The following is a 55197-nucleotide window of genomic DNA, read 5'->3' as shown; positions in this document are numbered from 1 at the left end:
ATGACGTGATCCGCATAGGCATCGGGACCAAGATCATGGCGTTGATCCAACGCATCCACTGTCGGCGCGTCCATTAGAAACTCATCCGAAATATGTGTAAAGCCGTTGGCATAGGCACCATAAGGCTTGTTCATGCCGGACAGGATGTCCAGAGCAGCTGGGATCGCTTCGGGGCGCGAACAATTGATCAGCAGCGCGTCAGGCGAAAACTCTTCAACCAATGGCGCGACATCCCTGAGCTGTTCGCCAGACCTGAGGCGACTGCCATCGTCGTCATTGACCGTGAATGACAGCCAGATTGGTTTGCCACATCCGGTCGTTCCACGCAGCGCGCCCTCGGCCTCCTGCACCGAGGACACTGTCTCGATCAGAAACAGATCGACGCGCGCAGCCATCAAAGCCACAAGTTCAGCAAACTTTCCCGCCGCATCTGCCGGGTCGGGATTCAGGTCGGGTCGGTAAGATGCAAGAAGCGGCCCCAGAGACCCCGCAATCCGCCCCCCGGTCGAAGTACGAGCACGTTCGGCCTGTGTCAGGGCAGTGTCGATAAGGGCGGGCATCTGGTCCTCCATCCCCACTCGCACTAGGCGTGAACGGTGGACGGCATAGGTATTGGTGGTGGCAACCGTGGCACCACGACGGAAGTAGTCGCCATGCACCGCGCCGACCAGATCAGGGTGGTCGATCATCACACGTGTGGACCATAGTGGCGTCGCCCGGTCTCCGCTGCGTTTGACCAATTCCTGTCCAATTGAACCGTCCAACAGAGTGATCTTTGTCATGTCGTTGCTCCTTAAGGCAGCAGCACGAGTTTACCCGGAAGGGTCTTTGCCTGAAAATCAGCCTGTGCGCGGACGATATCCTTCAACGGGTAGGTTCGGGAAACCAGTGGCTTGATCCGTCCGGTATTCATCAACTCCACTAGGCGGCCAAAGACTTCGGGTGCCTGATGCGTGCAGCCGTGAATGGTGATGTCGCGCAAATAGATGTCCCGCAGATCAGCCTCGACAATCGGGCCAGCGATTGCCCCAGAAACGGCGTAGTGCCCGCCGGGCTTCAGGGCAAGGATCAGCGATGCCCATGCGGGCCCGCCAACAACATCTATAACCGCGTCGAACATATCCTGCGGCGGCAGCTCATCCCGGGCAAATGTGCCCAACGCCCCTTGGGATCTGACGACCTCTTCCTTCGCTGCAGCCGTCACACCCCAAACCGATGCTCCGCGCAGCGCCGCAAGCTGCACCGCCGCCAGACCGACGCCGCCTGACGCGCCAGTGATCAGAACTTTTTGCCCAGACGTCACGCCCGCGCGCGTCAGCAGGTTTTCGGCAGTACCAAAGGCGCAGGGAATGGCCGCAATTTCAACATCAGACAGGGGCGATGCACTTACGTCGTAAAGATCATTTGCTTCAACCAGACAGTATTGGGCAAAGGCCCCATCAATCTCTGACCCGAGCGCAATAAAGCCCTGAGGGTTGCCGGGGCGCGGACGTGGAAGGTTGATCGGGCACGTCACACGCTGGCCCTTTTTGAACCCCGTGTTTGGCCCGACTTCTTCAACGATCCCGCACAGATCGCCGCCCTGAATGCGGGGAAAGTTCAGTGCGCCGCCCCACCCTCCGGCTTCAATATCCTGATCGACGGCATCCGTCCCGCCGGTGACATCCGATGAATACCAGCCGACCCTTGTGTTGATATCCGTGTTATTGACCCCTGCCGCGGCGACCCGAACAAGCACCTGCCCCGGCCCAGGGGCCGGGACCGGGATATCGTCGCGCCATTCCAGCGCCTCTGTTCCGCCATGGCCGGTCAGATAGACGCCGGACATGGTCGCCAGACGCGTCACGCCCGCAACCGCTCGTTCTCGGGGTCCCAGAGCGGTTGATCCAGCTCTACCACGGCGCGGCATTTCTGACCGTAGATTTCGACCTCAAGTTCAGTTCCGGGGTTGGCAAACTCGGCCCGGATCATGCCCAGCGCGATGGATTTGCCAACGCGGTAGCCCCATGCGCCGGATGTGGTTTCGCCGACGATCTCATCGCCTTGCCAGATACAGGACATATACGGCGCGTCGCAATCGCCCGCATCAACGGTCAGGGTGACGAAGGACTTTTTCACGCCTTGCTGCTTTTCGTTCAGGATTGCAGCCTTGCCCGGGAAGTCCTGCGGTTTGTCCAATTTGACGAACCGCTCCAACCCGCCTTCAAGCAGGGAATAGTCGGTCGACAGATCGCCCTTCCAGGCGCGGTACCCCTTTTCGATCCGCAGCGAGTTCAGCGCATACATCCCGAACGGCTTGGCACCGGCATCGATGATCGCGTCGTAGATCGCAGGCATATCCGCATTTTCAGCGTGAACTTCCCAGCCCAGCTCACCAGCGAATGAGACACGCAGCAGAGCGACCCATCCGCCTTTGATTTCGCTTTCCTGAAAGCTGAGCCACGGCAAGGTCAGATCGGCCTCGGTAACTTTGCTGAGAATGTCCCGAGATCGAGGCCCGGTAACGATCAGCGTGCTCATCCGCGTTGTCCAGTCTTCCAGCGTGAACTCGGCATCGGCAGGTATGTGACGCTCAAGCCATTCAAGGTCATGCCATTGCGCGGTCGCTGCAGTGACCAGAACGAACAGGTCTTCGGCCTCGCGCGTGACCGACATTTCGGTCAGGATACGCCCGCGGTCATCTGCGAAGTAAACCAGCCCAACCCGACCAATCTTGGGCAATGCCCCGGCAACCAGACCGCGCAGCCATTCATCAGCACCCGGCCCCTGTATTTTGAACCGCGAGAAGCCCGGCAGGTCCAACACGCCACAATGATCGCGCACGGCCTCACATTCTTCCTTGATCCGCTGTTCCCACGGACCGGACCGTCCCCAGGTGTGGGTCGCGTCGAGCGAGGTGTCATCACCGGGCTGTGCAAACCAGTTGGCGCGTTCCCAGCCGTTATAGGCCCCCATGACACCGCCGTGCGCGATCACCTTGTCATGCACGGGCGACAGCTTCTTGTTTCGTGCGGCAGGCCATTCATGGTGCGGGAAGTGCATGGCATATTCGTTGCCATAAACTTCCATGCCTTTCTGGTTGCAATAATCCTGATCGGTGTAATCGGTATAGCGGCGCGGATCGACGGCCCACATATCCCATTCGGTCGCGCCATCAACAACCCACTCGGCCAGAACCTTGCCTGCGCCACCGCCCTGCGCGATGCCGAAGGTGAAAGTATGCGCCTCGAACGCGTTTTTCACACCCGGCATCGGGCCGATCAGCGGCAGCCCGTCCGGCGCATAAGGGATCGGCCCGTTGATGACGCGTCCAACGCCCGAGGTTGCCATCAGCGGCACCCGCTCCATCGCATCGGTGACGATATCTTCGATGCGGTCCAGATCGTCATTCCACAATTGAAAGCTGAAATCATCCGGCATCGGATCGTCTTCGGTCATCCAGTGGCCCTTGCAGTTGGGCTCGTAAGGACCAAGGTTGAAGCCGTTCTTTTCCTGCCGCAGGTAGTACGAGACATCCACATCACGCAGCAACGGCAGTTTGGCACCGCTTTGCTTGGTCCATGCTTCGATCTCGGGGATTTCATCGGTCAGCAGGTACTGGTGACTCATGACCATTGCCGGAACGGTGCGGCCACCGAAGGGCTTGAACCATTCGCCCACGCGCTGTGCATAATACCCGGCTGCGTTCACAACATAGTCGCAGGCTATATCGCCTTTGTCCGTGTGCACGGTCCAGGTGCCGTCATCATGCTGCGTCACGCCAGTCGCCGGGCAGAAACGGATGATCTTCTGCCCCATATCGCGCGCGCCTTTGGCCAGCGCCTGGGTTAGCTGCGCCGGATCGATGTCGCCATCCGTCGGATCGTAGAGAACACCTTCAAGGTCATGCGTTTCCAGGAAGGGATAACGCTCTTTCGCTTCTTCCGGGGTCCACATTTCCATCGGAATCCCCTGATAGCGGCCCATCGCCATGGCGCGCTCGAACTCCTGCACACGTTCTTTCGAATGCGCCAGTCGGATCGAACCGGTCTGGTGGTAGTTCATCGGGTAATCGACTTCCTCGCCCAGACGCGCATACAGCTCGGTCGAATAGCGCTGCATGTTCATGATCGCCCATGAGGTCGAAAAGGTCGGAACGTTCCCTGCCGCATGCCAGGTCGACCCGGCAGTCAGTTCGTTCTTTTCCAGCAGAACACAATCGGTCCAGCCTTTCTTGGCAAGGTGATACAGCGAGGAAGCCCCCACCACACCGCCACCGATTATGACCACGCGGGCTTTTGTTGGAAAATCACTCATGCGTTTTTGATCCTTGTTACTGTGCCTCTTGAGGCAGATCGTCCGTGATGTCGTAGTAGTCGCCCTTGTCAGCCACAAAGATGTGCTTCGAGAGCGAAAGACCTGTGGGCGCGTCCAGCGCGCCCATGGAAATCGAAATCGTGTCTTCCTGGTTGTGTTGCCAGAAGAGGAAAGAGCCACATTTGCTGCAAAATCCGCGCCGGGCGATGTCAGACGCGCAATACCAGCTGAGTGTGTCACTGGCCGAGAAACTCAGGTTGTCCTTATGGGTCGAAGTCGAAGCCCAGACATGGCCCGACTGTCTGCGGCACTGTCCGCAATGGCAGACCGAAGGTGGCGACAGGTCTCCGTCGATCGTGAACGCGACCGAGCCGCAAAGGCAGGATCCCTTGTGCATCTGACTACCCCCTTATTGCGGGTGTGGTGCTGGTCCCCAACAACACACCGTAGATGACAAAACAGGCCGCCATGATCCGGCGCACCCAGATATTGAACACTGCGCTCAGCGCTGCTCTGCCCATCAAGGCACCCAGCGCCGTAAAGCCGGTGTAGCTGAGTGTGGTGATGACCAGCGCGGTCGGCATGATAACCCCCATCTGCTGCCAGATCGGGACCTCGGGCTGAACGAACTGCGAAAACGCGGCCAGGTATCCGGCGACGCTTTTGGGATTGATCGTGGCCACTGCAAGCGCGTGCAGGTAGACATGTCGCGCAGGACGCTCGGAGGCTGGTGCGGGTTTTGTAGCATTCATCCAGCCGCGAATCCCCAACCAGATCAAAAATCCCGCGCCAATCAACCTGGCGACAAAGAACCCGGTCGGCGATGCAGCGATCAGGGCGGTCACACCCAGCGCAGACAGGATCAGAAAGGCGCTGGCCTGCGTGAGAATAGCCAATACGCCTAGCATTGCCCTTGGAAACGGAAGGCTCATCCCGTTCGAGATGCAATTGACCGCGTTCGGACCCGGGGTGGTCACGAAAACCACCCAGAACAACGCGAATATGGTCCAGGCCTCGAACGACATCAATAAACCGGCGGGGCGATGACCCAGATGGCCGCAGCGGGCTCGTCGTAAGGGTTGGCCCATTGATAAGGTTCGTGTCGGATCCGAAAACTGTCACCTGGCCCAACCGTGAACGCGCGCGCCCCGATTGTCAGGTCCAACTTGCCCGAGATCATGTATCCGACTTCCTGTGTCGGACGATTGGCCGGTGTCTGCATCTGCGAGTTGGGTTTGAAGGTAGAATGTACCATTTCGAAATCATCGGTCAGATCCGGCGAGAGCAGTTCTTCGATCAACCCTTCCTCGCCCGACCCCATGGGCCGGCGCGAGCCGGCACGCACGACATATCCCTGCTCGTCCGCAGGTGCCGCCGAATGCGCAAACAACATCGACATGGGTACGCCAAGGCATTCGGCGATCTGCCTCAGGTCCGAGATTGACGGCTCAGACATGTCACGTTCGACCTGGCTGAGCCAGCCCACAGACCTGTCCAGCCGGGTTGCGATAGCACTCAGCGTCAATCCACGCGCCTTGCGCAGCGCGCGGATATCTGCACCAAGTGTTGCACTTTGCGGGGCCTGGCTGTTCAAGGGGGCTCCAACTCTCGTGAAAATTTGATCTCGTTTTTCACGATGCCTCGATTCCGTGAAATTTCCAAGCATTTTTTCACGCAAGCCCGTATTCCGGATTGGCTATGCCCTGACGGTTCGGTCACTCAGCTGATATGGCAAACATATGTATCGGTGGTGGCAGAGGCGCGCTCGTGCCAAAGCGTGAAGCCTGTTTTTTGCAGAACGCGGGCAGAGGCCGGATTGTCACGCCCGACCCCGGCAATGAGACGCACGGCAGGCCCAGGCGTCAATGCGTCCTGCAAGCCTTGCAACATCTCGGAGGCGTAGCCATTCCCCCAAGCGGATTCTGCAATCAGATAGCCAACGTGAAGGTTTGGAATTGAATCGGCCTCTGTACTCATGGCCAACACGAATAGGCCAATAAGGTGGTTACCGCGGTTATAGCGCGCAAGCAGAATATCGCTTTCAGCACGTCTGTCATCAATCCAGTTCGAAATATCCCGGCCCTGCAACTGCATCGACGGTGGCAGGTGTTTCAGGACCGCAGGGGTCAGAAGCGCGACAAGATCATCTTCAAGCCGAGCTCGCAATCGCGGATCGGTGAGTTCAACCTTCCAGTTGCGAACCGAAAGGCGCGGAGTTCGGAAATGGCCTGGAACCATGGTTAATCCAATACGTATCGGGCTTTCCGGTTTTATCAGGCCCCGAGCGAAATCGAAAAGAGGAAACCGGTAGACGCACCTTGTACGGACCGAGAATCAATCAGGCTTGTGCGAAGGTCTTTGACAGGATCGCGGACAAGTTATCCGCGTCTTCAGTTGAGAACGCATCGGGTTGATTGCTGTCGATGTCGAAAACTGCAATCAACTCGCCCGCTGCGTTCCGCACCGGCAGAACAAGTTCGGACCGGGTTGAACTGGCGCAAGCGATGTGACCCGGAAACGCGTCGACATCCGGCACCAGCTGCACTTCGCCAGTGCGCGCTGCCGCCCCGCAGACGCCGCGCGCGAACGGGATGACCAGACAGCCATGCCCGCCCTGGTAGGGGCCGATCTTCAGCAAGCCCGGTTCTGTCACCCGGTAAAACCCGGTCCAGTCGAAACGGTCGTCAGAATAGTGGACCTCGCAAGCAACGGTGGCCATCAGGGCAACCTGATCGGTTTCGCCTTCGGTCAATGCTGCAATTGTACTGGCCAGCGTACTGTAATCGACGGTCATAGGTCCCGAACCCCTTGGAAAACCCCGGGGGCTCTGCCCCCGAACCCCCGGAGTATTTCGAAAAAGATGAAGGGACAAATGGGTTCGATCGCGATAGCTGTTCCTTCACCGCCGCCGATGCAGATTGCAGCAACCCCCCGCTTGAGATTTCGTTTCTCGAGCGCGTTCAACAAGGTGACCATTATACGGGCGCCAGATGCTCCTATAGGATGGCCCAAGGCACAGGCACCGCCATTTACGTTCACCTTGTCGCGCGGCAATCCCATCTCGTGCATGAAAGCCATCGGCACAACTGCGAAGGCTTCATTGACCTCCCACAGGTCGACATCATCCTTGTTCCAACCGATGCGGGACAGGAGCTTTTGCGCCGCCGGAACCGGCGCAGTCGTGAAAAGTCCGGGTGCCTGTGCATGGCTGGCATGTCCCAGAATACGGGCCCGAACTGTCAGCCCTCGCGCTTCTGCCGTTTCAGCCGATACCAGAACAAGCGCCGCCGCGCCGTCGGATATTGACGAGGAATTGGCGGCGGTCACTGTCCCGTCCTTGCGGAAAGCGGGATTCAGCGTCGGAATTTTCTCGGGACGGGCAGATTTGGGTTGCTCGTCAGCCACCTGTACAACCTCACCCTTTCGCGTGCGCACTGTGACGGGGACGATCTCGCCCGCGAAAGCACCGCTTTCTTGCGCGGAAAGTGCGTTGGACAAGGATTTCAAGGCATATTCATCCTGCGCTTCGCGGGTGAACTGATACGCCTCGGCGCAATCTTCGGCAAAGGTTCCCATCAGGCGGCCCTTGTCATAGGCGTCTTCCAGCCCGTCAAGGAACATGTGGTCGATCACCTGACCATGACCGATGCGCGCACCGCCCCGCATTTTCGGCAGCAGGTAGGGCGCGTTGGTCATGCTCTCCATACCTCCGGCGACCATTGTATCTGCATGACCCAATGCGATCTGGTCGAAGGCCATCATCGCCGCCTTCATCCCGGAACCACACATCTTGTTCAGCGTGGTGGCGGGAACCTCCTCGCCCAAGCCCGCCGCGAAACCCGCCTGGCGCGCCGGAGCCTGCCCCTGACCTGCGGGCAGGACACATCCCATCAACACCTCGTCAACCGTCTGTGCCCCTGCCTGCTTTAACGCGGCACGAATCGCTGCGCCGCCAAGCACGGATGCTGCGACACCGTCGAACATGCCCTGAAAACCACCCATTGGCGTTCTGGCAGCACCTGCAATAACAACATCTCTCATCCGGATAATCCTCCTGTCGTTCGGCCCTTGAATACCGAATGGTAAGAATTCGCGTCTAGCGTATTTCTACGACTCATTTTCAGATTGGAGGGCGGCCGGACCATGGGGCTGACCAGCACATCAGACGGTACGACACAGATTATCACCGTTCACTCTGACCGGATCGACGCTGCGATGGCCATTCAGTTCAAAGAAGACATGCGCGCAGAGACCGAGGCCTGCGCTGATCGGGTTGTCCTTGACCTTTCAGGTGTCGAGTTCATCGATTCAAGCGGGCTGGGCGCAATCGTGGCCTCCATGAAACAACTGGGGCTGAACCGAAGGCTTGATCTGGCAGGCCCGCAGCCCGTGGTGGAAAAGGTCTTTCGCCTGACGCGCATGGATACCGTGTTCAGGTTGTTTGCGACACTGGATGACGCCTTGTCGAAACCGGACAGGTGACAAGAGCAGGAGTGCGACAACATGGAGCCCATTTGTAACGCGACCTGCCTGGAAGTGAGCTTTCCCGCAACGGAAACAGAAGCCAGCGCGGGGATTGCGAAACTCAGTGCCGGACTGGCGAAACGAGGGTTGCCGCCGCACAAGGCGGACGACGTCAAGATCGCACTGGCAGAAGCAATCAACAACGTTGTGGAACATGCCTATATGGACGTGGCCCCGGCCGGGGTTCAGGTCACATGCCGGTTGGACAGAAACCGCCTGGACATTCTGATCTCGGACACGGGCCATCCATTGCCCGGCTACGAACCACCAGACGGAACACCAGCACCACTGGGAACCCGCATTCAGGATCTGCCCGAAGGCGGGTTCGGCTGGTTCCTGATTCATCAACTTACCAGCGATATCTGTTATGAGCGTCGCGACGGGTGCAATCGGCTATCCTTGCGATTTAACTTTGACAAGAACGGGTAATCAGCCGCAATTGGCCACAATAACGCCATTTTCGAAACATTGTCGCGCCGCAAATCGCCGCCATACAGTGACTCGTAGCTCAGATAGCTTCCCTCGGCGCCAATTATCACAGCCCCCACCCAGTGAACGGCGCCGAGGATCTCCTCCCCAACTTGAATTGACTGGACAACCGGCAATCAGAGAATAGCTTTCCCCTGTTTTAAGGAGAAAGAACCACCATGCGTGATCTGCACAAACCTGGCCGGTCGGAAGTTTTTGCAACGCGGGGAATGTGCGCAACGTCGCACCCGCTGGCCGCCAAGGTGGCAATCGATATTCTTGAGCGCGGCGGCAACGCCATGGACGCAGCGATTGCAGGTGCAGTTCTGCTTGGGATTTGCGAACCGCAGATGACCGGGTTGGGCGGCGATTGTTTCGTTTTGTTCAGCCGTGCGGGCGAAAACCGGATACGCGCATTGAACGGATCGGGTCGCGCACCGGCCGCTGCGCGGGCGCAGCCCTTGCGAGACAAGGGTCTGTCATCTGTACTGTTGAACGGCCCGGACGCGGTGACTGTTCCCGGTGCCGTGGACGCCTTCTGTCACCTTGCAGAAACCGAAGGACGTTTGGGGCTGGGCGCGATTCTGGAACCCGCAATCCACTATGCCGATGCTGGCGTTCCGGTGGCCCCTCGGGTTGCATTTGACTGGAAAACAGGGGCGACCACATTACAGGGCGCTGCGCGTGATCATTATCTGGTCAATGGGCAAATACCCGCAATCGGGCAGATCTTTCGCGCCCCCGGTCAGGCTGAGGTCTTGCGCAGGATCGCCAGCCAGGGACGAGACGCTTTTTATTCAGGAGACATTGCCGAGGATATGATCCGGGCTCTGTCCGCACACGGAGGTGTCCACACCGCCGAGGACTTCCACCGCACCAAGTGCACTGAAACGCAGCCCATGCGCGGGGCCTACAAGGGTGTTGATCTGGTCGAACACCCGCCGAACGGCCAAGGTGCAACCGCGATCCTGCTGCTGAACATTCTAAAACAGTTCGATCTGGCCAGTATGGATCCATTTGGAGCAGAACGGGTTCATATCGAGGCTGAAGCCACCAAGCTGGCTTATGACGCGCGCAACCGGTTTATTGCTGATCCCGATCATGTCGCGCGGGCCGAGCGGTTTCTTGATATGGATGTAGCAGTCAGGCTGGCGGCATTGATTGACCCAAAACGCGCAATGCCCGCAGCAGCACCTTTGACGGAAGCCGTACACAAAGACACGGTCTATATCACAGTGGTCGACCGCGACCTTATGGCTGTGTCGCTGATTTACTCGATCTTTCATGGCTTTGGGTCAGGGATCGCGTCCGAGAAATACGGCATTCTGCTTCAGAATAGGGGCGCGGGGTTCACGCTTCAGCCGGGTCACCCCAATGAACTGGCTGGCGGCAAGCGCCCGATGCACACGATCATACCGGGGATGTTGACCGAGAATGACCGTGTCACGATGCCATTCGGCGTCATGGGCGGTGCTTATCAACCGACCGGGCACGCGCGTTTCGTTTCGAACCTTAGGGACTTTGGGCTGGAGCTACAGGAAAGCATCAACGCGCCGCGTGCCTTTTTTGATGGAAATGTCCTGAAACTGGAGCGGGGCTATTCTGAAGAAGTGGCGAAACAATTGTCTGAAATCGGCCACAATATTGAAGTTCCGGAAACTCCGCTTGGTGGAGCGCAAGCGATCCGAATCCGAAAAGACGGTGTTTTGGAAGGTGCCAGCGACCCGCGCAAGGATGGGTGCGCCCTTGGATACTGATCAGCGGCAGTACAATGCCGACCGGTTCGCCACACCTAGTTCAGGTGGAAATGCAGAGGGTAAGCACCGTCTTCGAATGGGCCGAACATGTTGGAGATATCCGGGTGTTCAACCGGCTCGCCGGAATAGTCTGCAACCAGATTTTGTTCTGAAACATAAGCAACATAGAAGGATTGGTCGTTCTCTGCCAACAGGTGGTAGAACGGCTGTTCTTTCCTTGGACGGCTGTCTTCCGGAATGGCCTGATACCATTCTTCTGTGTTCGAAAACTCTGGGTCCACGTCAAAAATCACCCCTCGAAAAGGGTGTTTCTTGTGACGGACCACCTGGCCCAATCCGTATTTCGCGCGTGTCTTTAACATTGTTTCAGCCCCCACCGCATTTACTAACGGTTTTTGGCCCGAAATGCCAATCATTGATGTGAAATTCAGGGAAACAGTCTGTGAACCTAATACTGACAGTGTTCGAAATCGTGGCCCCGGTTTTTCTCTTGGCGGCCATTGGCTTTACCTGGGTCAAACTGGGGTTCGAATACCGGCTGCAATTTGTGACACGCTTTGCAACGACGCTGGCAATGCCCAGTCTGATCTTTGTTGCACTCATGCAAACCGACATCCCGGGCGGAGATTTGTCGCGTTTCACATCCGCGACCCTGGTCGCAAATCTTCTGCTGGCTGGGGTGTTCTGGTTGCTGGTTCGCGTATTGAAACTGGATCAGCGCACGTACCTGTCACCGCTGATTTTCGGCAATACCGGCAATCTTGGGTTGCCGCTATGTATCTTTGCGTTCGGACAGATTGGCTTGGGTTACGCAGTCATCTTTCTGTCTGTAACTGCGCTGTTTTCTTTCACTTATGGAATATACCTAGTCGCCGGAAAAGGCGCATGGGGACAAGTCTTGCGCCAGCCGATGGCGTGGGCGACCATTCTGGGTGCAGTGTTTTTGTGGCAAGGGTGGCAAACTCCGACATTTCTAACCAACACGTTAGAGCTTTTGGGGCAAATGGCTGTTCCGCTGATGTTGGTCACGGTCGGTGTGGCAATCGCCCGCCTGACCTCGCGTAGTCTGGGGCAAGCACTCTGGTTGTCAGTCCTGAAGCTTATCGTCTGCTTTGCGTTGGGCTGGGGGATTGGAGTGTTGTTTGATCTGGACACTGTCGCCTTTGGCGTTCTGGTCTTGCAAATTTGTACGCCGGTCGCTGTGACCTCATATTTGTTGGCAGAACGATTTGAGGCCGATTCCGATGCCGTTGCCGGCATGGTCATGGTGTCCACTGTGCTTTCCGTGGCGGCGTTACCCGTAATTCTTGCCATTGTTTTGTAGCGATTGTGATTTCCTCAGAGCTCAATCTACGCTAGAATAAACAAAAAAAGGCATGAGGCACATGAGCAGAATTCTTATCGTACTCTTCGGGGTGCTGCTTTTGGCATCCTGTGGCGGCGGGTCAAAACAACCGCCCAGCAAACTGAACGACGCGTGCAGTATTGCGCACGAGCGACCGGATTTTATCAAGGCTTTCAAAAGCACCGAGCAGAAATGGGGTGTTCCGGTTCACGTTCAGATGGCCACGATTTATCAGGAAAGCCGATATCGCCACGATGCACGTACCCCGCACCGTTACGTGCTGGGCGTGATCCCGATGGGGCGGCAAAGCAGCGCCTATGGGTTCAGCCAAGCACTGGACGGCACCTGGGATCAATATCAGCGCGAAACCGGCAAGCGTCGGGCCAAGCGGGATCGCATCCGCGACGCGTCGGACTTCATCGGCTGGTATATGAACAAAAGCTATGAGCGCAACGGCATCCACCCCGGCGACACACGCAATCAATACCTGGCCTATCACGAAGGCCACACGGGGTACGCACGCGGCACCCACAACAGCAAATCATGGTTGTTGAGCGTGGCCAATGACGTGGACGCACGCGCGCAACTGTATCAGGCGCAATTAGCGAACTGCCGGTATTGAGTCATACTCAACGGGTCAGCGATTGACTGACCCGCGTCTTTCCTTGTTCGAAAAAAGGCCCTGATCCAGGTCATCGCTTTCGGTCAGCGCACCCAGAAGAACTGTGGTCTGACTGCCCGCGTTGTCATGGATCACCCATTTGCGAAGTTCGACCGGGTTATCGGTGAACATCAATTCAATCCGGCCTGCTTCAGGGTTCTTGGGGTCTTGTGCAGTGACCACTGTGGCCGTGCCGTCAAAGCTGTGGCCGACAACCATATTGGCCTGATCAAGATTCACATTGCGCGCCAGCACAATGGATAGCGGCGTGCGCTTCAGCGGGTATTGCTCGGGCGGCTGGTTCGATTTGGGATCAAAGATCTGAACACTGCCCGAGCGCGCCAGCACCACAGCGCTGTTGGGCGGGTCATATTCGAACCGCATCTTGCCTGGGCGCTGCATCCACAGCTGCCCGGTGCTCAACGAGCCATCATCATTCACCTGCGTGAACGTTGTCTGAACCGTTTTCAATCCGTTCAGGTAACTTGAGATTTGCGAAAGCGGCAGTTTTTCTGCCGCCCAGGCGGCTGGTGCAGCCAGTGTCAAAGCAAGGGCAAAAGCAATCTGTTTCATGCCGTACAGATAGGCTGTCTGCCCTTGTTATTAAATATCCTATTGCTCGGGGACGAGGATTTCGCGTTTCCCGACATGATTTGCTGACGAAACAACACCTTCCTCTTCCATCTGCTCAACAAGCCGCGCCGCCTTGTTGTACCCGATGGCGAGTTTCCGCTGAATGTAAGAGGTCGAGCATTTGCGATCCTTGATCACAATTGCCACCGCCTGATCGTACAGCGCGTCCTCTCCGTTCGTGTTGCCACCTGTATTCAGCCCCAGAACGGCGTCAATGTTGTCGACCTTGTCCTCGGCCGGTCCATCCAGAACGCTGCCCACGTAATCGGGCGGGCCGAATTGTTTGAGGTGGTTGACGATTTCCTCGACCTCTTCATCCGACACAAACGGCCCGTGGCATCGGGTGATCTTGGCGCCACCGGCCATGTAAAGCATGTCGCCCTGCCCCAGCAGCTGCTCGGCGCCCATCTCGCCCAAAATGGTACGGCTGTCGATTTTTGAGGTCACCTGGAACGAAATCCGCGTCGGGAAGTTGGCTTTGATCGTGCCGGTGATCACGTCAACAGACGGGCGCTGTGTTGCCATGATCAGGTGAATACCTGAGGCCCGCGCCATTTGCGCCAGACGCTGGATACACGCTTCGATCTCCTTGCCCGCGACCATCATCAGATCGGCCATCTCATCAACAATGACAACGATATAGGGCATCGCTTCGGGCGCGAATTGTTCCGTCTCGAATGTTGGTTCACCGGTTTCATCGTCAAACCCGGTCTGCACCGTGCGGCTGAACAACTCGCCCTTGGCCAGCGCATCCTTCACGCGGCCATTGTAGCCAGCGATGTTGCGCACGCCCATCTTGGACATCTTGCGATAGCGGTCTTCCATTTCGCCCACGACCCATTTCAGGGCCACGACCGCTTTTTTCGGATCGGTCACAACAGGTGACAGCAGATGCGGGATACCATCGTAAACCGACAGTTCCAGCATCTTGGGGTCGATCATGATCAGGCGGCATTCATCCGGCGTCAGCTTGTAAAGCAGCGACAGGATCATCGTGTTGATCGCCACCGACTTGCCCGAACCCGTGGTCCCGGCGATTAGCAGGTGAGGCATCTTGGCCAGGTTCGCCACCACGGACGCGCCGCCGATATCCTTGCCCAGCGCCAACGGCAGCGCCTGATTGCCATCGCCGAAATCGCGGCTGGCGAGGATTTCGCGTAGAACCACCATTTCCCGGTTTTCATTGGGCAACTCGATCCCGATCACCGAACGGCCGGGCAGTGTCGAAACACGTGCCGAAAGGGCCGACATCGAGCGCGCAATATCGTCTGCCAAACCGATCACACGGCTCGCCTTAAGGCCCGGAGCGGGCTCCAGCTCGTACATGGTCACGACCGGGCCGGGGCGTACGCTGACGATCTCACCCTTGACGCCGTAATCGTCCAGAACGTTTTCCAGCATCCGCGCGTTTTCTTCCAAGGCCTCATCGCTCAGGTGATGGCGCTGGATATTTGCGGGGTTGGACAATAAGCCCAGAGGCGGCAGTTCAAAATCAGAGTGTCGTTCCTCGAAGGACAATGCCGGTTGCGCTTCGGCCTGCGCACGACGGGACGGCAACGGTGTCCGGCGCACGGGCTGCGCCACCACAGGCTTCCGCGGTTCAGCCACTGGGATCTTCATCGCCTGACGCGGTTGCGGCATGGCATCGGCGACATCCTCGAAAACCGATTCATCATCGATATCCAACTCGGACGCGTAGTCGTATTGTTCCGTCCCGGCCTCATAACCCATCAAAGCAGGCTCTGGTGCCTCTGGCGTGTCACCAGTGGACACCTGCGGCTCGGGGCGCAGACCATACGCCGTCACCGGCGGTTCCGGGGGCAGTTCGGACAAGGTATGCTGGTTCAGGATCAGCGGATCGGGACGGCGTCCACGACCTTTGGTCAACGGCAGGCTGGGATCTGGCTCGGGTGTCATTTCGCCCACAGCAACCTTGCGATTTCGCACGGCGGCCGAGATTTTGGAGCGGATGCGATCTTCGCCGGGCATGTCGTCAAAGCCCGCGATCGGTTCCGGGTCCACCAGCTCGGGTTCGGGCATTGGATCGGGGCGACGGATAAGCGACGGCATTCGCGCCAACAGGCCCGATTTGACCGGAGGTTCAGGGCGTCCCAATTCAGGTTCTTCAAAAACAGGGTCGGCATAGACCAGTTCGTCGTCAAACATCGCCTCGACCGCTTCAGCCCGAGCAAGCTTGCGTTCTTCCCACTGCGCCCGGCGATCCCGTGCCGCTTGCGCGGCCGAAGCCGCACCGCGCCCCATCAGCGTCATCAGCATGTCATAAGACATCACAAGGCCCAGGATGAAGGCCCGGAAGCCACGTTTCACGTCGGCCTTGGTGAAGCCCAGCACAAAAACACCCAGCGCGGTCATACCGACGGCCATGGCCAGAGACATCAGTTTGACCAGAAAATGCGAGGAGATCGGCAACAGCGTCAGCAACGCGCCCATGACCGTGTCGCCAAACAAACCGCCCAAACCGTAGCTATGCGTTGCACGCCACTCGGCACCGGGAACAAGGGTTGCGGCATAGACCGAGGCTACAGCGATCCAGATCGGGGCAAAGATCAGGCGGGCAATGGCCCGGTCTTCACCGAAATGGCCCGCAAAACGCAGACCCCATCCAACCAGAACAAGCGCGATGCCCCAGCTTCCCCAGCCCACGATCATGAATAAGGGGGCTGCAATAGACGCTCCGACCCGTCCCATCCAGTTCTGCACGGGTGCATCGGTCGAAACCATCCAGTTGGGATCATCGGGCGTATAGGACCAGATCATCGCAGCCGCGGCCAAGCCCAACAGGATCAGCGCGATACCGATCAGTTCTTTACTGCGTCGCTCAAGGGCTGCCTGTGTTGTGCTGTCCAACAATGGGTCGCGGTTTCGCGCATTATATGATGCCATTTTGCCCTCGTACCTCACGTATAGATGCAGTCGCGGAGTGTGATCAGACCACGCTGCAACTCTGTTTTTGGGGCTACCAATGCAACCCGGATAAAGCCTTCGCCCGGGTTGTTCCCCGGATCGCCTTGTGAAAGATATGCGCCAGGAAGAACCCGAACCCCGGTATCCTTCCAAACCTTCAATGCTGCGTCCTCGCCATTCTCGACCGGCAACCACAGAAAGAACCCGGCCTCTGGCGACATGTAACCTTGCACGCCCGCAAACACCTCATCAGCAATGGAGTATTTCTCCTGATAGAGCGCGCGGTTTTGCTCGACATGTATCTCATCCGCCCAGACGCGCGCGGCGGCGGCTTGCAAGGGCAAAGGCAGTGGGGATCCGGCATAGGTGCGCAGCTTTTTCACCTGGCTGATGGACTTAGGTCCACCTGCAATCAGGCCCGAGCGCAAACCGGCCAGGTTCGAGCGTTTGGACAGGGAATTAAACAGCGTGATCCGTTCGGGATCAGCCCCCAGTTCCTGCGCGACGGTCAGAACCCCCGTCGGGGCTTGGTCACGGTAAATCTCAGAATAGCATTCGTCGGCAAAGATCCGGAAATCATAAGCCTCGGCCAGACGGATCAGGTCAGCCCAATAGTCGCGCGACGCAACTGCACCCTGCGGGTTGGCCGGGGAGCAGATATAAGCCACCGCAGTTCGGTTCAGCACATCTTCGGGCAGGCTGGAATAATCCGGCAGATGACCTGTCGCGGCGGTTGCAGGGACAAAATAAGGTTGCGCACCCACCGAAATCGACGCGACCATGTAGACCTGATAAAATGGGTTCGGGCACAGGATGATCGGTTGTTTGCCATTCTTCTGTTCCGGGCACAGCGCCATGGCCGCATTATACAGCCCCTCACGTGTGCCGTTCAGCGCCATGACGTTGGTGTCAGGGTCCATTTCGACCCCATAGCGCCGCTTGATCCAGCCCGTGATTGCACCGCGCAGGTCTTCCGAGCCTTCGTTCGGCGGATAGCCCTGAAACCCGGCCGCGTTTTCCATGATGACATCCGTCACCCAGGCCGGAAAGTCATGCGTGGGTGCGCCAATCGTCATATGAACGACGTCACCGCCCGGTTGATGGTGATCCAACAGGGCGCGCAAACGCGGGAATGCATATTCCGGTAGGTTCGAAAACCGCTCGGGGAAATCCATACTACTGCCTCAATATCGGGGTCATTTGCGCCCCGTTTTTTTGGCAGATTACAGCCCGCATACCTCTTCGTCCAGACAAAGAGGTTCCGAATCAGTGGATTGTGGCATTCAGGCCAATGCCGATTCTGCCGCTGACCCCAACCGCAAAAGGGCCTCTTCCGAGTTCGGATACCCCATCATCATCAGCCCGCAACAGGGCGTTCCGGTGGGCAGGGTCAGCGCCGCAAGCCCCATCAGGTTGCCGATCCGCGTGTTGCGAAGGGCCAGCAGGTTTTCAGTCACGTAATAGTCGTGATCGGTCATCAACCGGTCCAGATTGGGTGGCAAAATCGGTGCTGTGGGTGCCAGAACCGCATCGAACCCGGCAGTTGCCGCATCCCAGGCACTGCGGCACGCCTTGAGCTTAGCCCAGGCCGCGACATAATCGGGCCCGGAATAACCCATACCAATGCGGAACCGTTCCAGGATTTCGGGATACATTGCCTCTGGGTTGGCCTCGATCACATCGCGCCACAACCCATAGGCCTCGGTCGTGTAGACGACGCTGGACAGGGTCATCGCCTCGTTCAGCTCGGGCACGTCCAATGGAACAATCTCAGCGCCTGCATCCGCAAGTTTCGCAATGGCCTCGTCATAGGCTTTTCGCGGGGCATCACGCAGGTCGTCCTTGGCGATGTTCTGCAAATCAGCAAAGCGACGGCCTTTCAGCGAAGCGCCCCTCAGGTCTGCAGGTGCCCCGCCTTCCAACAGGGCCAGCATATGTGCTGCATCTTCAACAGATCGCGCCAGTGGCCCGACAGTGTCAAACCGCAGGCAGAGCGGCACCACACCTTCAAGGCTCAGCCGCCCGACCGTGGTTTTCAACCCCACCAGATCATTCCATGCCGCTGGAATTCGCACTGAACCGCCGGTATCGGAACCAATCCCGCAGGCCGCCAACCCCCAGGCGACCGACGCGCCCGCACCAGATGAAGACCCACCTGGCACAGCCGTTTCATCATGGATACAAGGGGGCGTTTCGGTGATCGGGTTCAATCCAAGGCCGGAAAAGGCCAGCTCGCTCATATGCGTCTTACCCAGACAGACCGTTCCCATCTGGGTTGCGTTGCGTACCACAAGTGCATCCGCGTCCGGCACCCGGTCTTTCAAAAGCGCCGACCCGGCCTCGGTCGCAGTACCAGCGGTGTCGAACAGGTCTTTCCAGCTAATGGGAACCCCATCCAGCAACGACCGCCGCAATCCCATCTTCGCGCGTTGCTGCGCGGCTTCGGCCTCGGCGCGGGCGCGGTCATGGGTGACGCGGGCATAGATGCGGTCGCGGTGCGGATGGGTGTCTATTGCGGACAGGTAGGTTTCCGTCAATTCAACCGGATCGATCTGGCCCATCCCAATTCCACGGCCCAAATCACACGCCGTCATGGTCAACCAATCCTGCATCCCGCCCCTCCTGCTTTTTGGCTTGAAAGAACGGTAGCGACAGGACTGCACATGGACAATCCCGAAAGGGCGCGCATATTGCAGGGCATGACACAGGCATCTGACATTCTGATCGTGGGCGGCGGGCTGAACGGCCCGGCTTTGGCATTGGCTCTGGCACAAACCGGACATTCGGTCACAGTGATTGATGCGCTGGAAGAGAAGGTCCGCAAGAATGCGGCGTTCGACGGGCGAGCCTATGCGCTGGCCTTGGCGTCACAGCGCTTGCTGGCTGCCATCGGTGTCTGGGACCGCGTTGCGGAACACGCCCAACCGATGCTGGAGATCAAGGTCACAGACGGCCACGCCGGTACAGGCCCGTCACCGTTTTTCATGCATTTCGACCACGCCGAAATAGAAGAAGGCCCGATGGGGTATATGGTCGAAGACCGTCACCTGCGCCGCGCCTTTCTGGACGCTATGGCCGATGAGCCCCGCATCACTCAGCTGAGTGGCAAGACTGTTGTGTCGCAACAAGCCGACACCACTGGAGTGACCGTGACGCTGGACGATGGTTCGACGGTGAACAGCAGCCTGCTGGTTGGGTGTGACGGCCGCCACAGCGGCACCGCGCAACGCGCAGGTATCAAGCGCACAGGTTGGGAGTATGGCCAGACCGCTCTTGTCTGCGCAATTGAACACGAGCTGCCGCATCACGGCATTGCCCATCAGTTCTTCATGCCGCCAGGCCCCTTGGCGATTCTGCCGCTGACCGGCAATCGCAGTTCCATTGTATGGAGCGAACGCACCAAGGCCGCGAAACAGATCAACGCCCTGCCCGAGAGCGACTATCTGCAAGTTCTACGCCCGCGGTTCGGCGATTTCCTAGGTGAAATCCGCCTGGCTGGAGATCGTTTCACCTATCCTTTGAACCTGACCATCGCCAATTCCTTTGTCGCTGATCGTCTGGCACTGGTCGGGGATGCCGCCCACGGGATGCACCCGATTGCCGGTCAGGGCCTTAACGCCGGTCTGCGTGATGTCGGCGCGCTGGCAGAGGTTCTGACCTTGGCAGGGCGGCGCGGCGAAGACATCGGGTCGCTTATGGTGCTGGAACGCTATCAGGAATGGCGCAGGTTCGACACCGCTGCTCTTGCGATGGCAACGGATGTTTTCAACAAACTGTTCTCGAACGACAGCCCGTTGCTGCGCATTGGGCGAGACGTTGGTATGGGAATTGTCGGCGCACTGCCGGGGTTGCGGCGCGGTTTCGTCCGCGAAGCCGCCGGTTTGACCGGAGATTTGCCCAAGCTGCTGCAAGGGCAGCCAATTTAGTCCAGCTGCCGTGCCTCGTCGACCAGCATGACCGGAATGCCGTTGCGGATGGGAAATGCCAGACCTGCGGCCTGTGACACAAGTTCCTGCCTTTCGGCGTCATAGCGCAGGGTCGTTTGCGTCTGCGGGCAGACAAGAGCTTCGAGCATGCGGCGATCAAAGGCGTGTTCAGGGTCAGTCATTGCAGTTTTTCCTCATTCGATCCGCCTCGCATTGCGAATTCTATCAATGTCATCAGCGTCTCGCGCCGTGTGCGCAGGCAAGGGGCCTCTAACAGGGCCTGTTTATCTTCCGGATCGAAGTCCAACAACATGGACAGCGAGTTCACCAGCAATTCATCCTCGGCATCTTTCAGCGAATCCCAATCGGTGGACAATTGCCGGGACGAAAAGAAGCGTTCCAGCAAAGCCAGGAACTTGGTGCGGTTGAATCTGTCGTCGTTTTCGGCCTTGCCCAGATCCCTGTCAAAGCCGTCCCACGAGACTTCGCATCGCCGGTATGGCGTGAAAGCGTCCAACTCTGACACCACGCGGAACCGGGACACACCGGTCAGCGTGATCAGATAACGACCATCTTCCGTTTCGGAAAACTGGGTCACACGTCCGACGCATCCGATGCGGTGCAGTTTGTTCTCATCATGGGCCGAAGGATTTGGCTGGACCATCGCAATCAGCCGTTCCTTGGTCTTGAGCGCATCGTCCAGCATCTGCAAATAGCGCGGCTCGAAGATGTGAAGCGGCAAGCGCGAGCGGGGCAACAACAGCGCCCCGGGCAAGGGGAAAACGGATACGGTGTCCGGCAGATCGGCGGGATGCATCATGTCCCAATTCTAGCTCTGATCAGAAATTAGGCAAATATCATCGAGCTGAGTTTGCGGCGACCGTTCAGAACGATCGGGTCATTGGGCTTGAGCGCATCAAAGATCGTGAAAAGCTGGGTCTTGGCGGCCCCGTCATCCCACTCACGATCCCGGCGGAACAATTCCAGCAATTGCGCCACGGCTTCTTCCACTTCGCCGTTCGCATGCAATGCCTGTGCCAGGTCAAACCGGGCCTGAAGATTATCGGGATCAGCATCAACGGCCGCTGTCAGATCCGCCACCGGACCTGCATCAGCCGCCTGCTTGGCCAGCTGCAATTGCGCATGCGCAGCCTCGACCTCGGCCGAGTTGGATATTTCGGCGGGTGCACCGTTCAGGATGGCCTCGGCATGTTCCAGATCGCCAGTGGCGATATGTGCCCGCACCAGCCCGCCATATGCTGCCGCGTGGTTCGGGTCTTCGCCAAGAATGGCGGCAAAAGTCTGCGCAGCATCTGCCGCGGCGCCGTCGCTCAGCATTTCTTCGGCGGCAACTACGGCGTCATCCAATTGGCCGCCCGGGCTTTCCCCACCTGACGCCTCGATCACGCGATCCACGAAAGCCTTGATCTCGGACCCCGGCAGCGCGCCCTGAAAACCGTCCACGGGTTGCCCTTTAAAAAACGCGTAGACCGTTGGAATCGACTGGATGCGCATTTGCGAGGCGATCATCTGTGCCTCGTCCACGTTGATCTTGACCATCTTCACCGCGCCTTTGGCGGCGGTAACCGCGTCTTCCAGCATTGGGCCCAGCGTCTTGCACGGGCCGCACCAGGGTGCCCAGAAGTCAACGATAACAGGCGTTTCCTGCGAGGCTTCGATCACATCGACCATGAAAGTGGCCTCGGTCCCGTCCTTGATCAGATCGGTGGCTGGGGCGGCTGCGCCGTTCAGGATGTCCATGGCAATCACTCTTTCGTTCGAACTTGCGCTCTATATGCAATCGCTTGTCGCAGAAACCAAGGGCAGAGTTTCAGTTCAAATGTCGAAAGTCGCAAAGACCGGCGCATGATCGCTGGGCTTTTCCCACCCACGCGCGTCGCGCAGAATGCGGCTGGAATGGCCCGCATTCGAAATATCGGGCGTGGCCCAGACATGATCCAGCCGCCGCCCCTTGTCTGCCGCATCCCAGTCGCGGGCCCGGTAGGACCACCAGCTGAAAAGCTGCCCTTCGGGAATATCCTGCCGGGTGATATCGACCCAACCACCCGCGTCCTGGGTCTCGGCCAGATGTTCCACTTCAATCGGAGTGTGCGAGACGATCTTGAGCAATTGTTTGTGTGACCAGACGTCATCTTCACGCGGGGCAATGTTCAGATCGCCGACGAGGATGGATTTTTCCGGCTTTTCTGCGTGGAACCAATCGCGCATGCCCGTGAGATAGTCGAGCTTTTGGCCAAATTTCTCATTCACTTCACGATCTGGCACATCACCGCCAGCGGGGACATAGAAGTTGTGGATCGTGACACCATTCTCCAACCGCCCGGCTATGTGGCGTGCGTGGCCGAGATCTGCGAAATCCATGTCGCCCACCTCCTCTATCGGCAGGCGGGACAGGATGGCGACGCCATTATATCCTTTCTGGCCACGGGCAATCATGTGGGTATAGCCCAGCTCCGCGAACCCTTCGGTCGGGATCTTTTCAACCGGAGACTTGCATTCCTGCAAACACAGAACATCCGGTGCCTCTTCTTCCAACAGTTTCAGCACGATAGGTTCGCGCAGTCGGACCGAGTTGATGTTCCAGGTGGCAAGTGTGAAGGGCATGGCGAGGATTCCTCTGTCGCGATTTGGCGAAGGTTAACGCGGTGGGGGATGGGGTACCATCAGAAAAGAAAAGCTAGGACGGGTGGCTTTCATTTTGGGGGGCATCGTCGCAAATCTCGTACCAGTCCGGCTTTTCCGAAACAAATTCGTGAAACTGAACTTTCTGCTTTAACCCAGTATCCAATGCGTTTGCAGCGATTGGAAAACTGTCTGCTTCTGAAGTGATTTCGCCCAAAGATGTCCCGCATTTCGTGCAGAAACACCTGTCGTATTTGTAAGGCGGATCAGGCTGGTGCAGCGTTACGTTTTCCCTTCCCCTAACCCACACCAAGTCTTCTTTGTTGACAAATACGACTGTGCTGGCCCCGGCTTTTCTGCATCTTGAGCAATGGCAGGTTCCCATCACGGATGGTTGAGACTTCAGGTTAAACTTCACCGCCCCGCACAAACAGCTTCCTTCGATCATCACGCGCTCCTCCAACCTTTCGCAAGAATTAGAACATTACAGGAACAAAATGGATTTCGCAACGCCTGTGACGGTATAGGCGGCGCATGATCTCGTCCTTCAGAAAAGAAAAAAGCCGGGCCATCCGGCCCGGCAGTCCAACAGGGAGGTGCATGTCATAACCCGGACATGCGCGGGTTGGGAGTAACCTAATTATGAGTACAGGGTATCACTTTGATCCAAATCAATCCACACTCAGTTAAGAAACCAGCCTATATCCACCGGATTCTGTGACCAAAAGGCGCGCATTTGACGGATCGGGCTCAATCTTCTGACGCAGGCGGTAGATGTGGGTTTCCAGCGTGTGCGTTGTGACACCAGCATTATATCCCCAAACTTCGTGAAGCAGCACATCCCGCGCCACCACGCCGTCAGTCGAGCGGTACAGGAATTTGAGGATGTTGGTTTCCTTCTCGGTCAGGCGGATTTTTCTGTCCTCTTCCGTGATCAGCATCTTCATCGCCGGTTTGAACGTATAGGGGCCAAGTACAAATACAGCGTCCTCGGATTGTTCGTGCTGTCGAAGCTGCGCACGGATACGTGCCAGAAGCACCGGGAATTTGAATGGTTTCGAGACATAGTCATTCGCGCCGGCATCCAGGCCCAGGATCGTATCGGCATCGCTGTCATGACCGGTCAGCATCAGGATCGGGCTTTTGACACCCTGTTTGCGCATGAGGCGGCACAGTTCGCGCCCGTCGGTATCCGGCAGACCCACATCAAGAATGACCAGATCATAGATCGCTTCGCGCGCGCGCTCCATGGCAGAGTGACCATCCGACGCCTCGAACACGTCAAAGTCTTCGGTCATGACAAGTTGCTCGCTGAGCGCCTCGCGCAGATCCTCATCATCGTCCACTAGCAGGATTTTCTTGAGCTGAGCCATTTCCCGGTCCTCCAAACGCTTTTCCATCACTTGCGCGTGGAATATGCAATCAACAAGATTTGCTGCAACCGTTTCACGCCTTCGTGTCAGAGTTCGCGGAAATGTTTCACATTTCCTTTCGAAAGAGCTAGGAGAAAGATTGAGCGTTATAGGGTAACATTGATGAGTCTCATCCCCGACATCACGGAACTTCTCGCCCGGGCCCGGGCCGATCTGCGCATGGGCGTTCCCGTTGCACTGACTGATGACAGCGGCTTCAGCGTGCTTGCGGTTTCTGCCGAAACGCTCAGCCCGCAGCGTCTGGCCGACCTGAAAAAACTAGGGAGTCCGGTGGTGGCCATAACTGGGCGACGTGCTGAAACCCTGAAAGCGCGGGCGTACGACGGGGATCTGGCGCGTGTATCGATCCCGGCGGATGCGGATATCGCATGGGTACAGGCGGTTGCCGATCCTTCCGACGATCTGAACGCGCCCATGAAGGGCCCGTTGATGACCGAGCGGCACGGTAATGCCAATCTCCACCGTATCGCAATTGCATTGGCCAAATCCGCGCGCATCCTTCCCGCTGTGGTCGTGGTACCTGTCGAGGACGGCAGGGCATTTGCCGCGTCGCACGGTCTGACATGCATTGATCACACGCGCGCCACACCTCATCTGGCGGATCGCAGCACTTTGCACGAAGTCGTCGCGGCCCGCCTTCCGATGGAGGTGTCCGAAGCAGGCCGGTTGCACGTCTTCCGACCTGAAGACGGTGGTGAAGAGCACTACGCCGTCGAGATCGGACGCCCGGACCGCGACAAGCCTGTGCTGGCCCGATTGCATTCTGCCTGTTTCACCGGCGATCTGATGGGAAGCCTGAAATGTGATTGCGGCCCGCAACTGCGCGGTGCCCTGGAACAGATGGGGGCAGAAGGTGCAGGCGTTCTTTTGTACCTGAATCAGGAAGGGCGCGGTATCGGTCTGGCCAACAAAATGCGCGCCTATTTCCTTCAGGATCAGGGTTTTGACACTGTTGAGGCGAACCACAGGCTGGGTTTTGAGGACGATGAGCGCGATTTTCGGCTTGGGTCGGACATATTGAAGTCGCTGGGCTTCAATTCTGTCCGCTTGCTGACCAACAACCCGGCCAAGATCGCCATGATGGAGCGAACAGGTATCGCAGTAACCGAGCGTGTCCCTCTGAAGGTTGGCGAAACCTCTCACAACCGGGGATACTTGGCGACCAAGGCCAGGAAGTCAGGGCATCTGCTTTGACCCCAAACGATCTTGTTCTAACCCCACGAGGCATCCGGTTTCTTGGCAGGGTGTTTCCCTGTTCCGTGGGCAAAGGCGGGTTGAGCAACGCAAAACGCGAAGGCGATGGCGCGACCCCCACCGGATATCATCGAATCGTCGGCATGCTATACCGGGCCGACCGAATGGCCGCCCCCAGCAAATGGGCCCGTGCCATTGGCCCACGAGACTTGTGGTCTGACGACGTGTCTGAAAGCAGATACAACCACATGGTCAGCGCACCCTATGCATTCAGCCATGAAAAGCTGCGCCGCGCCGACCCGTTATATGACCTGATTCTTTTAACCGACTGGAACTGGCCAAACGCCGTTCCGGGCAGAGGGTCAGCGATTTTTCTGCACCAATGGCGCAGACCCGGTTATCCTACAGAAGGCTGCGTTGCCTTTCGCCGGGACCATCTGCACTGGATATCACAGCGCATTGCCCCCGGATCATGGCTGATCATTCCTGAGGTTTAACCCGTTCGCCAAAGATGGCCGAGCCAACACGGACGTGGGTTGCGCCCAAAGCGATGGCCTGTTCGAAATCGTGACTCATCCCCATAGACAATCCATCAAGCCCGTTGCGTGCAGCGATTTTGGCCAATAGCGCAAAGTGCAGAGCAGGCTCTTCATCGACCGGAGGAATGCACATCAATCCACGCACGGGCAGATCCAATGACCTGCACTCGGCTATGAAACCATCCGCGCCCGCAGGAAGGATACCGGCCTTTTGGTCTTCCTCACCGGTGTTGACCTGAATGAACAGCTCCGGACAGGTTCCCATTTCCTGTGCCAAACGTGCCAGTGTCTTGGCCAGTTTGGGTCGATCTACCGAATGGATCGCATCGCACAGTTTCATTGCGTGACGGGCCTTGTTGGTCTGCAACGGGCCAATGAGGTGCAGATCAATACCCTCGAACTGTTCTTTGAACGCGGGCCACTTGCTTGCTGCTTCCTGCACGCGATTCTCGCCAAAACATCTGTGCCCCTGCTCAAGAACGGCCTGCACCCTTTCATTCGGCTGCACTTTAGACACGGCAATCAGTTTGACAGAACCTGCCGGTCTGTCTGACCTGGCTTCGGCTTTGGCGATACGTGCGGTGATGTCTTGCAGCGACATGGGACCCTCATCCTGTTTTGCGCAGAAAAACACCAAGTCGGCGCAAAAGAAAAGGGCGAGTCCGAAGACCCGCCCTTAAACCTTGCGGTTCAGATCAGCTTAGAAGTTGAACTGAGCACCGAAGTCAGCAACGAAGGTCGAGTCTGCGCAGACGTCGCAGTCGTTGACACCGATACCACCGCGCAGCGATGCACCGCCGCCCAGGTCGTAGATCGCGCCAACAGCAACCTGCTGCAGGTCAGCATTCGCGTTACCGTCACCGTAGGTGAACAGCAGGGTGGTTGCAGCGCCCAGGTTGTAGGCAGCCGACAGACCCCATGCGGTACCGTCAGTTGCAGTATTTTGAGTTGCGTCGTCTGCAACAAACAGAGTACCCGAGAAGTCACCCCATTCACCACCCAGGGTCAGAACGGTCAGGCTCGGATCGCTACCTGCGCCGCCAGCGTCAGTCTGACCATAAGCCAGAGCGGCTGTGATGTTGTTGAAGGTGTAGGTTGCGCTGATATCCCAGCGGTCTGCACCGTCAACGACGACACCACCAGCGATCGGCAGAGTATCTTCACCCTGATCATACGACGCACCGAACGAGAAGTCGCCAACAGAGTACTGGAAGAACACGCCATTCGAACCGGAACCGGTCGACGAGTAACCCAGGAAGCTGTAGTTAACGCCCGAATACTGGCCTGCGAACAGTTCCAGACCTACTTCGTTGCCGTAGTAGTTTGCCAGGTTGTCGAAGGCACCTGCGACGTTACCCGCGTCAACACGCAGGCCACCGTAGATGACCGAGAAGCGTGCGCCGTTCAGGCCAGCAGAGTTTGCTTCGCCCTGGTTGTCATCGTCGGCTTGCAGACGAACACGACCTTCAAAGCGAACGCCGCTGTCGGTTTCAACGATACCGTCGATGTTCAGACGGAAGCGCGATACCAGGATCGCGTCGCTCACGTCATTGCCATTCAGGGCAACCGAAGTGCTTGTGACCCCGGTCAGAACCTGACCGTTTGCGGTTGTGGTGGTGAAAGTCGCAGCCGTTGTGGCGTTGACGCTGCCAGTACGATCTTCAGAGTAAGCAATACCAAAGCGGCCATAACCGCTGAAGTTAACTTCAGCTGCTGCAACGCCTGCGGTCGCAATCAGCGCCGTCGATGCGAAGAGAACTTTTTTCATCTTGTTTCCCTCGGTTTCAAAAGAGTTATCTACTCGACACATGCCTCGGCATATGTCTCAGCACGGACACCGTTTCGCTCTTTTTGCCCCCCTTGCGCAAGCTTGGCATAAAGGCGGGAGCGTCATTGAGGTCAAATTGGTGCAAGGATGCCACAGTCAGTTTTCGCCCTGATGCAGCTGATACACTTACATTTCAGAAGAATGGACTTGTTGCAGCGGGGGTCCTTGGCTAGGAGTATCCCCTGAATACTGTAGAACAAGTGAAACAGGACCTGTTTACAATGCGCCTGCCGACGATTTTGGGAATGATCCTGCTGACCGCCGCTCTTTCGGCATGTGGGCAGAATCGAAACGCTTCAACAACATACTCCCCCAACATCGCTGGCGGCAATTCGGACGAACAGGAGCTGAATGACCCCGAGCGGGCAACTATCTGGGACATCTTTGACCGCAGCACCGCCGAACAGACAACAAACGTGAACCGGTATCTTTGGGCGGCTTCGCTGGATGTGCTGAGCTTCCTGCCAGTGCAAGAGGTTGATCCGTTTACCGGTGTAATCGTAACGGGTTATGGCACGCCTCCGGGCGGCGGCCGATCCTACCGGGCAACTGTTCATATCAGCGATCCGGCGCTTGCCGCGCGCTCTTTGTCGGTTGCGCTGCAATCAAGTGGGGGGGCTCCGGTGAGTGCGGCAACTTCCCGCGCAGTCGAGGATGCGATTCTGTCGCGTGCCCGGCAGCTACGCATAGCGGACAACAAGTTCTAGCAACCCGCCGAAAACCACAATATTACCACGCCGGGTTCCTACCCGGCGTTTTCATTCACGAAGGACCGCACAATGTCGCGCTACTCGGCCACCGAAATCGAAGCAAAATGGCAGGAGGCCTGGGACAAGGCCGGGATCTTCACCGCCAACCACAAGGCGGGCAAGCCAAAATACTATGTGCTTGAGATGTTTCCTTACCCGTCTGGCAGAATCCATATGGGGCATGTGCGCAACTATACGATGGGTGACGTCATCGCGCGGCACAAGCTGGCAACGGGCCATAACGTGCTGCACCCGATGGGCTGGGACGCATTCGGGATGCCTGCGGAAAATGCCGCGATGGCCATCGGGGGTCATCCGAAGGACTGGACCTACAGCAACATCGCCGACATGCGCGATCAGATGAAGCCACTTGGCCTGTCCATCGACTGGTCACGTGAGTTCGCGACCTGCGACCCCGAGTATTACGGCCAACAACAGGCGCTGTTCCTCGATATGTTGGATGCCGGGCTGGTTTATCGCAAAAACGCTGTGGTGAACTGGGACCCGGTCGACATGACCGTTCTGGCCAACGAGCAGGTTGAAAATGGTCGTGGCTGGCGTTCGGGCGCACTGGTAGAGCGGCGCGAGCTGACCCAGTGGTTCTTCAAGATCTCGGACTATTCCGAAGAATTGCTGGATGCGCTGGACACTCTGGACAACTGGCCCGCCAAAGTGCGCCTGATGCAGGAGAACTGGATCGGCAAATCCCGTGGTCTGCAATTCGGCTTTGAACGCACAGACGGCGGCGATCCGATCACCGTCTATACAACCCGCCCCGACACGCTGCTGGGCGCATCTTTCGTTGGCATCTCGCCCGATCACCCGATCGCAAAACAGCTTGAAGCCGAAAATCCAGAAGTGGCTGAATTCGTGGCCGAATGTCGTAAAGGTGGTACCACTGAGGAAGCCATAGAAACCGCAGAAAAGCTGGGCTTTGACACAGGCATCAAGGTCAAGCACCCGCTGGACCCGAGCTGGGAACTGCCGGTCTGGATCGCCAATTTCATCCTGATGGATTACGGCACGGGCGCAATCTTTGCCTGCCCTGCGCATGATCAGCGTGACCTCGACTTTTGCCGCAAATACGGCCTTCCTGTGGTCGACACATTCTTTGCACTGGATGACGACGCGCCGGTCGACAAAATTGCATTCGTCCCGCCGAAAACCGAGAAAGTCCGCTGGGTGAACCACTTCGCCGGTTTGACCGAGGCGACAGGCGAAGAAGCCATCAACGCCACCGTCGATTTTGCTGAACAAGCCGGTTGGGGCGAGGGTGTCACCAAATACCGTCTGCGGGACTGGGGCCTCAGCCGTCAGCGCTATTGGGGGTGTCCGATTCCCGTCGTGCATTGCGAAAGCTGCGGCGTGGTGCCCGAGAAAAAAGAAAACCTGCCGGTCCGCCTGCCTGACGATGTCACATTCGACAAACCCGGCAACCCGCTGGACCGCCACCCGACCTGGCGCGATTGTTCCTGCCCCTCCTGCGGTGCTCCGGCCAAGCGCGAAACCGACACGATGGATACCTTCGTCGATTCGTCGTGGTATTTCGCGCGCTTTACCGCTCCGCGTGCGGAAACACCCACCGATCTGGCTGAGGCCGAGTATTGGATGAATGTCGACCAGTATATCGGCGGCATTGAGCACGCGATTCTGCACCTGCTATATTCCCGGTTCTTTGCGCGGGCGATGCACCTCACCGGGCACTTGCCGAAGAAGGCCATCGAGCCGTTCGAAGCGCTGTTCACGCAAGGCATGGTGACGCATGAGATTTACCAGACGCGCGACGCCAACGGCCGCCCGGTCTATCACCTGCCCGAGGATGTAACCAACGGCAAACTGGCCGATGGCACAGAGGTCGAAATCATCCCCTCAGCCAAGATGTCGAAATCCAAGAAAAACGTGGTCGACCCGGTCAGCATCATTTCGGCCTTTGGGGCCGACACGGCCCGTTGGTTCGTGCTGTCCGATTCGCCACCCGAGCGGGACGTGGAATGGACGGCCGCAGGGGCCGAAGCCGCCTATAAGCATTTGAATCGCGTTTGGAATCTGTGTGACAGGATCGGCGCCATGGACGCCGATGCAGCGGGCGAAGGCGATGAGGATCTGTTGCGCGAGATGCACAAAACCATCCGCGACGTGACATTGGGTGTCGAAAGCTTTGGCTTCAACGCAGCCATCGCCAAACTGTATGCCTTCACCAATACACTGGCAAAATCCAAGGCCGGTGCGGCGGCTCAGAAACAGGCAATCAAAACACTGGCCCAGTTGATGTCGCCTATGACGCCACATCTGGCGGAAGATATCTGGGCGCATCAGGGCGGTGAGGGCCTTGTGGCTGTCGCCCCGTGGCCCGTCGCGGATGAAGCGATGCTGGTTGATGACACCGTCACCCTGCCGATCCAGATCAACGGCAAGCGTCGCGCGGAAATCAGCGTTCCAAAAGATATGGACAAAGCCGAGGTTGAAAATATCGCGCTCAGCACCGAAGCTGTCCAAAAGGCGCTGGATGGCAACGCGCCGAAGAAAGTTATCGTTGTTCCGGGCCGGATCGTGAATGTCGTTGTTTGATCGCAGAACATTGCTTGTTATGCCGCTAGCGCTGGCTGCCTGCGGCTTTCAACCGGTTTATGCTCCGGGTGGGTCGGGCTCTGCCTTGTTCGGTCGGGTGGCGGTATCTGCGCCAAATACCGTTGAAAGCTATCTTCTGGTTCAGAACCTTGAACAACAACTGGGCCGCAGCGCGGGCTCTATCAGCGATTACGCTCTGGATGTTCAGGTCTCGATCGAAACCCGCGGCGCGGCCATCACCACGACGAACGAGACAACGCGGTACACGATTGATGGACGGGCCCAATACGCGTTGAAATCCAATGAGACCGGGCAAGTCGCGGCGTCCGGCACCGTAACCGATTTTGTGGGCTATTCTGCTTCGGGTTCTACCGTTTCGACGCTGGCTGACGAACGCGATGCGAAAGAACGCCTGATGGTGATCCTGTCCGGGCATATCGTGAACCGCCTATATTCAACGCCGGGCTTATCCAAATGAAGTTGAGCCCGCGCGAGGCAGACGGGTATTTCGCCAAGCCGGATGCGGACAAGACCGGGCTGCTGATCTATGGTGCGGATGCCATGCGGGTGGCGCTTAAGCGGCAGCAGGTTCTGGCCGCCCTGCTTGATCCTGGTGCGGAAGAGGAAATGCGCCTGACCCGCCTGCCGGGTGGCGACTTGCGCGGCGATCCGGCGTCTCTGCTGGACGCGGTCAAGGCGGTTGGGTTTTTCCCCGGCCCGCGCGCGGTGTTTGTGGAAGACGCCACCGAAACCGCCTCGCCTGCGATTCTGGCCGCACTTGAAGATTGGACCCCCGGCGACGCTCAGATCATCGTGACGGCTGGTCAGCTGAAACCAAACTCAAAAATCCGCAAAGCGTTCGAGGGGCATCCTGCGGCCTATGCGATAGGCATTTATGACGACCCGCCATCGCGTGCAGAGGTCGAGCGGGTTCTGACTGAGGCGCAACTGAATAACATCCCCCGCGATGTCATGTCTGCCATCAGCGAACTGGCCAACAGTCTTAGCCCCGGTGACTTCACCCAAACCATTGAGAAACTGTCGCTTTACAAGCGTGGTGACAACTCTGAGCTGACCATGGAAGACATCCAAGCCTGCGCCCCGCGTTCGACCGAGGCGGCGCTTGACGACGTGCTGAACGTGGTTGCAGAAGGCCGCGCCGGTGAGATCGGACCGCTGATCCGGCGGTTGCAGGCACAGGGTACCAACGGGGTAACTCTGTGCATTGGGGCAACCCGGCATTTCCGCACCCTTTATGCCTGCGCCTCGGATCCCGGTGGTGCGGCGCAGGGTATCGGCAAGTTGCGTCCGCCGGTTTACGGCAAACGGCGTGACCGTATTCTGCGTCAGGCACAGGGCTGGGGCGCGCCCAAGCTGCAAACTGCTCTGACCGTTCTTACGGATACCGACCTCTCCCTGCGCTCCGCCGGACAGACCGCCCCCTCAATGGCACTGGTCGAGCGCGCAATGATTCGTCTGGCGATGCTTGCGCGGTCGCGCTGAGTTACTTGCCCTGATCCAGCCAATCGGCAGCGGCCCGACCGGCCCAGCGGCCAGTGGCAAGACAGGCTGTCAAAAGATACCCCCCGGTCGGCGCTTCCCAATCCAGCATCTCACCGGCGCAGAACACGCCCGGCATGGTCTTCAGCATCAGCCCGTCACCCAACGCGGATCGTTTCACGCCACCTGCCGTCGAAATGGCCTCATCCATCGGTCGCAGCCCCGCGTGCAGGATTGGCAGTTTCTTGAGGACCGCCACTTCGCCGGGCAGCGGCAAGTGACTGCGTTTTGCCATCTCGTGAAACACGGCGATCTTCTGCGGTGACAGGTTCAACGACTTTCTCAACCATTGCGAAAGTGTGGTTTTCGACTTTCTGGAAGACCAACGCGCCTGCAAGGACTGCTGTTCCAGGTCGGGCACCAGATCGACAAAAAGTAGCTGCCCTTTGCGCAAAGCAGGGGTGAGAGTGTAAAGCCCCCCTCCCTCCAGCCCGGTTGCCGAGATCGCAGCCTCGCCGCGGCTATCCAGGTCACCGGCCTTCCACCGAACCGACTTCAGCGCCGCCCCGAAATGTGGCTGCATATGAGTGCTCCAGTCCACCGACAGGGCTGAATTCGCAGGTTCAAACGGTGCAAGTTCCACGCCCCTGCCGGAAAGGACTTGCGTCCAATGACCATCCGATCCAAGGCGGGCCCAGCTGGCCCCACCCAGCGCAAGCACGGTTACAGCAGCAGTCAGGTTTTGCGGCCCGTCCGGGGTGTCGAATACCAGCGCATCAGCTTCCCAACCTTTCCATCGCCAACGGGTTTTGATCTCAACCCCGGCTGCGCCCAGTCGCGCAAGCCATGCGCGTAGCAAAGGCGACGCCTTCATGGCCTCGGGAAAAACCCGCCCGGTAGAACCTGTGAATAATATCTGTCCCAGTCCACGCGCCCAGTGCTGCACGGCTTGCGCATCAAAGGCGGTGATCATCGGGCGCAACCAGTCCGCCGCATCGGCAAAAGACCGCATCAGTGTCTCAGGCGGTTCGTCCTTTGTCAGGTTCAGCCCCGATTTACCAGCCATCAGAAATTTGCGTGCAACCGAGGGCTTGGCTTCGGCAACCAGCACGGAATGCCCGGCCTCGGCCAGTTGCTCGGCCGCCATCAACCCTGCGGGGCCTGCTCCGATCACGACTGCCTGCGCCATTCGCACCCTCTTGCCTTCGCCATCTATCGGCGCAAGTTTCAAACCATTATGGCGAACAACGATCCGATCTGCCCGCTCTGCGACCGCCCGATCCCCAGCGTGGGTGGCAGCCTGCATCATCTGATCCCAAAACTCAAAGGAGGCAAGGGCGGACCCACCGTTCTTCTGCACCAGATTTGCCACAAAGAAGTCCATGCCACCCTGACCGAGGCCGAACTGGCGCGCTGTTACAACACGATCGCAGCCTTGCGCGCGCATCCCAGGCTTGAGAAATTCCTGATCTGGGTGCGTAAACGCCCACCCGGATTTCGGTCGAAAGTTCCGGGCAAGCGACGCAACAGGTGATCAGCCAGGCAGGACCGGATCGCCAAAGGCGTCTTTCAAAGGTGCGGCCAACCCCTCGACTACTATTCCCCGGTAATCCGGTACGGGCGCAAACTGCGCACCCGCAAGATGCTGGAACTCCAATGTCGTATACGGTCGCTTCCACAACCATTCGCGATTCTCGACGGCCCACAAATCGGGGTTTGGAGGGGTTTCGTCGGTAAAAGCGTAGAAATGCAGATCAAAGCCATGGGGGGCCACCTCCTGCATCGACAGCAAGGACACACCTTGCGCGCGCCAAAACGCGTCTTCACCTGCGATATCACCGGTCCGAAGGGTTATCTGACCGATCCCGGCCTGCGCAAACGGAGCGTCCCGGTCCGCCGCCTGCGCCGGTTTGTTACCTTCGAAATCATGTTGCAGCAATTCGATGACAAACCCTTCGGGATCAGCCAGATGGCACATGTACCCGATATCCAGAAACTGGCTCGGCGTGCTTACCGCAGTACCCAGCGCGCGCAGATGCGCTGCCGCAAGATCGACATCAGGAACGGTAATTCCGATCTTCCAATATCTTTGGCCCCGGTCATGGGTGTATCCGCCACCACCCGGCAATAGCAGAAGGTCCGCATCTTCCGAGTTGTAGCCGACGCGGTAACCTGACCCCTGCCGGTCAACCCGCATACCCAGAACGTCGCGATAGAATACGGCCAGTCTTTCCGGGTCAGCGACCCGCAACCGAACGGCCGAAATCCTCATGAACACATCCTTGCGATGTCCGCGGCGACAACGGGGTCAGCGTTCACGCAGTCTGTCACAAACTCACGCGCGGTTTGCATCAGGTGATCGGGCTCGACGATCCGGTCAACCAGACCAAAGTCATAAGCCTCTTGCGCGGTGATCTTCTGACCTGCCATCAGGATCAACTTGGTTCTGGCCGGGCCCACCAAAGCCGCCAACCGTTTCGGATCGGACGGTTGCGGCAGAAACCCCAGCTTCATCACCGGATAGAAAAACTTGGCCGTTGGCACCGCAATGCGAAGGTCACAGGCCAAAGCCATGCCATTGGCCCCGCCAGCCAGAGTACCGTTCAATGCCGCAATGGTCAGGCAGGGCAATGCGGCGATGGCACCGGACAGTCTTTCCCAGACGTCAGAGGTGGCCAGACCGGCGCGCGCCTCGTCCAGATCGGCCCCGGCGCTGAACACTTTGCCCGCGCCGGTCAGGATCAGCGCCCGCGCGCTGGTTGCGGCCTCGGCAATCCCGGCCAGTTCATTCAGCATCGCTCCGGTCAGGGCGTTTGCCTTTTCGGGATTGTTGATCGTAACGACCCACAGGCCATCCTCTTTCCTCAGGTCGATCATATCAACCCGACCCTTTTTCGGATGTCTTCCAGACGCAGCGAGATTTCCGTTCCCAAATACTCATCCGCGTCCTTGGAACACATCCACAACAAGGCACGTGCTGGCCAGTCTGCGGGAATATGCGCGTCCCAGTCCAGTTGACTGACCGGATTGATACCGCTTGCCTTGATGGACCGCTGCATATCCGTGGCAACCGTCCCCGGCGACAGCCCCATGGCGCGAATACCGTGTTGGGCTTCTTCCAGATGCAGGCATTCCGTCAACATTTTTGCCCCGGCCTTTGACGCGCAATAATGGCTCCACGCCTCAACCGGGTTGGACGCCGCGCCGGACGAGACGGTCAGAATGCTTCCACCCCCGGCGGCCCGCATCACAGGCAATGCCGCACGCATTCCGTAGAAAACACCTTTGAGGTTGATGTCGATAGCTTTGCTCCAGGCCTCAGGATCGGCGTTGGAAAGATGAAAGATCGGATCGATCACACCGGCATTGCCAATCAGAACATCCAGCCCGCCGAACCGATCCACACATGTGGCCACAGCCTGCTCGACCTGCGCGAAATCGCTGACATCGCAGGCCAGCGCGATGGCCTGATCACCCAGATCAGCGGCCAAGGCATCAATCTGATCGCGGCTGCGGGCCACCAATGCGACATTGGCCCCGGCTGCGGCAAAAACGCGCCCCGCTTCGGCCCCGATGCCACGGCTGGCCCCGGTTATCAGAACTGTTTTCCCCTGCATTCGCCTCTCCTCACGCATTGTTATTGATCCCGGCAACAGGCGTAACGCGGAAACGGGGAAATGGTCCAGCCCTTGCCCCCTTGACGATAGGTGCCACAACCCCGACCATGCGCCGCAAATTGATCAAGAAGGGTTACCTTATGTCCGTTTTCCTCCACCGCAGCTGCGGTGCTGTTCTGGCTTATGCCGTCGCGACCCAGGGCGCGTTCGCCGACCTTACTGCAAATGATGTCTGGTCCGACTGGCAAAGCTATTTCACATCAATGGGCTACACCGTTACAGGCGACGAAAGCATCGCCGGTGACGTCACCACAATTTCGAACATGACACTTTCTTTGACCTTTCCGGAAGAAGACGGGCAGTTCCAGATGGTCATGCCGGAAATGACGCTGACCGAAAATGGTGACGGAACCGTTACCATCGGATTGCCCGAGAGCTTTCCCATGGACGTCACGGGAACAGCCGACGATGAAGAGTTTGCAGCCAAAGTGATTTATTCGCACAGCCAGCTGAACATGGTCGTTTCGGGTACACCCGAAGACATGACTTATGACTACACCGCTGACAAACTGGGCATTGCGCTGGATTCGATTGAAGTTGATGGCGAACCGCTGCCGAACGAGGTTTTCAGCATCGCGGTCGAAGCAGGTGATCTGGCCGGTCGGTCGCGGATGCAAATCGGCGAACACCGAAACATCACTCAGATATTCAACAGCGATACACTGACCTATAACCTGAACTTTCAGGATCCGGAAAGTGGTGAAAGCGGGCTGATCAATGGCCAACTGGGCCAACTGGCCTTTGAAGGCGAAAACGTGATCCCACTGGATTTTGACATGTCTGATCCGCAGGCGTTTTACCAAGCGGGTTTCGCCTTTGATGGCACGTTTACCTATGCATCCGGCAGCACCGATCTGAGCGGGACCAGCGAAGGACAGGCGTTCTCGATGAACAGCACCTCGGAGGGTGGGCACTTTGCCGCCAGCATCGACGCCGAGCGCATCGCCTATGACATCGCGCAGAACAGCACCAAACTGGCGGTGACAACAGCGGATCTGCCGTTCCCGATCGAGTTGTCCATGGCCAGTGCAGGGTTGAACTTCGAATTCCCGATCCAGCAATCGGACGAAATACAGCCCTTCGCCTTTGGCCTCAACATGACCGATTTCACCATGTCTGATGTCCTGTGGGGCATTTTTGACCCGGCAGGCGCGCTGCCCCGCGATCCGGCGACAATCGCGCTGGACACGACCGGCACGGCAAAAGTTCTGATGAACATCTTCGATCCGGAAATTGACGTTGAGTCGGATGAGACTCCGGGTGAGTTACATTCGCTGAAAATCAGCCAGCTTCTGGTTTCGTTGGTTGGTGCCAAACTGACCGGTGATGGCGATTTCGCCTTCGACAATTCGAACACAGAAGAGTTTGGCGGAATGCCTAGCCCAAGCGGCGTGGCGAACCTGAAACTTGTTGGCGCCAATCAGCTGATCGATACGCTGATCGGCATGGGCCTCATTTCGGACGACGATGCGCTGGGCGCGCGGATGATGATGGGTCTGATGGCTGTCCCCGGCGATGAGCCTGACACCCTGAACTCGACCATCGAATTCACGGAAGACGGTCAGATTTTGGCGAATGGCCAGCGTATCAAGTGATACCTATCTGAAAGGGCCGCGCAGTGCGGCCCTTTCCATTCCTGTGAACCTTGTGCCAAACCCGGTAGCGGCATGGATTAATCCCGATCCACACAGCACAATCCGGTCACAGGTCTTGCGGGGCGGGCGGTGCAAGGCTAGGTCCTTGGCAATCAACCTGGAGACCTCATGACCCGCACACCAGAAGAAATCAGCCAACAATTGCTCGATGTTGCTCGCCGGGCAGGCGCAGAAGCGGCAGATGCCATCGTTCTCGAAGGGTCCTCGGTCTCGGTCGATGTGCGGGGCGGCGCACTGGAACATGCGGAACGCTCGGAAGGCGCTGATCTGGGCTTGCGTGTGTTTCTGGGTAAACGCTCAGCCATTGTGTCCAGCTCTGACAGGCGCCCGGAAACCCTTGCGGCGATGGCCGAACGCGCCGTGGCCATGGCAAAAGAAGCGCCCGAAGATCCCTATTCCGGGCTGGCGGACAAAAGCCAACTGGCCTGTGACTGGGATATTCAGTCACTGGAATTGCTGGACACCGCCCCGGCCCCGTCCGCAGAAAGCCTGATGCAGGATGCGCTGGCCGCCGAGGCCGCAGCACTGGCGGTAAAAGGCGTCACGCAGGTGTCGGATGCGGCTGCAAGCTATGGAACGCACCGGGTGCATCTGGCGGCTACAAACGGGTTTTCCGGTGGGTATGAGCGCAGCAGCCGATCCATCTCATGCGTTGCGATCTCGGGTGAAGGCACCGGGATGGAGCGCGACTATGACGGTGACAGCCGGACGTTTCAATCCGACCTGCGCGACGCGGCTGAGATTGGGCGCACAGCAGGGGAACGCGCTGTGCAACAGGTTGGCGCGCGCAAACCGGCGACCGGCAGTTTCCCGGTGTTGCTTGATGAACGTATCTCGTCTTCGCTGATCGGGCATCTTCTGGCCGCCAGCAATGGGGCCGCGATTGCGCGCGGCGCGTCTTGGCTGAAGGATTGCCTGGGGCAAGACGTGCTGCCCGCGCATCTGTCACTGATCGAAGATCCGTACCGCCCGCGTATCTCTGGCTCGCGCCCATTTGATGCCGAAGGTCTGCCCACGCAGCGCCGGGTGATCGTGGAAAACGGTGTCCTGACGGGCTGGACACTGGATCTGTCGAGTGGCCGCAAGTTGGGAATGGACTCAACAGGCAACGCTGCGCGCGGTGTGTCCGGCCCACCCTCACCCAGCAACTGGAACCTGAGCCTTACGCAGGGAACCCGCAGTCGCGACGATCTGTTGCGCGATATGGGCACCGGTTTGCTGGTCACGTCCATGATCGGATCGACGATCAACCCCAATACGGGCGACTATTCCCGTGGTGCATCAGGTTTTTGGGTCGAAAACGGTGTGATCACGCATCCTGTCAACGAATGCACAATCGCAGGCAATCTGCGTGATATGCTGCGGCGGATCATTCCCGCCAATGACGCCCGCCCATATTTGTCGCGCGTGGTCCCGTCGCTGTTGATCGAAGGAATGACACTTGCCGGCAACTGATCTGCCCCTTCTGATTGAGGCCGCGATTGAGGCCGGCAAGATCGCTACACGCTATTCCGGGACGCAGGCACAGCGTTGGGACAAACCCGGTGGCGCCGGTCCGGTGACCGAGGCCGATCTGGCCGTCAACGCGATGCTGGAAGAAAAGCTGTGCGCTGCGCGGCCGGGCTATGGCTGGCTCAGCGAGGAATCCGAGGATTCGCCCGAGCGGTTGAACCGCAGCAACGCCTTTATCGTCGATCCGATTGACGGCACCCGCAGTTTTACCGAAGGCGCGCGCACCTGGGCGCATTCGCTGGCCGTTGCAGTCGATGGCATTGTGACTGCCGCTGTAATCTACCTGCCGATGCGCGACTTGCTTTATGCTGCGGCGCAGGGTCAGGGCGCCACTCTCAACGGGCAAAAGATCACGACATCGAAAACGCCTGAGCTATTGCAATCGCAGGTTCTGGCCGCCAAACCAAATCTGGATGCACAGCACTGGCGCAATCAGAATGTTCCAGCCTTCCACCGCGCATATCGACCCTCGCTTGCCTATCGCATGGCGCTGGTCGCGCAGGGGCGGTTCGACGCCATGCTGACCCTTCGCCCCAGCTGGGAATGGGACATTGCCGCTGGTGATCTGATCATCCGAGAGGCAGGCGGCGTCTGTTCAGACCGTTTGGGTCAACCGCTGATCTTCAACAATGCCCACCCCAGGCTAAATGGCGTTATCGCCGCCAGCACTGCGATCCACGCGCAACTGTCTGCTCAGCTGGACCCGATCGGGCCCGGAATCGGCGCATGAGCAAACCGCGCTCATTAAGCCTTGCCGCTTATCGGGTGCTGTCCTGGAGAATGCGGAACGGCGTTGGTGTAAAAACCGACCTGCCACGCCCCGAAGGCGAGGTCGTGTGGATGCACGTCGCCACGCCAGACCGCCTGCGGGCGGTGAGTGATTTTTGTCGCCGGTTGCTTCAGTCCCGATCAAAGCTGCATTTTCTACTGACCGCTCCGCCGGACGCGGATCTGTCTGCCTGGCCGGAATGCAGCTTTCCCCTGATCAACCTGCCTCAGGAACAGAGCGGGGCCGCGCGTGACTTTATCGAATACTGGCGCCCAGGTATCGGGATTTGGGTCGGCGGTGATTTGATGCCCAACATCATAACCCGAGCCGATGAACAGGCTGTACCCCTTGTGTTGTTTGACGCCCAGTTTACCGTTGCACTGTCCCGGAACGCGCGCTGGCTGCCAGACATAACCAGAGTGACCTTTAGCTGCTTTCGCAAGATACTGACTGCAAATTCTGAAACCGCCCGTCACATCCGGAGACTTGGCATCCCGTTTTCAACAGTCGAAGAATCGCCGCCTTTGCGCATCAGCCCAAATCCAAGACCTTGGCCAGAAGACGAGCTGATCGAAACCAACCACACGCTTGCAGGGCGACCTGTTTGGTTGGCTGCCTGGGTGCAGGACAAAGAGTTTATTTCGGTTCTGACAGCACATCGTCAGGCATTGCGCCTTTTGCACCGGCTGGTTCTTGTACTTCACGTCGCCGACGTTCACGAAGCTGCCCCCCTAAAACGGAGGCTGGAGGCGATGGATCTACGCTGTGTTAACTGGGACGATGGCGACTTGATCGAAGACAGCACGCAGGTCGTTCTGACCGCGGACCCCGAAAACCTGGGGTTGTGGCACCGTGTGTCGGCAGTGACGTTCATGGCCAGTTCACTGGAACGCGGTGCAGGCGGTCAGGACCCGTCCGACGCAATCGCGCTGGGGTCTGCCATAATTTCTGGACCATTCGTGCATCGCCATCACGAGCTTTACGCCCACCTGCAACAGGCAAGCGCAGCCAAGGAGGTCAAGTCAGCAACCGAGTTGGGCGATGCCGTCGTACAGCTTCTGGCACCGGACCGCGCCGCTGACATGGCTTTGGCAGGATGGCAGATAATCACCGAAGGTGCGCCGCAGGCAGACACTCTCATCGAATTGGTGCAGGATATTCTGGACGAGAGGAGCGCAGATCATGCGGGCACCTGAGTTCTGGAACACTCCTCCGGACCAGCCGGATCTGAGGGCGCGGCTGCTGGCCCCGCTGGGCCGCCTTTATGCCGCGGCGACTGCCCGCAGGATTGCCTCGAAATCGGGGGAAAATCCCGGTGTGCCCGTGATCTGCATCGGCAATCTCAATGCAGGTGGAACCGGAAAAACGCCCACCGTCATCTGGACCCTCGAACAGCTGGGCAATGCCTGGCACAAGCCGCATGTCGTGACACGAGGACATGGCGGGTCACTGGAAGGCCCGGTGCAGGTCGATCCAGGCAGGCACACCGCCGCCGAGGTGGGGGACGAGCCGCTGTTGCTGTCGATGTTTGCCGAAGTCTGGGTTGCCAAGGATCGGGCGGCGGGTGCGCGTGCAGCGGCCGCGGCGGGGGCAACAGTGATCGTTCTGGATGATGGTTTTCAGAACCCTTCGGTCGCCAAGGATTTCTCGATTATCGTTGTGGACGCCCAGCGCGGATTTGGAAACGGATTATGCCTGCCAGCCGGTCCACTGCGAGAGCCGGTCGATACCGGCCTGCAACGGGCCGATCTTGTACTGTCCTTGGGTGAAGAGGCGGCACAAAAGGTGTTTGCCAACAACTGGAAAGACCGGTTGACCGTTCCTCATGTCACCGGGGCAGTCGAACCCCTGCAAACCGGCATGGATTGGTCAGAAACGCGTGCGTTGGCGTTTGCAGGAATCGGCTATCCCGAAAAGTTCTTCCAAACCCTACGTCGGTTGGGTGTGGATCTGGTCCGGGCCGAGGCGTTGGACGATCACCAACCGTTGACACAGGCCCTGATGACCCGGCTGGAAAACGAGGCGCGTTTGCTGAGCGCTCAGATGGTCACCACCGAAAAAGACGCCGTTCGCCTGCCGCCCGCTTTCCGAAGCAAGGTGATCACTTTGCCGGTTCGGCTTCAGATTTCAGACGCCGACGTGGTCAGGGACATGCTTTTGAAAACCGTCCCTTCACCAAAGTAACTCAGGCTGGCCCCCGGTGGCGCCAGCCGGGTTCGGGTCAGCTGCCGAGCTCTGCTTCGATCAGCTTTTTGAAGTCCGCGTAGGACTGATTGTCAACTTTCTTGCCGTTCACGATGAAGGACGGGGTTGCCTGAATTCCATCGCGTTCAGCGTTTTCCTGATACCACGCGGCCAATGTCCGCGCCTTGGTGCCATCCTGCAAACAGGCCTCAAGCTGGTCGCCATCAATACCTGCCAGACGACCAATCTTGCGCAGTTCATCGACGATCTCGGCCGGGCCACCTGCGCGCGTCCATTCTGCCTGACCTTCGTAAATCAGATCAGTGATGCCAAAGAATTTCTCGGGGCCGGCACAGCGGGCCACCATCGACGCCCACAGACCGTAGCGATCAAAATAGACCTCACGATAGGTGAACTTGACCTTGCCTGTGTCAATGAAATCCTTCTTGAGCTGTTTATACGCGCTCTTGTGGAAATTCGCGCAATGCGGGCAGGTGTAGGATGCGTATTCGATGATTTCGACAGGCGCCCCTTCAGCCCCCTGAACCATGTCAATGATTGTGGATGTATCCAGGTCCGCCTCTTGCGCCTCGGCGGCACTGACCAGCGGAAAACTTGTGTTGGAATTTGTCAGCGACACCCAATAGCCGCCAGCGGCCACGGCGACGGCCGCACAGATTACGGTTGCAATACGGCTCATTCTCAGCCCTTTCTCAGCGTTTCTGTTTGGATAAAACGTTGCGCCCAAGACGTTCAAGGGCCGCGCGCAAATCTTCATCATTTACACTGCGTGACACTTTGTCTGCCTCGGCAGCAATTTCAGGTGCAATCTCGGGTTTTGCTTGCTTCGGTCTATGGTCGAAACTGGCCTGCCCCTCGGCAAATCCGGTCGGAGCGGTCTGGGTGATCCGGACACGGCTGATGGCATTATAGCCGTAGACCGCGTTCACTTTACCACGCAGCTGTTCCTTCTGCATTTCCAGCATCGGGGCCTGCGGGCCTGTGGTCAGAACGGTCAGGGTCGCGCCGAAACCGCCTTTGCCATAGCCGACACTGACTGGGCGCGCGATGGCGGCGGTATCCTGACCCACGATCTCGGCCCAATGGGTCAACAGACGTGAGACAGCAAAGCCCCGGCTTTCCCCGGCGCGCCTGATCTGGTCATTCAGCAAAGACGCGGTGCGCTTGAACCCGCGGGTTGACGAACGTCTGCGTTGCATCTGGTTTCCAACTCCTGCGCCGCTATTGTAATAGGCAGAACACCGGGTGCCAGCGAAACCTGACAGGGAGACGAATAAAACTTGCGTGATTCCTTTGAATTCACCGCCAGCGCTGCGCTTCTGGAGTGGTATGACCACAACGCTCGCGCCATGCCATGGCGCACAGGACCGGCAGAGCGCGCCGCCGGGGTACGCCCTGACCCCTATCGGATCTGGTTGTCCGAAGTGATGTTGCAACAGACGACTGTAGCAGCGGTGCGGGATTACTTTCTGCGCTTCGTGACACGTTGGCCTACGGTTCAGGCGCTGGCCGCCGCGCCGGATGATCAGGTCATGGGGGAATGGGCCGGTCTTGGCTATTACGCGCGTGCGCGCAACCTCTTGAAATGCGCCCGCGCTGTGACACGGGATCACAATAGTCAGTTCCCCGATAAATATGATGCGCTGCTGACGCTACCCGGCATCGGCCCTTATACCGCTGCGGCAATCTCGGCCATCGCCTTCGATCAGCCTGAAACGGTTCTGGATGGCAATGTCGAACGCGTCATGGCCCGATTTTACGACATCCACGCGCCGCTGCCCGGCTCGAAACCCCTGCTGAAGGAAAAAGCCTCAGCGCTGACACCTTCTACTCGGCCCGGTGATTACGCGCAGGCGGTCATGGATTTGGGGGCCACGATATGCACGCCGAAATCCCCGGCATGTGGCATTTGCCCGCTGCGCGAACCATGCAAAGCGCGGATCGCGGGAACACAGGCTGATCTTCCCCGAAAAACACCGAAAAAGCCCAAACCCACCCGTCGCGGTCACGTTTATATTGTGCGCATGTCAGATGGGGCCATGCTGCTGGAGCGCCGACCGGACAAAGGTCTGCTGGGCGGAATGCTGGGCTGGCCCGGATCGGAGTGGGCTGACGATCCGGTCGAGCACCCCCCGCTTGCGGCAGATTGGAAAATGGTGCCGGGCGAGGTGCGCCACACCTTTACGCATTTTCATCTGATTTTAAGAATCTGGGCCGCAGAAACCACCGGTCAGGATGTTCCCGAACACTTGATCGCAGTGGGAAAGCACAGCTTCCAACCCAGCGACCTGCCCACAGTGATGCGCAAAGCCTATGATCTGTGGAAAGGACAATAAGACCGCTGTGCATTCCTTGGCCTCGCGGCTAGGCTGTTCCCATCTAGCAGGAGCACCAGAGATGACCGCAACAGTCTCGTTGGCACGCTGGCAATCAGCATCACCCTTCTGGGTGTCCCTGCTGTTGATCCCGCTGATCTGGTTCACTGCTTTCGCGGGCGGATGGTGGGTTTTGCTGATCCCGATCTCGACCTGGTGGGTCTTTGCCGTGCTGGACCGGATCACCGGGCTCAACGTGGAAAATGCGGACCCCGAGACGCCGGACGGCGATCTGCAACGGTACATCCTGCTGACCAAGCTTTGGGCACCCCTTCAGTTCCTTACCTTGTTTGGCCTGATCTGGTACGCGAGCCACGGCAGCCAGCTTTCGACGCCTGAGAAAATCGGCCTGTTCTTTGGCATGGGTGTTATCTCGGGTACGGTCGGTATCAATTACAGCCACGAGCTGATGCATCAGAAAAGCCGTTGGGAACGCTGGCTGGGCGATATCCTTCTTGCCATGGTGCTTTATTCTCATTTTCGGTCCGAGCATCTGCTGGTCCATCACCGTTATGTAGGAACGCCACGCGATCCGGTGACGGCGCGATACAACGAAGGGTTTCACCGCTTTTACCCTAGGGTGTTGCGGCAAAGTCTGGTCTCGGCCTTCAACGCCGAACGCGGAAAACTGGCCCGCAAGGACCGACCCTGGACCGACCGCTCCAACCCGTTCTGGCGTTACTGGGCGTTGCAATTGGGGATGCTGGCACTGGCGTCGCTGATCGGAGGCTGGTCAGGTCTGGCCCTTTTTCTGTTGCAGGCCGGTGTCGCGATCTGGCAGCTGGAATTGGTCAACTACGTGGAACATTACGGCCTGACCCGGAAACATCTGGGGGACGGGCGGTATGAACACGTCCTGCCCAGGCATTCCTGGAACGCATCACAGAAGGCTTCAAACTGGTTGCTGATCAATCTGCAACGCCATTCGGATCACCACTACAAACCAAACCGCCGGTTTCCGCTGCTTCAACACCACACGCCCGAAAAGGCACCGCAACTGCCCTATGGCTATCCCGTCATGACTGTGGCTGCGATGATCCCACCGCTGTGGCGGCGGGTCATGAACCCGCGGGTCCGGGAATGGCGACGCCAGTACTACCCCGAGATCACCGATTGGCACGCCTATAACAAGGCCCTGAACCCGGTACCTGATGCGTAACCGATGCGCAGCCCTGCCCATCAGGCTCGGCGCTTAGGGTGCTGTTCTGGTGGGGTGTACGGTCCTCAGCCTTTCATCACCCAGATATCCATCGGTGTTTCCACGCCGCGCACGGATTGATCGGTAAGCTCTGCAAAACCAGTCATGGCGACCGACGCAGACTGGTTTTCCTCTGCAATCCGCACGCGCACGGCATCACTGACCACGATACGCGCCTGCAAATCACGCGTCAGCGCCTCGAGCTTGGCTGCGACGTTGACGGCATTCCCGATGACAGCAAATTCAAGCCGGTTCGCACCAATGTCGCCCAATACGACCGAGCCATAATGCACCCCAATCCCGACGCGGATTTCCGGCTCTCCCGTCCGGCGGCGGTCCAGGTTCCATCGATCAATCACGCCGACCATCGCGCGTGCGCATCCCAGCGCATTGCTCGCGTCCAGCGGTGTAGGCACCGGGGTGCCAAAGGTCGCCATCAGACCATCCCCCAGATACTTGTCCAGGGTTCCGTGGTGGCGAAAAACCTCGGTTTCCATGCGGGCGTGAAAGCCTCGCAGCACTTCGATCACATCATAGGGGTCACGCCCGGCCGCGTATTTTGTAAACCCGACGATGTCGATGAACAGAACGGCCACATTCTCTTTTCGGACCCGTTTCAGCGGCTCGTCATTCTGGCTCAGCTCCTCTACCACGTTGGGCGAGAAATAGCGTGACAGGTTGGCCCGTTCCCGTTCCAGCCCTGCGTTGCTCATTAATAGCCGGTTCAGCCGCTGCATCGAAATGCCCAAAGTCACGGCCACCATCATGAACACGATCACCTGCTGGATGCGCAGAGGCGCCATGAAACTGTTCGGATCCAGAAGCTCGGCAACATCTGGGTAGCCTTGCAGGGCGGCTGCAACTTTTTCGCTGATCCCCGGAATAGGCGTTGCGACCCACGACGCAACGATCCAACCGATCGTCCACATAATCGCCGTCCAGGTTCCGATGGCGATCACGGTCCGCCAAGAATAAGCCAACGTGCCTGCGGCCAGAATGACGAAGAAGTACTGAAAGTTGTCGAACCGGTATTGCATGGCCAATGGCCTGACATCATCGCTGAAGGGATTGGGCACGATCATCCCGAGCGTCATGATCAGCAGGTCGACGAAAATCAAAAACAACTCGCCCCGCGATTGCCCGACACGACCTGCACGGCGGATCAACCACCCGTTGCCGCAGATCAGCAGCAGAATGAAGTGATACCAAAGCACCTCCCATTGCGGGTTCAGAAAAATGAGCAGCACCGCAGTCAGCGCCATCGCCACCCATCGCGCACGCACAGCCAGTTCCAGACCCTCGCGCTTGTGCCGTTCCAACGCAGCCTCGGTATATTTGTTGTCCAGATCAAACGCATCGGGCTGGGTGAAAAACAGGCTTCGGCGGGGCTGTGCGGTCGTCTCGGTCATGGCTGTGGTCTTTCTTGCGGAGGCTAGGCAGCCTTATGCAATCACTGTTGAAGGCAAAACAAAAGACCCCGCCGGTTGATCGGCGGGGCAAGGTATAGTGCCATGTGTCAGGCCACAGGCACCGGCGGTGTTCGTGAATTCAGTTGTGCATTTCTGCGCGGATCTGTTGCCGCAGGATATCAATCGGTACGGTCTTGCCGTCCCGTTTGAAGCACCAGTATGTCCAGCCGTTGCAGGACGGTGCGTTTTCCAGATGCGCGCCGACCTGATGGATTGACCCTTTGACATTGTCGCCCACCAGCGTTCCGTCCGCACGCACCTTTGCCTTGTGGCGCTGGTTCATGGAATAAAGCTCTTCACCCGGGCGCAACATCCCGCGTTCGACCAGCTGGCCGAATGGCACGCGTGGCTCGGCACGTTTGCTGGCGCTGACTTCCAGAGCTTCGCGATCAAACTTGCGGACCTTGGCGATGCGTTTTTCAGCCACCTTGCGATAGCTTTCCTCTCGCTCGATACCAATGAACTCGCGCCCCAACATCTTGGCGACGGCCCCGGTGGTTCCGGTACCAAAGAACGGGTCCAGCACCACATCGCCGGGGTTGGTCGAGCCGACCAGCACGCGGTGCAACAGCGATTCCGGTTTTTGCGTCGGATGCGCCTTGTCGCCGTTTTCGTCCTTCAGGCGCTCATGCCCGGTGCAGATCGGCAGCACCCAGTCGCTGCGCATCTGCACACCTTCGTTCAGAGCTTTCAGCGCCTCATAGTTGAAGGTGTATTTCGCGCCTTCGCGCTTGGACGCCCAGATCATCGTTTCATGCGCATTGGTGAACCGCTTGCCGCGAAAATTCGGCATCGGGTTCGACTTACGCCACACAACATCGTTCAGGATCCAGTATCCGGCATCCTGCAGCGCTGACCCCACGCGGAAAATGTTGTGATAAGACCCGATCACCCAGATCGCACCATTGGGTTTCAGCAGACGATGTGCCGCCTTCAGCCATTCGCGCGTAAACTGGTCATACGCCCCGAAGCTTGCGAACTGATCCCAATGATCATCCACCGCATCGACCTGCGAATTATCCGGACGATGCAACTGACCTTTCAATTGCAGGTTATACGGCGGGTCCGCAAAAATCAGATCCACGGACGCCTCGGGTAGACTGTTCATCACATCGATGCAGTCCCCGGAGAGAATCGTGTTTAAAGGGAGCGCTTTTGCGCCCTTTTTGGTGGTTGTTGTCATATCACTGCCTCAAGTGTCCACGGCGCTTTTGCGCTCATTTGGTTGAGACAAGGATGAGTCAAAGTCGATTCGCCGTCAAATTCTTTTTTGAATCAGCAACTTACGATTTACTCTTGATACAAGATATTGTGCACCGGTTTGAACGAACGCCTATGGTGTGGGGTCACGCCAAGATTTCGCAGCGCTTCCTTGTGTTGTTTTGACGGATAGCCCGCGTTGGTTTCCCACCCATAACCCGGATGCTGTTGCGCTAAATCCACCATCACCTGATCGCGCCAGTTTTTCGCCAGGATCGAAGCAGCCGCGATCGACACCGATCGTGCATCGCCCTTCACAACGGCCTGTGACGGAATTCTCAGACCCTGCGGTATCAGGTTGCCATCAATCAGCAGAAAATCAGGTGCCGGGGTCAACGCCTCTACCGCGCGCATCATCGCCAAGTGCGACGCCCTCAGAATATTGACCTCATCAATTTCGGCTACAGAAGCTTCGGCTACCGCGAACTCAGCAGTGTTTCGAATCTCAGCGTCCAGCGCAGCCCGGCGTTTTGCGGTCAGCTTTTTCGAGTCATTCAGGCCGTCAGGAAAGTGCTTCGGGTTCAGAATCACGGCGGCAGCCACAACCGGCCCGGCCAATGGGCCGCGCCCGACCTCATCCACACCGGCGATACGGATGTGGCCCATGTCCAGCAGCGCCTGCTCAAGTTCGAAGTTTGGCATTGTCATTCCCTTGGAAAACCGCGTTTCGCGTAGCACCGCAAGAAGAAAAGAGAGGACGGTCCACACCACCCTCTCTCTCACGGCACTTCTTTGGCACCGTTCCTGCTCAACCCAAACTACTGATAAACGACGCGGTATCCCTTCTGGCGCAGGCATGCAGGTTCATAGGCCTGCCTGACCTTTTTGCCATTCCAGAAACCGACCTTGCACTCTTGCGGCAGGCTATTGGCATGTTTGTAATGTTTCTCGAGACATTTCGGCCCAAGCAGCGGATGATCCTGCGAATACCCATCATAGGTGCGCAGGCAGCGCTGGGGCAGGTCGTACCGCGCCACATGCGGCGGTAACGGGCGCACTTGCTGCGCCACATATGGTGTATGGGTATAGGTCTGTTGACGCGTCGCCCGGTCCTTTTTCTTTTCCTTGTTATAGTAATGAACACCGGCACCTATAATTGCGATGGCCGCAAGCCCCCCTAGAATGTCCTTTGCGTCGGCCGCCTTCGCCTGAGAAGCTGAAACACCGGTAATCGCAACTGCGGTTGCAATGATCAAAGCGATGAATTTCTTATGCATGATGCCTGTCCTTTCGGATGTTCGTGCGACCGTATGACGGACCGCGTGCTGATTGCCCTGAAAGTGGGGACACCTGCCCCAGACAAGCAATAACGGCCCGGTGTTATCGGATATCAGGTGCCGCAATCCCCTTGAGTTATTGAATATCGTGGCAACTCATGCGCAGGATGCGGCCTATGAAACAGATCCTCTCTTCTCTGACCTTTGCGGCCCTGTTATCGCTTGGTTCTGCTGCGACAGCGGCAGATTGTTATGCGGACTACAAAGCCAAGAAGGACAACCCGCTGCGTTTGCATTACGGCGTTATGCAGGTCACAAACTGCGACAAGGGGCAGGCCCGGGCAGAAATCGCCCAGCGCCTGAACGCATCAGGTTGGACCTTGCTTGAAGTGCAGTCCGTTTTCGGGCCGGAAGGGTTGGATCAGAGGAAAGGCAATGCCGGACAATTCTATCTCCGTTTCTGATGCACGCCGGTCGGGTGTCCGCCTGGTTGTGCTGGGCATCGCGGCCATTGTCGTCATTCTGATCACCGCTGCCGTTTTCCTGTTCTGGACCTTGCCGGACGCAAATGCGTTCAACGCTCGTGTCGAACGGCTGTTTGTCGAGGCCGATCTGACGTCACAGACCGAGATTCGCCTGCTTGAAATTCTGGCCCAATCGGGCACCGCCTTTGCTGACACCCTGTCCAGTTACCGGATGGTGATCTATGTGTTGCTGGTTTTTGCCAGCGCGATGATGATCTCGGCGTTGGTCTTTCTGGTGATGCTGGTCTTGTTGAACCGGCGCATGGCGCAGATCGAACGTACCGGCATTCAGGTGACGTCGCTGCTGATCAGTCGCGAAGAAAACACTGTCTACCTTAACAACATGGATTTCAAACTGACACCCGCCGCCATGGAAACCCTGTCGATTCTGGCGGAATCCCGGTTGGATGACGAGGTGTTGTCCGGCGCCCAGATCGAGGCCATGATTTCCGGTCGCGATGCTGCCGATTGTGACGAAGCCGCTGGCGCAACACGGATCAAACGGTTGCGCGATGCGCTTGGCAACCAGATGGTTAGCGAACTGCTGGTCAAGAATATTGCCAAGAAGGGGTACATGCTGTCGATCGAGAAGGACGTCATTCAAATGGTCTGATGTTTTGACGCGTCGCTCGCACCCGGTAAATTCCCGTTGCAGCCTCTTGGAATGTCAGATGGAAAGCCCCATTCTAAACAAACCCCAGGCAGAGGAGGTCGCTTATGAACGTCCACGCCGCGCCACAGATGAATGGATATGGAATCTCGGTTGAGTCGCTGGATGGCAGGATTGCCATTTACCGGAACGACATTCTTTTGGCTGAAAGCACAAACGCAAAGGTGATGTATGAAACGCGTTTGCCGCCAACGATTTACGTTCCCCGCGCAGATGTATGTGTGGATCTGAGCGAAGAAACAGACCTGCAAACATTCTGCCCGTTCAAAGGCACCGCCACTTACCACGACATCCAACTGGCCTCGGGGCCTCTGACCAATTCCGTCTGGGCTTATGAACAAGCCCTGCCGGAAAGCGCGGATATCCGGGGATGTATCGGGTTTGTGTCCGGCGCCTACACCCGGATTGACCTGGGGGACAATCGCCTGCGCGAGCCGGACGACGGCAATATCAGCGGACCTCTGATCGACTGGCTGATGCGCGGTGCTTCGGCCGCGACCACTCCCGAAAGCTTTACCAAGGCATTGGCCGAGAAGATGCTGGAGCACGGCATTGCCATCCAGCGGCTGAGCATTCTGGCATGGTCCTTGCACCCCCTAATCGCGGGCAAACACTATATCTGGGAAAAGGATCAGGACGAGATTCTGACCCGCGCCCCGACCTACGAAATCTATGATCACCCGGCTTTCATCAACAGCCCGTTGCGCCATGTCTCGAACGGGTTAGGCGGCGTACGGCAAAGGCTGAACGACGATAACCCGCATAACAGCTTCCCGATCATGGAGGAGTTGCGGGACAAGGGTGCCACCGACTATGTCGCGATGCCGTTGCCCTTTTCTGACGGGCGAACCAACGTTCTGACCCTGACCTGTGACCACCCCAACGGCTTCACCACCGAGAATCTGGGCCTTGTATTCGAATGCTCCTCGGTAATCGCACGCTTTTACGAAGTGTTCATGCAACGCGAGAATGCGCAGGTTTTGCTGGAAACATATGTTGGAAAACGCTCTGGCGCACGCGTTCTGGGGGGCGAGATCCGACGCGGTGACGGGGATGAGATCGACGCGGCAATCATGTTCTGTGACCTCCGCAACTCGACAAGCCTCGAAGAGAAACTGGGGCGGGGCACGTATATCAGTGTTTTGAACGAGTTCTTTGAAACCGTCTCGGGTATCGTTCACGAGAACGAAGGCGAAGTTCTGAAATTCATTGGTGACGCTGTTCTGGCGGTATTCCCGGCAACCGATGAAAACGCCAGCGCGGCCCGTGCCAACGCACAGCGCTCGGCAATCAAGATCGTCGAAACATTGGGTGAGTTGCGCAAAGCAGGTACGGGCATACATTGCGACTGTTCGATTGGTGTGGCTTATGGGCGCGTCACCTATGGCAATGTGGGCTCTCGTGAACGTCTTGATTTTACGGTTATTGGACAAGCGGCCAACATAGCAGCGCGGTTGGGCGAATATGGGAAAACCGAAGGGCATCGCATAGTCGTTTCCGAAGATATCGAGCCTGCCTGTTCTAACGCTATACCGTTAGGCGCGGTCAACCTGCACAACGTGTCTCGACCCGTTGTATGCTACGCTTTGCACACCACGGCCGACGAGATTTTGAACGGTTAACATGTGGTTTGTGCAGGTTAAACGAGAGACGTCGGATACTTGATTGCGGCCCGGGCTTTTGCCCCGTGTCTTCTGATCACACGGCCCCAAGCAAGATCAAAGCGGTCTGCGCTGGCGATATCGTACTCTGAAGACCCGCGATTTGACTTCTGGCCAGATAGGTGTCGGTCAGTTTCTCAACTGCTTTCTGGTCCGAAAACTGTGCCAGATCATCCGATCCAGTCAGATTGAATAGCCGGCTTTTGAACTCGACCAATTGTTTGTCGATATCCAGTTGGGCGAATGACTGCGGTAGCCCAAGCGCCGTTTCCATCATTTTGCGCAGCGGGGGCAATCCCATAAGATCGAACCATTTCGTATCTGTACTGCTTCCGCTTTTCGCCAGATCAGACAGCTCGCGCTGGGCATAGAGCGAAATGCGCATCGTCTCATCCGACTGTCCGACCGCTATCTCAAACCGCGCAGACAGATTGGCCTGGGCTATCTGTTCCATATTGGTAACCAGCACCGTTTTTCGAACAGCCCCCGGGCCAAACCCGAAAGCATCCGAAAATTCCCGGTACCGTTTATCTGCCAAACGATTGGACAAAGCGTCCTCCGCCTGGGTTCCATCCTCCAGAATTTTTCGGATAAAGAACCGGTTGTCCACATCCGCCTCCAACCCAAAGGCACCCAAAGCGACCTGCAACAATCTGCGGTTCGAAACCAACTGTTCGGCGGTCTTCACTTTCCCAATGTTGTCCAGGAAATACTTCGTCTCCCTCTCATTCACTGCCGAAGACGAGAAACTTTGAAACTGACCTTGATAAGTACGTTGCAGAAACCGCCAGCCGACGATCCCGCCAGTGGGGATGACCGGTTGAAAGCTCATTGCTGATAGGCCATCAACCGTTCTTCGCGCTGAAGAAGCGAGCGAAGTGACTTGAGGCATTTATAGTATTGCTCGGCCACCAGAGCGTCTGTTGCCTCGGACAACACACGGCGACTGTCTGTATCTGTAAAAACCTGGCTCAGCTCTTCCACGCTGCGCAACAGGTGTTGACGCGCCCGAGCCGGATCCATGTCTCCGGACAGAACAAGTTGCGCGGCATAGCAGACACGGCGCACCGGAGTATTTACTTCATCCGGATGTATCGCATCGCGCAACCGCAGGACATTGGCCTGCGGCGTCATGATTGAAAACCGGCCACGGCGGTCGCCGTTTTCAATCACGACACCATTGATCAGCACTCTTTCCTTCGGGGCGAGTTTCAAAACCAGCCCGCTCATCAGGTTGCCCTCATCTGGCGCAATCCGCGCAAAATCGCCGTGTTTATTTCAAGCAATGGTTCGATGGACGCGCCGTCCGCTAAAATGCGGCTGCTGTGCAGTTCCGTAAACTCGGCAAGGTAGAAAATCCTGGCGCGAATATCGTTCGGCAAAGCGTTTGCCGAATCCGCGACACCTGTCGCCAACACCCCCCATAACCGGCGGTTCTCGTGCACGGCCTGAACAAACGCTGAGAAGTCCGTTGCCTTGCGCGCCGTGGCCGCCTTGAGACGCCGTGTAATTCTGGAAATTGCCTCATATTCAGTGTCACGGGGCGTTCGCGTCGGCGCGGCGGCTTGCGCATAGGTGTATTGAGCGAGGGTTTGCGGGGTCACTTGAAATCCTTCCAAAAAGCCGTCGTCAGTTAGTCACGACCGGGGTGCGAAAACCGCGCCCCGGACCGCGTTGCGTATTAGCGGAACAGCGACAGGATCGACTGCGGTGCCTGGTTGGCGATCGAAAGCGACTGTGTTGCCAACTGCTGCTGCACCTGAAGGGCCTGCAAACGCGCCGAGGTTTCTTCCATGTCAGCGTCGACCAGCGCACCGATACCGGATTTGAACGAGTCAGAGAGATTCGAAATGAACTCTTTCTGGGTCTCGATACGACCCTGCGCCGAGCCAAAGGCGGCCGAGGCATCAATCGAAGTATCGATAAGCGATTCGACAGCCGCCAACGCAGCGGTTGCCCCCGCACCTGTCGACACATCAATACCTGCCAGCGCGCCCAAACCACCGGCACCCGCAT

The 55197-nt window shown here is 58.0% G+C and carries 58 protein-coding genes and 1 pseudogene (2 of these 59 only partly in view); 23 read left to right on the top strand and 36 right to left on the bottom strand.

The window, feature by feature from the left end:
• The 9 genes and pseudogenes from ACR0JI_RS07250 to ACR0JI_RS07210 form a co-directional block, all read right to left on the bottom strand.
• Positions 1-782 carry the 5' portion of a homocysteine S-methyltransferase family protein gene (locus ACR0JI_RS07250; protein ID WP_480493867.1) on the bottom strand. Its footprint begins 112 nt before the window's first position, so 782 of the gene's 894 nt are visible here — the first part of the coding sequence; it begins with the start codon at positions 780-782; its stop codon lies beyond the left edge, outside the window.
• Between the two features lie 11 nt (positions 783-793).
• Entirely contained in the window at positions 794-1828 is a 1035-nt protein-coding gene (locus tag ACR0JI_RS07245) for an alcohol dehydrogenase family protein (RefSeq protein WP_480494045.1), read from the bottom strand.
• A gap of 14 nt (positions 1829-1842) precedes the next feature.
• Positions 1843-4296, bottom strand: coding sequence for a GcvT family protein (locus tag ACR0JI_RS07240; RefSeq protein WP_480493868.1), 2454 nt, complete (start codon positions 4294-4296; stop codon positions 1843-1845).
• A gap of 16 nt (positions 4297-4312) precedes the next feature.
• Entirely contained in the window at positions 4313-4693 is a 381-nt protein-coding gene (locus tag ACR0JI_RS07235; RefSeq protein ID WP_267365883.1) for a GFA family protein, read from the bottom strand.
• 4 nt (positions 4694-4697) lie between these two features.
• Positions 4698-5321 (bottom strand): LysE family translocator, encoded by a 624-nt coding sequence (locus tag ACR0JI_RS07230; protein ID WP_480493869.1) that lies wholly within the window; start codon positions 5319-5321, stop codon positions 4698-4700.
• Positions 5321-5890, bottom strand: coding sequence for a helix-turn-helix domain-containing protein (locus ACR0JI_RS07225; protein ID WP_480474127.1), 570 nt, complete (start codon positions 5888-5890; stop codon positions 5321-5323). Before ACR0JI_RS07225 ends, ACR0JI_RS07230 begins: the two co-directional genes overlap by 1 nt.
• Before the next feature lie 125 nt (positions 5891-6015).
• The gene (locus ACR0JI_RS07220; RefSeq protein ID WP_480493870.1) at positions 6016-6534 is read right to left on the bottom strand and encodes a GNAT family N-acetyltransferase; all 519 of its coding nucleotides are present in this window, start codon (positions 6532-6534) and stop codon (positions 6016-6018) included.
• A gap of 100 nt (positions 6535-6634) precedes the next feature.
• Complete coding sequence (locus ACR0JI_RS07215; protein ID WP_480474129.1) at positions 6635-7090, bottom strand: GAF domain-containing protein; 456 nt, start codon at positions 7088-7090, stop codon at positions 6635-6637.
• A 77-nt stretch (positions 7091-7167) separates the two neighbouring features.
• Positions 7168-8337: pseudogene (locus tag ACR0JI_RS07210) on the bottom strand (acetyl-CoA C-acyltransferase); the annotation flags it as partial.
• Between the two features lie 102 nt (positions 8338-8439).
• On the opposite strand from ACR0JI_RS07210, the gene ACR0JI_RS07205 reads away from it, so the two are divergent.
• The 3 genes from ACR0JI_RS07205 to ACR0JI_RS07195 all read left to right on the top strand — a co-directional run bounded on the left by ACR0JI_RS07205 (position 8440) and on the right by ACR0JI_RS07195 (position 11045).
• A complete protein-coding gene (locus tag ACR0JI_RS07205; RefSeq protein WP_480493872.1) occupies positions 8440-8778 on the top strand; it encodes an STAS domain-containing protein in 339 nt (112 codons plus the stop codon).
• A 21-nt stretch (positions 8779-8799) separates the two neighbouring features.
• Positions 8800-9249 (top strand): ATP-binding protein, encoded by a 450-nt coding sequence (locus ACR0JI_RS07200; protein WP_480474132.1) that lies wholly within the window; start codon positions 8800-8802, stop codon positions 9247-9249.
• A 218-nt stretch (positions 9250-9467) separates the two neighbouring features.
• Positions 9468-11045 (top strand): gamma-glutamyltransferase family protein, encoded by a 1578-nt coding sequence (locus ACR0JI_RS07195; protein ID WP_480493873.1) that lies wholly within the window; start codon positions 9468-9470, stop codon positions 11043-11045.
• 35 nt (positions 11046-11080) lie between these two features.
• Here ACR0JI_RS07195 and hspQ read toward each other — a convergent pair whose 3' ends face one another.
• Positions 11081-11407, bottom strand: a complete 327-nt coding sequence (gene hspQ / locus ACR0JI_RS07190; RefSeq protein ID WP_209504966.1) for a heat shock protein HspQ — start codon at positions 11405-11407, stop codon at positions 11081-11083.
• Between the two features lie 80 nt (positions 11408-11487).
• Here hspQ and ACR0JI_RS07185 point away from each other — a divergent pair, with 80 nt between their 5' ends.
• Entirely contained in the window at positions 11488-12369 is an 882-nt protein-coding gene (locus ACR0JI_RS07185) for an AEC family transporter (RefSeq protein ID WP_480493874.1), read from the top strand.
• Positions 12370-12430: 61 nt separating this feature from the next.
• Positions 12431-13012, top strand: coding sequence for a transglycosylase SLT domain-containing protein (locus tag ACR0JI_RS07180; RefSeq protein WP_209504968.1), 582 nt, complete (start codon positions 12431-12433; stop codon positions 13010-13012).
• 15 nt (positions 13013-13027) lie between these two features.
• Here the strand turns inward: ACR0JI_RS07180 and ACR0JI_RS07175 are convergent, their stop codons facing one another.
• From ACR0JI_RS07175 to ACR0JI_RS07160, 4 genes are all read right to left on the bottom strand, one after another.
• Entirely contained in the window at positions 13028-13624 is a 597-nt protein-coding gene (locus tag ACR0JI_RS07175; protein ID WP_480474135.1) for a LolA family protein, read from the bottom strand.
• A gap of 39 nt (positions 13625-13663) precedes the next feature.
• Positions 13664-16588, bottom strand: a complete 2925-nt coding sequence (locus tag ACR0JI_RS07170; RefSeq protein WP_480493875.1) for a DNA translocase FtsK — start codon at positions 16586-16588, stop codon at positions 13664-13666.
• A 14-nt stretch (positions 16589-16602) separates the two neighbouring features.
• Complete coding sequence (locus ACR0JI_RS07165) at positions 16603-17784, bottom strand: aminotransferase class I/II-fold pyridoxal phosphate-dependent enzyme (protein ID WP_480493876.1); 1182 nt, start codon at positions 17782-17784, stop codon at positions 16603-16605.
• A gap of 108 nt (positions 17785-17892) precedes the next feature.
• Positions 17893-19221, bottom strand: a complete 1329-nt coding sequence (locus ACR0JI_RS07160) for an amidase (protein ID WP_480474138.1) — start codon at positions 19219-19221, stop codon at positions 17893-17895.
• A 51-nt stretch (positions 19222-19272) separates the two neighbouring features.
• Here ACR0JI_RS07160 and ACR0JI_RS07155 point away from each other — a divergent pair, with 51 nt between their 5' ends.
• Positions 19273-20535 carry an FAD-dependent monooxygenase gene (locus tag ACR0JI_RS07155; RefSeq protein ID WP_480493877.1) on the top strand — a complete coding sequence of 421 codons (1263 nt, stop codon included), beginning with the start codon at positions 19273-19275 and terminating at the stop codon, positions 20533-20535.
• On the opposite strand, the gene ACR0JI_RS07150 is transcribed toward ACR0JI_RS07155, so the two are convergent.
• From ACR0JI_RS07150 to ACR0JI_RS07125, 6 genes are all read right to left on the bottom strand, one after another.
• Positions 20532-20717 (bottom strand): Trm112 family protein, encoded by a 186-nt coding sequence (locus ACR0JI_RS07150; protein WP_209504973.1) that lies wholly within the window; start codon positions 20715-20717, stop codon positions 20532-20534. The genes ACR0JI_RS07155 and ACR0JI_RS07150 overlap by 4 nt on opposite strands.
• Entirely contained in the window at positions 20714-21355 is a 642-nt protein-coding gene (locus ACR0JI_RS07145) for an LON peptidase substrate-binding domain-containing protein (protein WP_480484107.1), read from the bottom strand. The genes ACR0JI_RS07150 and ACR0JI_RS07145 overlap by 4 nt, the downstream gene beginning before the upstream one ends.
• 26 nt (positions 21356-21381) lie before the next feature.
• A complete protein-coding gene (gene trxA / locus ACR0JI_RS07140; protein WP_267364326.1) occupies positions 21382-22296 on the bottom strand; it encodes a thioredoxin in 915 nt (304 codons plus the stop codon).
• A gap of 75 nt (positions 22297-22371) precedes the next feature.
• Complete coding sequence (locus tag ACR0JI_RS07135; protein WP_480474141.1) at positions 22372-23160, bottom strand: exodeoxyribonuclease III; 789 nt, start codon at positions 23158-23160, stop codon at positions 22372-22374.
• Between the two features lie 73 nt (positions 23161-23233).
• On the bottom strand, positions 23234-23626 hold the full coding sequence (locus ACR0JI_RS07130; protein ID WP_480474142.1) for a GFA family protein: 393 nt from the start codon (positions 23624-23626) through the stop codon (positions 23234-23236).
• A gap of 238 nt (positions 23627-23864) precedes the next feature.
• Positions 23865-24551 (bottom strand): response regulator transcription factor, encoded by a 687-nt coding sequence (locus tag ACR0JI_RS07125; RefSeq protein WP_171724917.1) that lies wholly within the window; start codon positions 24549-24551, stop codon positions 23865-23867.
• A gap of 162 nt (positions 24552-24713) precedes the next feature.
• Here ACR0JI_RS07125 and ribA point away from each other — a divergent pair, with 162 nt between their 5' ends.
• Both ribA and ACR0JI_RS07115 read left to right on the top strand, forming a co-directional pair.
• Positions 24714-25805, top strand: coding sequence for a GTP cyclohydrolase II (gene ribA, locus ACR0JI_RS07120; protein ID WP_480493878.1), 1092 nt, complete (start codon positions 24714-24716; stop codon positions 25803-25805).
• Entirely contained in the window at positions 25802-26302 is a 501-nt protein-coding gene (locus ACR0JI_RS07115; protein ID WP_480484110.1) for a L,D-transpeptidase family protein, read from the top strand. Before ribA ends, ACR0JI_RS07115 begins: the two co-directional genes overlap by 4 nt.
• Here the strand turns inward: ACR0JI_RS07115 and ACR0JI_RS07110 are convergent.
• Positions 26286-26945, bottom strand: coding sequence for a YggS family pyridoxal phosphate-dependent enzyme (locus ACR0JI_RS07110; RefSeq protein ID WP_480493879.1), 660 nt, complete (start codon positions 26943-26945; stop codon positions 26286-26288). The genes ACR0JI_RS07115 and ACR0JI_RS07110 overlap by 17 nt on opposite strands.
• A gap of 99 nt (positions 26946-27044) precedes the next feature.
• The gene (locus ACR0JI_RS07105) at positions 27045-28112 is read right to left on the bottom strand and encodes a porin (protein WP_480493880.1); all 1068 of its coding nucleotides are present in this window, start codon (positions 28110-28112) and stop codon (positions 27045-27047) included.
• Between the two features lie 281 nt (positions 28113-28393).
• Between ACR0JI_RS07105 and ACR0JI_RS07100 the strand changes: the two genes are divergently transcribed.
• The 4 genes from ACR0JI_RS07100 to holA all read left to right on the top strand — a co-directional run bounded on the left by ACR0JI_RS07100 (position 28394) and on the right by holA (position 32992).
• Entirely contained in the window at positions 28394-28879 is a 486-nt protein-coding gene (locus ACR0JI_RS07100) for a DUF3576 domain-containing protein (RefSeq protein ID WP_480476837.1), read from the top strand.
• Between the two features lie 72 nt (positions 28880-28951).
• Positions 28952-31489, top strand: coding sequence for a leucine--tRNA ligase (leuS, locus tag ACR0JI_RS07095; protein ID WP_480493881.1), 2538 nt, complete (start codon positions 28952-28954; stop codon positions 31487-31489).
• Positions 31476-31967 carry an LPS assembly lipoprotein LptE gene (gene lptE, locus ACR0JI_RS07090; RefSeq protein WP_480493882.1) on the top strand — a complete coding sequence of 164 codons (492 nt, stop codon included), beginning with the start codon at positions 31476-31478 and terminating at the stop codon, positions 31965-31967. The genes leuS and lptE overlap by 14 nt, the downstream gene beginning before the upstream one ends.
• Positions 31964-32992, top strand: a complete 1029-nt coding sequence (gene holA, locus ACR0JI_RS07085) for a DNA polymerase III subunit delta (protein ID WP_480493883.1) — start codon at positions 31964-31966, stop codon at positions 32990-32992. Before lptE ends, holA begins: the two co-directional genes overlap by 4 nt.
• 1 nt (position 32993) lies before the next feature.
• Here the strand turns inward: holA and ACR0JI_RS07080 are convergent, their stop codons facing one another.
• Complete coding sequence (locus ACR0JI_RS07080; protein WP_480474150.1) at positions 32994-34178, bottom strand: TIGR03862 family flavoprotein; 1185 nt, start codon at positions 34176-34178, stop codon at positions 32994-32996.
• A 48-nt stretch (positions 34179-34226) separates the two neighbouring features.
• Between ACR0JI_RS07080 and ACR0JI_RS07075 the strand changes: the two genes are divergently transcribed.
• On the top strand, positions 34227-34523 hold the full coding sequence (locus tag ACR0JI_RS07075; RefSeq protein WP_480493884.1) for an HNH endonuclease: 297 nt from the start codon (positions 34227-34229) through the stop codon (positions 34521-34523).
• Here the strand turns inward: ACR0JI_RS07075 and ACR0JI_RS07070 are convergent, their stop codons facing one another.
• From ACR0JI_RS07070 to ACR0JI_RS07060, 3 genes are read right to left on the bottom strand one after another with little or no spacing between them, the layout of a single operon-like run.
• Positions 34524-35261 (bottom strand): VOC family protein, encoded by a 738-nt coding sequence (locus ACR0JI_RS07070; RefSeq protein WP_480493885.1) that lies wholly within the window; start codon positions 35259-35261, stop codon positions 34524-34526.
• Positions 35258-35866 (bottom strand): enoyl-CoA hydratase/isomerase family protein, encoded by a 609-nt coding sequence (locus ACR0JI_RS07065; RefSeq protein WP_480493886.1) that lies wholly within the window; start codon positions 35864-35866, stop codon positions 35258-35260. Before ACR0JI_RS07065 ends, ACR0JI_RS07070 begins: the two co-directional genes overlap by 4 nt.
• The gene (locus tag ACR0JI_RS07060) at positions 35863-36606 is read right to left on the bottom strand and encodes an SDR family oxidoreductase (RefSeq protein WP_480493887.1); all 744 of its coding nucleotides are present in this window, start codon (positions 36604-36606) and stop codon (positions 35863-35865) included. The genes ACR0JI_RS07065 and ACR0JI_RS07060 overlap by 4 nt, the downstream gene beginning before the upstream one ends.
• Before the next feature lie 140 nt (positions 36607-36746).
• Here ACR0JI_RS07060 and ACR0JI_RS07055 point away from each other — a divergent pair, with 140 nt between their 5' ends.
• The 5 genes from ACR0JI_RS07055 to lpxK all read left to right on the top strand — a co-directional run bounded on the left by ACR0JI_RS07055 (position 36747) and on the right by lpxK (position 42786).
• Positions 36747-38261 (top strand): DUF2125 domain-containing protein, encoded by a 1515-nt coding sequence (locus ACR0JI_RS07055; protein WP_480493888.1) that lies wholly within the window; start codon positions 36747-36749, stop codon positions 38259-38261.
• Positions 38262-38429: 168 nt separating this feature from the next.
• Entirely contained in the window at positions 38430-39776 is a 1347-nt protein-coding gene (locus ACR0JI_RS07050; RefSeq protein ID WP_480493889.1) for a TldD/PmbA family protein, read from the top strand.
• Entirely contained in the window at positions 39763-40563 is an 801-nt protein-coding gene (locus ACR0JI_RS07045) for an inositol monophosphatase family protein (protein WP_480493890.1), read from the top strand. The genes ACR0JI_RS07050 and ACR0JI_RS07045 overlap by 14 nt, the downstream gene beginning before the upstream one ends.
• Positions 40560-41798: a 3-deoxy-D-manno-octulosonic acid transferase gene (locus ACR0JI_RS07040; RefSeq protein ID WP_480493891.1), complete on the top strand. Its 1239-nt coding sequence runs from the start codon at positions 40560-40562 to the stop codon at positions 41796-41798. The genes ACR0JI_RS07045 and ACR0JI_RS07040 overlap by 4 nt, the downstream gene beginning before the upstream one ends.
• Positions 41785-42786, top strand: coding sequence for a tetraacyldisaccharide 4'-kinase (lpxK, locus tag ACR0JI_RS07035; RefSeq protein ID WP_480493892.1), 1002 nt, complete (start codon positions 41785-41787; stop codon positions 42784-42786). The genes ACR0JI_RS07040 and lpxK overlap by 14 nt, the downstream gene beginning before the upstream one ends.
• Before the next feature lie 37 nt (positions 42787-42823).
• On the opposite strand, the gene ACR0JI_RS07030 is transcribed toward lpxK, so the two are convergent.
• Entirely contained in the window at positions 42824-43486 is a 663-nt protein-coding gene (locus ACR0JI_RS07030) for a DsbA family protein (protein WP_480474161.1), read from the bottom strand.
• Positions 43487-43499: 13 nt separating this feature from the next.
• Positions 43500-44006 (bottom strand): DUF721 domain-containing protein, encoded by a 507-nt coding sequence (locus ACR0JI_RS07025; RefSeq protein ID WP_209504997.1) that lies wholly within the window; start codon positions 44004-44006, stop codon positions 43500-43502.
• Positions 44007-44087: 81 nt separating this feature from the next.
• Here ACR0JI_RS07025 and mutY point away from each other — a divergent pair, with 81 nt between their 5' ends.
• Positions 44088-45143, top strand: coding sequence for an A/G-specific adenine glycosylase (gene mutY / locus ACR0JI_RS07020; protein ID WP_480493893.1), 1056 nt, complete (start codon positions 44088-44090; stop codon positions 45141-45143).
• Positions 45144-45204: 61 nt separating this feature from the next.
• Positions 45205-46341, top strand: a complete 1137-nt coding sequence (locus ACR0JI_RS07015; protein WP_480493894.1) for an alkane 1-monooxygenase — start codon at positions 45205-45207, stop codon at positions 46339-46341.
• Between the two features lie 65 nt (positions 46342-46406).
• Here the strand turns inward: ACR0JI_RS07015 and ACR0JI_RS07010 are convergent, their stop codons facing one another.
• The 4 genes from ACR0JI_RS07010 to ACR0JI_RS06995 all read right to left on the bottom strand — a co-directional run bounded on the left by ACR0JI_RS07010 (position 46407) and on the right by ACR0JI_RS06995 (position 50326).
• Positions 46407-47789: an adenylate/guanylate cyclase domain-containing protein gene (locus ACR0JI_RS07010; RefSeq protein ID WP_480493895.1), complete on the bottom strand. Its 1383-nt coding sequence runs from the start codon at positions 47787-47789 to the stop codon at positions 46407-46409.
• Between the two features lie 139 nt (positions 47790-47928).
• Complete coding sequence (locus tag ACR0JI_RS07005; RefSeq protein WP_209505001.1) at positions 47929-49032, bottom strand: site-specific DNA-methyltransferase; 1104 nt, start codon at positions 49030-49032, stop codon at positions 47929-47931.
• Between the two features lie 107 nt (positions 49033-49139).
• The gene (locus tag ACR0JI_RS07000) at positions 49140-49757 is read right to left on the bottom strand and encodes a ribonuclease HII (protein WP_480474167.1); all 618 of its coding nucleotides are present in this window, start codon (positions 49755-49757) and stop codon (positions 49140-49142) included.
• A gap of 110 nt (positions 49758-49867) precedes the next feature.
• Positions 49868-50326: a hypothetical protein gene (locus ACR0JI_RS06995; protein ID WP_480493896.1), complete on the bottom strand. Its 459-nt coding sequence runs from the start codon at positions 50324-50326 to the stop codon at positions 49868-49870.
• Positions 50327-50502: 176 nt separating this feature from the next.
• Between ACR0JI_RS06995 and ACR0JI_RS06990 the strand changes: the two genes are divergently transcribed.
• From ACR0JI_RS06990 to ACR0JI_RS06980, 3 genes are all read left to right on the top strand, one after another.
• Entirely contained in the window at positions 50503-50790 is a 288-nt protein-coding gene (locus tag ACR0JI_RS06990) for a hypothetical protein (protein WP_209505003.1), read from the top strand.
• Positions 50762-51463 (top strand): winged helix-turn-helix domain-containing protein, encoded by a 702-nt coding sequence (locus tag ACR0JI_RS06985; RefSeq protein ID WP_267365085.1) that lies wholly within the window; start codon positions 50762-50764, stop codon positions 51461-51463. The genes ACR0JI_RS06990 and ACR0JI_RS06985 overlap by 29 nt, the downstream gene beginning before the upstream one ends.
• 104 nt (positions 51464-51567) lie before the next feature.
• The gene (locus tag ACR0JI_RS06980; RefSeq protein ID WP_480493897.1) at positions 51568-53142 is read left to right on the top strand and encodes a DUF427 domain-containing protein; all 1575 of its coding nucleotides are present in this window, start codon (positions 51568-51570) and stop codon (positions 53140-53142) included.
• 76 nt (positions 53143-53218) lie between these two features.
• Here ACR0JI_RS06980 and ACR0JI_RS06975 read toward each other — a convergent pair whose 3' ends face one another.
• From ACR0JI_RS06975 to ACR0JI_RS06960, 4 genes are all read right to left on the bottom strand, one after another.
• Complete coding sequence (locus tag ACR0JI_RS06975) at positions 53219-54013, bottom strand: DUF1217 domain-containing protein (RefSeq protein WP_480474171.1); 795 nt, start codon at positions 54011-54013, stop codon at positions 53219-53221.
• A complete protein-coding gene (gene flbT, locus ACR0JI_RS06970; RefSeq protein WP_480493898.1) occupies positions 54010-54411 on the bottom strand; it encodes a flagellar biosynthesis repressor FlbT in 402 nt (133 codons plus the stop codon). The genes ACR0JI_RS06975 and flbT overlap by 4 nt, the downstream gene beginning before the upstream one ends.
• The gene (flaF, locus tag ACR0JI_RS06965; protein ID WP_267366590.1) at positions 54411-54785 is read right to left on the bottom strand and encodes a flagellar biosynthesis regulator FlaF; all 375 of its coding nucleotides are present in this window, start codon (positions 54783-54785) and stop codon (positions 54411-54413) included. Before flaF ends, flbT begins: the two co-directional genes overlap by 1 nt.
• Before the next feature lie 77 nt (positions 54786-54862).
• Positions 54863-55197: the final stretch of a flagellin N-terminal helical domain-containing protein gene (locus tag ACR0JI_RS06960; RefSeq protein WP_209505009.1), read on the bottom strand. The gene runs 877 nt beyond the window's last position; 335 of the gene's 1212 nt are visible here — the last part of the coding sequence; the start codon falls outside the window, past its right edge — the gene reads right to left on this strand; it ends in the stop codon at positions 54863-54865.

The organism is Ruegeria sp. N10, assembly GCF_056531545.1.
The sequence above is the reverse complement of the archived record's forward strand: the minus strand, read 5'-3'. Positions and strand labels throughout refer to the sequence as shown.

What these genes read in the sequence shown, in the direction of transcription:
- ACR0JI_RS07245 (WP_480494045.1), bottom strand. Translation starts at nt 1,828, where the DNA reads ATGTCCGGCGTCTATCTGACCGGCCATGGCGGAACAGAGGCGCTGGAA.
- ACR0JI_RS07240 (WP_480493868.1), bottom strand. Translation starts at nt 4,296, where the DNA reads ATGAGTGATTTTCCAACAAAAGCCCGCGTGGTCATAATCGGTGGCGGT.
- ACR0JI_RS07235 (WP_267365883.1), bottom strand. Translation starts at nt 4,693, where the DNA reads ATGCACAAGGGATCCTGCCTTTGCGGCTCGGTCGCGTTCACGATCGAC.
- ACR0JI_RS07230 (WP_480493869.1), bottom strand. Translation starts at nt 5,321, where the DNA reads ATGTCGTTCGAGGCCTGGACCATATTCGCGTTGTTCTGGGTGGTTTTC.
- ACR0JI_RS07220 (WP_480493870.1), bottom strand. Translation starts at nt 6,534, where the DNA reads ATGGTTCCAGGCCATTTCCGAACTCCGCGCCTTTCGGTTCGCAACTGG.
- ACR0JI_RS07215 (WP_480474129.1), bottom strand. Translation starts at nt 7,090, where the DNA reads ATGACCGTCGATTACAGTACGCTGGCCAGTACAATTGCAGCATTGACC.
- ACR0JI_RS07205 (WP_480493872.1), top strand. Translation starts at nt 8,440, where the DNA reads ATGGGGCTGACCAGCACATCAGACGGTACGACACAGATTATCACCGTT.
- ACR0JI_RS07200 (WP_480474132.1), top strand. Translation starts at nt 8,800, where the DNA reads ATGGAGCCCATTTGTAACGCGACCTGCCTGGAAGTGAGCTTTCCCGCA.
- ACR0JI_RS07195 (WP_480493873.1), top strand. Translation starts at nt 9,468, where the DNA reads ATGCGTGATCTGCACAAACCTGGCCGGTCGGAAGTTTTTGCAACGCGG.
- hspQ (WP_209504966.1), bottom strand. Translation starts at nt 11,407, where the DNA reads ATGTTAAAGACACGCGCGAAATACGGATTGGGCCAGGTGGTCCGTCAC.
- ACR0JI_RS07180 (WP_209504968.1), top strand. Translation starts at nt 12,431, where the DNA reads ATGAGCAGAATTCTTATCGTACTCTTCGGGGTGCTGCTTTTGGCATCC.
- ACR0JI_RS07175 (WP_480474135.1), bottom strand. Translation starts at nt 13,624, where the DNA reads ATGAAACAGATTGCTTTTGCCCTTGCTTTGACACTGGCTGCACCAGCC.
- ACR0JI_RS07170 (WP_480493875.1), bottom strand. Translation starts at nt 16,588, where the DNA reads ATGGCATCATATAATGCGCGAAACCGCGACCCATTGTTGGACAGCACA.
- ACR0JI_RS07165 (WP_480493876.1), bottom strand. Translation starts at nt 17,784, where the DNA reads ATGGATTTCCCCGAGCGGTTTTCGAACCTACCGGAATATGCATTCCCG.
- ACR0JI_RS07160 (WP_480474138.1), bottom strand. Translation starts at nt 19,221, where the DNA reads ATGCAGGATTGGTTGACCATGACGGCGTGTGATTTGGGCCGTGGAATT.
- ACR0JI_RS07155 (WP_480493877.1), top strand. Translation starts at nt 19,273, where the DNA reads ATGGACAATCCCGAAAGGGCGCGCATATTGCAGGGCATGACACAGGCA.
- ACR0JI_RS07150 (WP_209504973.1), bottom strand. Translation starts at nt 20,717, where the DNA reads ATGACTGACCCTGAACACGCCTTTGATCGCCGCATGCTCGAAGCTCTT.
- ACR0JI_RS07145 (WP_480484107.1), bottom strand. Translation starts at nt 21,355, where the DNA reads ATGATGCATCCCGCCGATCTGCCGGACACCGTATCCGTTTTCCCCTTG.
- trxA (WP_267364326.1), bottom strand. Translation starts at nt 22,296, where the DNA reads ATGGACATCCTGAACGGCGCAGCCGCCCCAGCCACCGATCTGATCAAG.
- ACR0JI_RS07135 (WP_480474141.1), bottom strand. Translation starts at nt 23,160, where the DNA reads ATGCCCTTCACACTTGCCACCTGGAACATCAACTCGGTCCGACTGCGC.
- ACR0JI_RS07130 (WP_480474142.1), bottom strand. Translation starts at nt 23,626, where the DNA reads ATGATCGAAGGAAGCTGTTTGTGCGGGGCGGTGAAGTTTAACCTGAAG.
- ACR0JI_RS07125 (WP_171724917.1), bottom strand. Translation starts at nt 24,551, where the DNA reads ATGGCTCAGCTCAAGAAAATCCTGCTAGTGGACGATGATGAGGATCTG.
- ribA (WP_480493878.1), top strand. Translation starts at nt 24,714, where the DNA reads ATGAGTCTCATCCCCGACATCACGGAACTTCTCGCCCGGGCCCGGGCC.
- ACR0JI_RS07110 (WP_480493879.1), bottom strand. Translation starts at nt 26,945, where the DNA reads ATGTCGCTGCAAGACATCACCGCACGTATCGCCAAAGCCGAAGCCAGG.
- ACR0JI_RS07105 (WP_480493880.1), bottom strand. Translation starts at nt 28,112, where the DNA reads ATGAAAAAAGTTCTCTTCGCATCGACGGCGCTGATTGCGACCGCAGGC.
- ACR0JI_RS07100 (WP_480476837.1), top strand. Translation starts at nt 28,394, where the DNA reads ATGCGCCTGCCGACGATTTTGGGAATGATCCTGCTGACCGCCGCTCTT.
- leuS (WP_480493881.1), top strand. Translation starts at nt 28,952, where the DNA reads ATGTCGCGCTACTCGGCCACCGAAATCGAAGCAAAATGGCAGGAGGCC.
- lptE (WP_480493882.1), top strand. Translation starts at nt 31,476, where the DNA reads ATGTCGTTGTTTGATCGCAGAACATTGCTTGTTATGCCGCTAGCGCTG.
- holA (WP_480493883.1), top strand. Translation starts at nt 31,964, where the DNA reads ATGAAGTTGAGCCCGCGCGAGGCAGACGGGTATTTCGCCAAGCCGGAT.
- ACR0JI_RS07080 (WP_480474150.1), bottom strand. Translation starts at nt 34,178, where the DNA reads ATGGCGCAGGCAGTCGTGATCGGAGCAGGCCCCGCAGGGTTGATGGCG.
- ACR0JI_RS07075 (WP_480493884.1), top strand. Translation starts at nt 34,227, where the DNA reads ATGGCGAACAACGATCCGATCTGCCCGCTCTGCGACCGCCCGATCCCC.
- ACR0JI_RS07070 (WP_480493885.1), bottom strand. Translation starts at nt 35,261, where the DNA reads ATGAGGATTTCGGCCGTTCGGTTGCGGGTCGCTGACCCGGAAAGACTG.
- ACR0JI_RS07065 (WP_480493886.1), bottom strand. Translation starts at nt 35,866, where the DNA reads ATGATCGACCTGAGGAAAGAGGATGGCCTGTGGGTCGTTACGATCAAC.
- ACR0JI_RS07060 (WP_480493887.1), bottom strand. Translation starts at nt 36,606, where the DNA reads ATGCAGGGGAAAACAGTTCTGATAACCGGGGCCAGCCGTGGCATCGGG.
- ACR0JI_RS07055 (WP_480493888.1), top strand. Translation starts at nt 36,747, where the DNA reads ATGTCCGTTTTCCTCCACCGCAGCTGCGGTGCTGTTCTGGCTTATGCC.
- ACR0JI_RS07050 (WP_480493889.1), top strand. Translation starts at nt 38,430, where the DNA reads ATGACCCGCACACCAGAAGAAATCAGCCAACAATTGCTCGATGTTGCT.
- ACR0JI_RS07040 (WP_480493891.1), top strand. Translation starts at nt 40,560, where the DNA reads ATGAGCAAACCGCGCTCATTAAGCCTTGCCGCTTATCGGGTGCTGTCC.
- lpxK (WP_480493892.1), top strand. Translation starts at nt 41,785, where the DNA reads ATGCGGGCACCTGAGTTCTGGAACACTCCTCCGGACCAGCCGGATCTG.
- ACR0JI_RS07030 (WP_480474161.1), bottom strand. Translation starts at nt 43,486, where the DNA reads ATGAGCCGTATTGCAACCGTAATCTGTGCGGCCGTCGCCGTGGCCGCT.
- ACR0JI_RS07025 (WP_209504997.1), bottom strand. Translation starts at nt 44,006, where the DNA reads ATGCAACGCAGACGTTCGTCAACCCGCGGGTTCAAGCGCACCGCGTCT.
- ACR0JI_RS07015 (WP_480493894.1), top strand. Translation starts at nt 45,205, where the DNA reads ATGACCGCAACAGTCTCGTTGGCACGCTGGCAATCAGCATCACCCTTC.
- ACR0JI_RS07010 (WP_480493895.1), bottom strand. Translation starts at nt 47,789, where the DNA reads ATGACCGAGACGACCGCACAGCCCCGCCGAAGCCTGTTTTTCACCCAG.
- ACR0JI_RS07005 (WP_209505001.1), bottom strand. Translation starts at nt 49,032, where the DNA reads ATGACAACAACCACCAAAAAGGGCGCAAAAGCGCTCCCTTTAAACACG.
- ACR0JI_RS07000 (WP_480474167.1), bottom strand. Translation starts at nt 49,757, where the DNA reads ATGACAATGCCAAACTTCGAACTTGAGCAGGCGCTGCTGGACATGGGC.
- ACR0JI_RS06995 (WP_480493896.1), bottom strand. Translation starts at nt 50,326, where the DNA reads ATGCATAAGAAATTCATCGCTTTGATCATTGCAACCGCAGTTGCGATT.
- ACR0JI_RS06990 (WP_209505003.1), top strand. Translation starts at nt 50,503, where the DNA reads ATGAAACAGATCCTCTCTTCTCTGACCTTTGCGGCCCTGTTATCGCTT.
- ACR0JI_RS06985 (WP_267365085.1), top strand. Translation starts at nt 50,762, where the DNA reads ATGCCGGACAATTCTATCTCCGTTTCTGATGCACGCCGGTCGGGTGTC.
- ACR0JI_RS06980 (WP_480493897.1), top strand. Translation starts at nt 51,568, where the DNA reads ATGAACGTCCACGCCGCGCCACAGATGAATGGATATGGAATCTCGGTT.
- ACR0JI_RS06975 (WP_480474171.1), bottom strand. Translation starts at nt 54,013, where the DNA reads ATGAGCTTTCAACCGGTCATCCCCACTGGCGGGATCGTCGGCTGGCGG.
- flbT (WP_480493898.1), bottom strand. Translation starts at nt 54,411, where the DNA reads ATGAGCGGGCTGGTTTTGAAACTCGCCCCGAAGGAAAGAGTGCTGATC.